Source organism: Glycomyces salinus (assembly GCF_016428645.1).
Taxonomy (GTDB): Bacteria; Actinomycetota; Actinomycetes; order Mycobacteriales; family Micromonosporaceae; genus Glycomyces; species Glycomyces salinus.
Genome location: NZ_JAELXW010000043.1, coordinates 1 through 56742, shown reverse-complemented (window position 1 = coordinate 56742; position 56742 = coordinate 1). Strand labels below are relative to the sequence as shown.

Annotated in this window: 56 protein-coding genes and 1 pseudogene (1 of these 57 only partly in view); 24 read left to right on the top strand and 33 right to left on the bottom strand. The window is 67.9% G+C overall.

The annotated features are described in order from the left end of the window. Positions 1-259, top strand: partial view of a DUF998 domain-containing protein gene (locus JFB92_RS13805; protein ID WP_199039620.1) — the 3' end only. Its footprint begins 440 nt before the window's first position; only the last 259 of its 699 coding nucleotides appear in the window; its start codon lies beyond the left edge, outside the window; its stop codon occupies positions 257-259. Here JFB92_RS13805 and JFB92_RS13800 read toward each other — a convergent pair. From JFB92_RS13800 to phoH2, 4 genes are all read right to left on the bottom strand, one after another. Then, positions 211-615: a DUF2784 domain-containing protein gene (locus JFB92_RS13800; protein WP_199039617.1), complete on the bottom strand. Its 405-nt coding sequence runs from the start codon at positions 613-615 to the stop codon at positions 211-213. The two genes, JFB92_RS13805 and JFB92_RS13800, sit on opposite strands and share 49 nt — an antisense overlap. A gap of 50 nt (positions 616-665) precedes the next feature. Next, positions 666-1316, bottom strand: coding sequence for an aggregation-promoting factor C-terminal-like domain-containing protein (locus JFB92_RS13795; protein ID WP_199039614.1), 651 nt, complete (start codon positions 1314-1316; stop codon positions 666-668). A 37-nt stretch (positions 1317-1353) separates the two neighbouring features. Further along, positions 1354-2037 (bottom strand): aggregation-promoting factor C-terminal-like domain-containing protein, encoded by a 684-nt coding sequence (locus JFB92_RS13790; RefSeq protein WP_199039612.1) that lies wholly within the window; start codon positions 2035-2037, stop codon positions 1354-1356. 70 nt (positions 2038-2107) lie between these two features. After that, complete coding sequence (gene phoH2, locus JFB92_RS26620) at positions 2108-3391, bottom strand: RNA 5'-3' helicase PhoH2 (RefSeq protein ID WP_199039609.1); 1284 nt, start codon at positions 3389-3391, stop codon at positions 2108-2110. 203 nt (positions 3392-3594) lie between these two features. Between phoH2 and JFB92_RS13780 the strand changes: the two genes are divergently transcribed. From JFB92_RS13780 to abmR, 5 genes are all read left to right on the top strand, one after another. Next, positions 3595-3861, top strand: a complete 267-nt coding sequence (locus JFB92_RS13780; protein WP_199039606.1) for a hypothetical protein — start codon at positions 3595-3597, stop codon at positions 3859-3861. Positions 3862-3876: 15 nt separating this feature from the next. After that, on the top strand, positions 3877-4665 hold the full coding sequence (locus JFB92_RS13775) for a hypothetical protein (protein WP_199039603.1): 789 nt from the start codon (positions 3877-3879) through the stop codon (positions 4663-4665). Next, positions 4662-7268: an FtsK/SpoIIIE domain-containing protein gene (locus JFB92_RS26190; protein WP_199039600.1), complete on the top strand. Its 2607-nt coding sequence runs from the start codon at positions 4662-4664 to the stop codon at positions 7266-7268. Before JFB92_RS13775 ends, JFB92_RS26190 begins: the two co-directional genes overlap by 4 nt. Positions 7269-7282: 14 nt before the next feature. Continuing rightward, a complete protein-coding gene (locus JFB92_RS13765) occupies positions 7283-7969 on the top strand; it encodes a hypothetical protein (protein WP_199039597.1) in 687 nt (228 codons plus the stop codon). Positions 7970-8032: 63 nt separating this feature from the next. Beyond that, the gene (gene abmR, locus JFB92_RS13760) at positions 8033-8587 is read left to right on the top strand and encodes an ATP-binding transcription factor AbmR (protein WP_199039595.1); all 555 of its coding nucleotides are present in this window, start codon (positions 8033-8035) and stop codon (positions 8585-8587) included. Between the two features lie 6 nt (positions 8588-8593). On the opposite strand, the gene JFB92_RS26185 is transcribed toward abmR, so the two are convergent. Beyond that, positions 8594-8716 carry a hypothetical protein gene (locus tag JFB92_RS26185; protein ID WP_269847936.1) on the bottom strand — a complete coding sequence of 41 codons (123 nt, stop codon included), beginning with the start codon at positions 8714-8716 and terminating at the stop codon, positions 8594-8596. A 404-nt stretch (positions 8717-9120) separates the two neighbouring features. Between JFB92_RS26185 and JFB92_RS13755 the strand changes: the two genes are divergently transcribed. Beyond that, the gene (locus JFB92_RS13755) at positions 9121-10998 is read left to right on the top strand and encodes a phosphoenolpyruvate carboxykinase (GTP) (RefSeq protein ID WP_199039592.1); all 1878 of its coding nucleotides are present in this window, start codon (positions 9121-9123) and stop codon (positions 10996-10998) included. 82 nt (positions 10999-11080) lie between these two features. Next, entirely contained in the window at positions 11081-11848 is a 768-nt protein-coding gene (locus tag JFB92_RS13750; protein WP_199039589.1) for an isoprenyl transferase, read from the top strand. 241 nt (positions 11849-12089) lie between these two features. Here the strand turns inward: JFB92_RS13750 and JFB92_RS13745 are convergent, their stop codons facing one another. From JFB92_RS13745 to JFB92_RS13690, 12 genes are all read right to left on the bottom strand, one after another. Continuing rightward, positions 12090-12473 carry a type II toxin-antitoxin system VapC family toxin gene (locus JFB92_RS13745; RefSeq protein WP_199039586.1) on the bottom strand — a complete coding sequence of 128 codons (384 nt, stop codon included), beginning with the start codon at positions 12471-12473 and terminating at the stop codon, positions 12090-12092. Continuing rightward, positions 12470-12706 (bottom strand): FitA-like ribbon-helix-helix domain-containing protein, encoded by a 237-nt coding sequence (locus JFB92_RS13740; protein ID WP_199039582.1) that lies wholly within the window; start codon positions 12704-12706, stop codon positions 12470-12472. Before JFB92_RS13740 ends, JFB92_RS13745 begins: the two co-directional genes overlap by 4 nt. Before the next feature lie 96 nt (positions 12707-12802). Beyond that, on the bottom strand, positions 12803-13357 hold the full coding sequence (locus JFB92_RS13735; protein WP_199039581.1) for a nicotinamidase: 555 nt from the start codon (positions 13355-13357) through the stop codon (positions 12803-12805). 94 nt (positions 13358-13451) lie between these two features. Next, positions 13452-15128 carry an aa3-type cytochrome oxidase subunit I gene (gene ctaD / locus JFB92_RS13730; RefSeq protein WP_307789159.1) on the bottom strand — a complete coding sequence of 559 codons (1677 nt, stop codon included), beginning with the start codon at positions 15126-15128 and terminating at the stop codon, positions 13452-13454. Positions 15129-15359: 231 nt separating this feature from the next. Then, on the bottom strand, positions 15360-15758 hold the full coding sequence (locus JFB92_RS13725; RefSeq protein WP_199039576.1) for a roadblock/LC7 domain-containing protein: 399 nt from the start codon (positions 15756-15758) through the stop codon (positions 15360-15362). Between the two features lie 18 nt (positions 15759-15776). After that, a complete protein-coding gene (locus JFB92_RS13720; protein WP_199039573.1) occupies positions 15777-18173 on the bottom strand; it encodes a sensor histidine kinase in 2397 nt (798 codons plus the stop codon). Positions 18174-18202: 29 nt separating this feature from the next. Continuing rightward, positions 18203-19552 carry a TrkH family potassium uptake protein gene (locus JFB92_RS13715; RefSeq protein WP_199039570.1) on the bottom strand — a complete coding sequence of 450 codons (1350 nt, stop codon included), beginning with the start codon at positions 19550-19552 and terminating at the stop codon, positions 18203-18205. A 1-nt stretch (position 19553) separates the two neighbouring features. Then, the gene (locus JFB92_RS13710) at positions 19554-20234 is read right to left on the bottom strand and encodes a potassium channel family protein (RefSeq protein ID WP_199039567.1); all 681 of its coding nucleotides are present in this window, start codon (positions 20232-20234) and stop codon (positions 19554-19556) included. A gap of 180 nt (positions 20235-20414) precedes the next feature. After that, positions 20415-21227 (bottom strand): ectoine/hydroxyectoine ABC transporter ATP-binding protein EhuA, encoded by an 813-nt coding sequence (ehuA, locus tag JFB92_RS13705; protein WP_233163171.1) that lies wholly within the window; start codon positions 21225-21227, stop codon positions 20415-20417. Further along, entirely contained in the window at positions 21208-21876 is a 669-nt protein-coding gene (locus JFB92_RS13700; protein ID WP_199039564.1) for an amino acid ABC transporter permease, read from the bottom strand. The genes ehuA and JFB92_RS13700 overlap by 20 nt, the downstream gene beginning before the upstream one ends. Then, positions 21877-22608: an amino acid ABC transporter permease gene (locus JFB92_RS13695; RefSeq protein ID WP_199039560.1), complete on the bottom strand. Its 732-nt coding sequence runs from the start codon at positions 22606-22608 to the stop codon at positions 21877-21879. Between the two features lie 5 nt (positions 22609-22613). Continuing rightward, positions 22614-23552 (bottom strand): transporter substrate-binding domain-containing protein, encoded by a 939-nt coding sequence (locus JFB92_RS13690; protein ID WP_199039554.1) that lies wholly within the window; start codon positions 23550-23552, stop codon positions 22614-22616. Between the two features lie 265 nt (positions 23553-23817). Between JFB92_RS13690 and JFB92_RS13685 the strand changes: the two genes are divergently transcribed. The 3 genes from JFB92_RS13685 to JFB92_RS13675 all read left to right on the top strand — a co-directional run bounded on the left by JFB92_RS13685 (position 23818) and on the right by JFB92_RS13675 (position 26032). Beyond that, positions 23818-24555: a GntR family transcriptional regulator gene (locus tag JFB92_RS13685; RefSeq protein WP_199039552.1), complete on the top strand. Its 738-nt coding sequence runs from the start codon at positions 23818-23820 to the stop codon at positions 24553-24555. A gap of 155 nt (positions 24556-24710) precedes the next feature. Further along, positions 24711-25004 carry a hypothetical protein gene (locus JFB92_RS13680; RefSeq protein ID WP_199039548.1) on the top strand — a complete coding sequence of 98 codons (294 nt, stop codon included), beginning with the start codon at positions 24711-24713 and terminating at the stop codon, positions 25002-25004. 230 nt (positions 25005-25234) lie between these two features. After that, on the top strand, positions 25235-26032 hold the full coding sequence (locus JFB92_RS13675) for an SGNH/GDSL hydrolase family protein (RefSeq protein WP_199039546.1): 798 nt from the start codon (positions 25235-25237) through the stop codon (positions 26030-26032). Positions 26033-26104: 72 nt separating this feature from the next. On the opposite strand, the gene JFB92_RS13670 is transcribed toward JFB92_RS13675, so the two are convergent. From JFB92_RS13670 to eccD, 3 genes are all read right to left on the bottom strand, one after another. Beyond that, positions 26105-26896, bottom strand: coding sequence for an Rv0361 family membrane protein (locus JFB92_RS13670; RefSeq protein ID WP_199039543.1), 792 nt, complete (start codon positions 26894-26896; stop codon positions 26105-26107). 81 nt (positions 26897-26977) lie between these two features. Next, positions 26978-28519, bottom strand: coding sequence for a type VII secretion protein EccB (gene eccB, locus JFB92_RS13665; protein ID WP_199039540.1), 1542 nt, complete (start codon positions 28517-28519; stop codon positions 26978-26980). A 46-nt stretch (positions 28520-28565) separates the two neighbouring features. Beyond that, positions 28566-29993 (bottom strand): type VII secretion integral membrane protein EccD, encoded by a 1428-nt coding sequence (gene eccD / locus JFB92_RS13660; RefSeq protein WP_199039537.1) that lies wholly within the window; start codon positions 29991-29993, stop codon positions 28566-28568. 216 nt (positions 29994-30209) lie between these two features. On the opposite strand from eccD, the gene eccCa reads away from it, so the two are divergent. Together eccCa and JFB92_RS13650 are read left to right on the top strand one after the other, a co-directional pair. Next, positions 30210-34238, top strand: a complete 4029-nt coding sequence (gene eccCa / locus JFB92_RS13655) for a type VII secretion protein EccCa (protein WP_199039534.1) — start codon at positions 30210-30212, stop codon at positions 34236-34238. A gap of 3 nt (positions 34239-34241) precedes the next feature. Beyond that, positions 34242-35291 carry a hypothetical protein gene (locus tag JFB92_RS13650; RefSeq protein ID WP_199039531.1) on the top strand — a complete coding sequence of 350 codons (1050 nt, stop codon included), beginning with the start codon at positions 34242-34244 and terminating at the stop codon, positions 35289-35291. Positions 35292-35315: 24 nt separating this feature from the next. On the opposite strand, the gene JFB92_RS13645 is transcribed toward JFB92_RS13650, so the two are convergent. Genes JFB92_RS13645 through JFB92_RS13625 form a run of 5 tightly spaced genes read right to left on the bottom strand, consistent with a single transcriptional unit; the run spans position 35316 to position 37825 of the window. Then, entirely contained in the window at positions 35316-36023 is a 708-nt protein-coding gene (locus JFB92_RS13645) for a hypothetical protein (RefSeq protein WP_199039528.1), read from the bottom strand. Beyond that, a complete protein-coding gene (locus JFB92_RS13640; RefSeq protein ID WP_199039525.1) occupies positions 36016-36819 on the bottom strand; it encodes a hypothetical protein in 804 nt (267 codons plus the stop codon). Before JFB92_RS13640 ends, JFB92_RS13645 begins: the two co-directional genes overlap by 8 nt. A gap of 3 nt (positions 36820-36822) precedes the next feature. Further along, on the bottom strand, positions 36823-37200 hold the full coding sequence (locus JFB92_RS13635; protein WP_199039522.1) for a hypothetical protein: 378 nt from the start codon (positions 37198-37200) through the stop codon (positions 36823-36825). Further along, on the bottom strand, positions 37197-37511 hold the full coding sequence (locus tag JFB92_RS13630; RefSeq protein ID WP_199039519.1) for a YbaB/EbfC family nucleoid-associated protein: 315 nt from the start codon (positions 37509-37511) through the stop codon (positions 37197-37199). Before JFB92_RS13630 ends, JFB92_RS13635 begins: the two co-directional genes overlap by 4 nt. Then, a complete protein-coding gene (locus JFB92_RS13625; protein WP_199039515.1) occupies positions 37508-37825 on the bottom strand; it encodes a hypothetical protein in 318 nt (105 codons plus the stop codon). Before JFB92_RS13625 ends, JFB92_RS13630 begins: the two co-directional genes overlap by 4 nt. A gap of 462 nt (positions 37826-38287) precedes the next feature. On the opposite strand from JFB92_RS13625, the gene JFB92_RS13620 reads away from it, so the two are divergent. Next, positions 38288-39667 (top strand): S8 family serine peptidase, encoded by a 1380-nt coding sequence (locus JFB92_RS13620; protein ID WP_199039512.1) that lies wholly within the window; start codon positions 38288-38290, stop codon positions 39665-39667. Positions 39668-39728: 61 nt separating this feature from the next. Here JFB92_RS13620 and JFB92_RS13615 read toward each other — a convergent pair whose 3' ends face one another. Beyond that, entirely contained in the window at positions 39729-40967 is a 1239-nt protein-coding gene (locus JFB92_RS13615) for a WXG100 family type VII secretion target (RefSeq protein ID WP_199039510.1), read from the bottom strand. 49 nt (positions 40968-41016) lie between these two features. Then, positions 41017-41613: a hypothetical protein gene (locus JFB92_RS13610; protein WP_199039507.1), complete on the bottom strand. Its 597-nt coding sequence runs from the start codon at positions 41611-41613 to the stop codon at positions 41017-41019. A gap of 391 nt (positions 41614-42004) precedes the next feature. Here JFB92_RS13610 and JFB92_RS13605 point away from each other — a divergent pair, with 391 nt between their 5' ends. Together JFB92_RS13605 and JFB92_RS13600 are read left to right on the top strand one after the other, a co-directional pair. Beyond that, entirely contained in the window at positions 42005-42592 is a 588-nt protein-coding gene (locus JFB92_RS13605; RefSeq protein ID WP_199039505.1) for a hypothetical protein, read from the top strand. After that, positions 42589-42897, top strand: a complete 309-nt coding sequence (locus JFB92_RS13600; RefSeq protein ID WP_199039502.1) for a hypothetical protein — start codon at positions 42589-42591, stop codon at positions 42895-42897. The genes JFB92_RS13605 and JFB92_RS13600 overlap by 4 nt, the downstream gene beginning before the upstream one ends. Positions 42898-42992: 95 nt before the next feature. Here the strand turns inward: JFB92_RS13600 and JFB92_RS13595 are convergent, their stop codons facing one another. The 3 genes from JFB92_RS13595 to JFB92_RS13585 form a co-directional block, all read right to left on the bottom strand. After that, positions 42993-43613: a hypothetical protein gene (locus tag JFB92_RS13595; protein ID WP_199039499.1), complete on the bottom strand. Its 621-nt coding sequence runs from the start codon at positions 43611-43613 to the stop codon at positions 42993-42995. Positions 43614-43792: 179 nt separating this feature from the next. After that, on the bottom strand, positions 43793-44692 hold the full coding sequence (locus tag JFB92_RS13590) for a hypothetical protein (protein ID WP_199039497.1): 900 nt from the start codon (positions 44690-44692) through the stop codon (positions 43793-43795). 69 nt (positions 44693-44761) lie between these two features. Then, a complete protein-coding gene (locus JFB92_RS13585; RefSeq protein ID WP_199039493.1) occupies positions 44762-45508 on the bottom strand; it encodes a hypothetical protein in 747 nt (248 codons plus the stop codon). 314 nt (positions 45509-45822) lie between these two features. Between JFB92_RS13585 and JFB92_RS13580 the strand changes: the two genes are divergently transcribed. Together JFB92_RS13580 and JFB92_RS13575 are read left to right on the top strand one after the other, a co-directional pair. Continuing rightward, positions 45823-46128, top strand: coding sequence for a WXG100 family type VII secretion target (locus JFB92_RS13580; RefSeq protein WP_233163166.1), 306 nt, complete (start codon positions 45823-45825; stop codon positions 46126-46128). A gap of 35 nt (positions 46129-46163) precedes the next feature. Continuing rightward, on the top strand, positions 46164-46445 hold the full coding sequence (locus tag JFB92_RS13575) for a WXG100 family type VII secretion target (RefSeq protein WP_199039487.1): 282 nt from the start codon (positions 46164-46166) through the stop codon (positions 46443-46445). An 89-nt stretch (positions 46446-46534) separates the two neighbouring features. On the opposite strand, the gene JFB92_RS13570 is transcribed toward JFB92_RS13575, so the two are convergent. Further along, the gene (locus JFB92_RS13570) at positions 46535-47863 is read right to left on the bottom strand and encodes a S8 family peptidase (RefSeq protein ID WP_199039484.1); all 1329 of its coding nucleotides are present in this window, start codon (positions 47861-47863) and stop codon (positions 46535-46537) included. A 127-nt stretch (positions 47864-47990) separates the two neighbouring features. On the opposite strand from JFB92_RS13570, the gene eccE reads away from it, so the two are divergent. Continuing rightward, positions 47991-49244, top strand: coding sequence for a type VII secretion protein EccE (gene eccE, locus JFB92_RS13565; protein ID WP_199039481.1), 1254 nt, complete (start codon positions 47991-47993; stop codon positions 49242-49244). Further along, positions 49241-50956 (top strand): hypothetical protein, encoded by a 1716-nt coding sequence (locus JFB92_RS13560; RefSeq protein ID WP_199039478.1) that lies wholly within the window; start codon positions 49241-49243, stop codon positions 50954-50956. Before eccE ends, JFB92_RS13560 begins: the two co-directional genes overlap by 4 nt. Before the next feature lie 54 nt (positions 50957-51010). Here JFB92_RS13560 and JFB92_RS13555 read toward each other — a convergent pair whose 3' ends face one another. Then, a complete protein-coding gene (locus JFB92_RS13555) occupies positions 51011-51586 on the bottom strand; it encodes a hypothetical protein (RefSeq protein WP_199039475.1) in 576 nt (191 codons plus the stop codon). A 7-nt stretch (positions 51587-51593) separates the two neighbouring features. Between JFB92_RS13555 and JFB92_RS13550 the strand changes: the two genes are divergently transcribed. Then, on the top strand, positions 51594-51890 hold the full coding sequence (locus JFB92_RS13550; RefSeq protein ID WP_199039472.1) for a hypothetical protein: 297 nt from the start codon (positions 51594-51596) through the stop codon (positions 51888-51890). 274 nt (positions 51891-52164) lie between these two features. Here the strand turns inward: JFB92_RS13550 and JFB92_RS13545 are convergent, their stop codons facing one another. Beyond that, positions 52165-52956: a hypothetical protein gene (locus tag JFB92_RS13545; RefSeq protein ID WP_199039469.1), complete on the bottom strand. Its 792-nt coding sequence runs from the start codon at positions 52954-52956 to the stop codon at positions 52165-52167. Between the two features lie 277 nt (positions 52957-53233). On the opposite strand from JFB92_RS13545, the gene JFB92_RS13540 reads away from it, so the two are divergent. The 3 genes and pseudogenes from JFB92_RS13540 to rpmA all read left to right on the top strand — a co-directional run bounded on the left by JFB92_RS13540 (position 53234) and on the right by rpmA (position 56258). After that, positions 53234-55411: an Rne/Rng family ribonuclease gene (locus JFB92_RS13540; protein ID WP_199039466.1), complete on the top strand. Its 2178-nt coding sequence runs from the start codon at positions 53234-53236 to the stop codon at positions 55409-55411. Positions 55412-55689: 278 nt separating this feature from the next. Then, a pseudogene (gene rplU / locus JFB92_RS13535) lies at positions 55690-55980 on the top strand (50S ribosomal protein L21); the annotation flags it as partial. Between the two features lie 20 nt (positions 55981-56000). Next, positions 56001-56258, top strand: coding sequence for a 50S ribosomal protein L27 (gene rpmA / locus JFB92_RS13530; RefSeq protein WP_199039460.1), 258 nt, complete (start codon positions 56001-56003; stop codon positions 56256-56258). Positions 56259-56742: the final 484 nt, after the last annotated feature.

The window sequence follows — 56742 nt, the reverse complement described above, 5'->3', positions numbered from 1 at the left end:
GCGCGTCGGCCGCGTGGTGGCCGCGTGCAGCTGGATCGCGGTCGTGGCCCTGGCGGTCACCTCGCTGCCCTACGCGCTGGCGTTCTTCGGGGTCGAGGCCCCGCACTGGACCGACGCGGCCGGGCTCAACCAGCGGACGACGGTCGGTTCGGAGCTGGTGGCGTTGGCCTGCCTCGGAAGCTGGCTGCGCGGCGGGACGCGGAGCGCCGCTCAGCGCGAGGAGGCCCCGGCCCGGCGCGAACTGGTCGCGGCCGCCTGACGGCGCCGCCGGAGCTTGACCAGCAGCCCCGCCCACGAGATCACGACGACCGCCGCGACCGCCCACTGGGCGGTCGCGGCGTACCGCTCGGGGTAGACGATCCCCTCGATGTAGGTGTCGATGAACCCGGTCGGCTCCAGGCCCTCCTCGCCGGCGCGCCGCCGGAAGTCGTGTTCGAGCGGGGTCAGCGGGCACGTGAATCCGTACAGGGTGATCACCAGCCCGTAGACGGCCACCGCGGCGTGCGCGAACCAGGTCTTCGGCCAGCGCCACGCCACGAATCCGCCCACGACCAGGTACACCAGGAACAGGAAGTGGGCCGTCATGGCGACGTCGGCCAGAATCCGGTATCCCACCGGGCACCTCCTCCCAACGGGTGCGCCCCGATTGTCCCAGAACGGGCGGCCTAGTAGAAGTCCTCGGCCTCGGATTGGGCCCAGGCCGCGCACGGCGTGTCGTATTTGCCCTGGATGTAGCCCAGGCCCCACCGGATCTGGGTGACCGGGTTGGTCTCCCAGTCGTCGGCTTCGGAGGCCATCTTCGACCCCGGGTAGGCCTGGGGGATGCCGTAGGCGCCGCGGGGGTTGGCGGCCAGCTCATTCCAGCCCGACTCCTTCGTCCAGAGCTTCTCCAGGCAGCCGAACTGCTCCAGGTCGAAGCCCCATTCGAGGGTGATCGCGCAGCCGGTGGCGCGGTTGCCGGAGAACTCGTCGCAGCTCGACGGGATGTCCACCGACGTCGGATTGGTGTTCATCGCGGCCTCCTCGGCGGCGTCGTCGAGGCCCTCGGCCTTGTCCTGGGCGTAGTCGCCGACGGCCTCGGCCTTGACGGTGACGTCGGCCCCGGCGGTCTCGGCGATGTAGTCGACGTGCTCGTTCCGGAACTCCTCGGCCGCCTCCTCCGCCTCGGCCTGCGCCTCCGCGGCGGCCCGGCTCGGGTGCCGCTCGTCGAGATCGGAGGCGTCGTCGGTGATCGCCAGGACGGCGATGACGCCGCCGAGAGCGAGCACCAGCACGGCCGCGATCCGCGAGGCATGGCGGGTCAGCAGGGGGAGCATAGGGGGTCAGTCCTCTTCCTGCGGCGGGAAAGCTCGCTCAGTACCAGTTGTTCGCCTGCGAGTGCGCCCACGCCTCGCACGGCGTGCCGTAGCGGCCCTCGATGTAGCCCAGACCCCACCGGATCTGGGTGACCGGGTTGGTCTCCCAGTCGTCGGCCTCGGAGGACATCTTGGAGCCCGGCAGCGCCTGGGGGATGCCGTAGGCGCCGATGGAGTTGGCGGCCAGCTCGTTCCAGCCCGACTCCTTCGTCCACAGCGGTTCGAGGCAGCCGAACTGCTCCAGGTCGAAGCCCCATTCGAGGGTGATGGCGCAGCCGGTGGCGCGGTTGCCGGAGAACTCGTCGCAGCTGGAGGGGACGTCGACCGAGGTGGGGTTGGTGTTCATCGCGGCCTCCTCGGCGGCCTGCTCTGCCGCCTCTTCGGCGGCCTGTTCGGCCTCGTCGAGGCCCTCGGCCTTGGAGAGGGCGTAATCGGCGACCGCGTCGGCCTTGACGGTGACGTCGGCCCCGGCGGTCTCGGCGATGTAGTTGACGTGCTGGAACCGGAATTCCTCGGCGACCTCCGCGGCCTCGGCCTGCTGCTCGGCCGCGGCCCGGCTGGGGTGCCGCTCGTCGAGCGCGGAGGTGTCGTCGGTGACGGCGTTGACGGCAATGACCGCCCCGAGCGCCAGAACGAGTACGGCGGCGAGTTTCGCACCGTAGCGGGTCAGCAGTGGGATCATCTCTCACAACTCCTGTGTCGCGGGCGAGTGTAGACACAAGCCCGCGACACAGCATGCCAGAGACGCTCGATCAGCCCTCGAGCAGGTTCGTCACCATCTCTGCGATCTCCGAACGCTCACTCCTTGTGAGCGTTACATGTGCGAACAGTGGGTGTCCCTTGAGGACGTCGATGACCGAGGCGATCCCGTCATGGCGGCCGACCCGCAGGTTGTCGCGCTGCGCGACGTCGTGGGTGAGCACGACCTTCGATCCCTGCCCGATCCTGGAGAGTACCGTCAGCAGCACTCCGCGTTCGAGCGACTGCGCCTCGTCGACGATCACGAACGCGTCGTGGAGGCTCCGCCCCCGGATGTGGGTCAGCGGCAGGACCTCGAGCATCTCGCGCTCGAGGATCTCGTTGACGACGTGGTCGTTGGTGACCGCGCCGAGGGTGTCGAACACCGCCTGCGCCCAGGGGCTCATCTTCTCGCCCTCGGAGCCGGGCAGGTAGCCCAGCTGCTGCCCGCCCACGGCGTACAGCGGCCGGAACACGATGACCTTCTTGTGGACCTCCCGCTCCAGGACCTGCTCGAGCCCGGCGCACAGGGCCAGCGCGGACTTGCCGGTGCCGGCCTTGCCGCCCAGGGACACGATCCCCAGCTCGGGGTCCATCAGCAGGTCGAGCGCGACCCGCTGCTCGGCGCTGCGCCCGTGGATGCCGAAGACCTCCCGGTTGCGCACCAGCCGGATGCGCTTGTCGGGCGTGACCCGGCCCAGCGCCGAGGCGCTCGCCCCGCCCAGGACCAGCCCGGTGTGGCAGGGCAGGTCGGTCTCCGGCGGCAGGTCGATCTCCTCGCCGTTGTAGAGCCGCGACAGCTCCTCGTCGGCCAGGCCGAGTTCGCTCATGCCCGACCAGGTCGGGTCGACCGCCTGGCCGTGCCGGTATTCCTCGGCCGGGACCCCGATCGAGGCGGCCTTGACCCGCAGCGGCATGTCCTTGGTGATCAACACCGTGTCCTCGCCTTCCTGGCCGAGGTTGCAGGCCACGGCGAGGATGCGCGAGTCATTGGAGTCGACGGCGAATCCGGCCGGGAGGCCGGAGGTGTCGACGTGGTTGAGCTCGACCCGGAAGGTCCCGTCCGCCTCGCCGATCGGAATCGGTTCGTCGAGGCGCCCGTGCCTGATGCGCAGCTCGTCCAGTCGCCGGAGGCATTCGCGGGCGAACCAGCCGAGTTCGGGATGGTGCCGCTTGGCCTCGAGCTCGCTGATCACGACGAGCGGAATGACCACGTGATGTTCGTCGAACCGTGTGAACGCTCCAGGATCCGATAGGAGAACCGAGGTGTCGAGGACGTAAGTGCGCTGTGATAGCACGGTCGCCTCCCGGTGTCGATGTGTGGGGGAACTGGCCCCGTTGGTACTGCCACTGTAGTTGGGAGGTGTGTCACTCCGCCACCGTTAAATGCGATGAAACCGTCACCCCAGGTCACTGGAGCGTCGGGAATCCGACAAAGCAGACACGCCGTGTTGTCGGTCGATCACTGCGAGTCGGCGGTTTCTCGGTGAGAATGAACATCGTGTCCACCGTGAGCGTCGCCGAACTGAAGTCGGCCATTGCAGCTGCCCTCCAGCAGGTCCGCGACGGGCAGGCCGCCATCACCGCGGCCAGCCAGAACATCGAGGCCGCCCAGGGCAGCCTCAACGCGGTCACCGCCGGATCCGGCCACGAGTCCGTCTCGACCGCCCAGGCCGCGCTCGCGCAGGCCGCCTCCGAGCTCGAACAGTCCCTCGCCGCCACCTTCGCCGCCGCCGAGCAGGCCGCGGCCTACGCGGCGACCCTCTGAGAACGGAGCACCCCTTTGGACGTGGCCGCCCTCGCCAGCAGACTCCGCGCCCTGGCCGCCGACCTCCCCGCGCCCGGCGTCGACACCGCCGACGCGCACCTGGAGACCGCCCTGGCCGAACTCGCCGAGGCCGCCCGCGAATCGAACACCGACGTCGGCCTCCACCGGCTCGGCGCGGCCCGCGAGCACCTGGCCGCCGCCCGCAAGCGCCTGACCGAGGCCGGCGAGGCCGTCGACGACTACCTGGAGTCCATCGGCGCCTCCGGACCGGCCGTGCCCGCCGCGACTGGCCCGGCACCCGCGCCGGTGCGGAAGGCCGCCCCGGTCGACCTGCGCCGCTGGTGGACCGACCGCGTCAACGAACTGTGCGAACGCACCGGCAGCGGCAGCCCCGACTCCTCGCCGCCCACCAAGCTGTTCAACGAGATGCTCCGCGCCGCCGCCGACGGCAACGCCGCGAACTACCACCGGCTGCTGCGCGACGCGGGCCCCGGCACCGGCACCAAGCTCCCGGGCCTGGCCTGGCCCCTGGTCCGCACCCTCGCCGCCGAGCACCTCGGCCGCGCCCCCGCCGCCCGCGACATCCCCCTCCTGCGCTCGCGCACCGCCGACCGCGTCCGCGCCCTCGTGCCCGGGGCCGCCGAACCGGGGATCGAGGCCGCCCTCGCCTCGGCCTGCACCCTCCGACTGCCCGACCGCGACGGCGACGAGCGGGACGCCGCGGCCACCGCGGCCGTCGGACCCGCCCTGGTCGCCGCACTCCACCGTCTGGGCAAGAGCGAACGGAAGGGCCGACCGACATGAGCAGCTGGCGCAGACGACTCGTGGCCGCGCTCGCCGACGAACTGGGCACCGCCCGAGGCGAGGCCCGCCTGCTGGCCGAGCGCACGGCCGCGGCGGCCCAGACCGCCGGCGCCCGCGCCGAGGCGACCATCACCGCCGCCGCCCGCAAGCGGACCAAGCTCACCGCCATCCACGAGCGCATGCTCGCCACGCTCCGAGCCCGCCGGGACCAGACCCTGGCCTCCGGCATAGAGGCCGCCCGCGCCGCCGCGGCCGAGGCCGCCCCGGCCGCCGCCGGTGCGACCTGGGACGAATGGGAGCCCGTGTCGACCCTGGGCCGCGGCCCGGCCCCGCTGCTGCGCGTCGGCGAGCTCGACGACGAGGCCGCCCTGCCCGCCCTGGTCGGGCTGCTCGACCGCGACCACCTCGCCCTTGACGCGTCCGCCGCGCCCGCCCTCCCGGGCCTGCTGCTGCGCGCGGTCGGATCGGCCCCGGCCGGCCTGGTCCGCCTCCACGTCTACGACCCCGAGCGCCTCGGCGGCTCCCTGTCGGCGTTCGCCCCGCTCGGCAAGGCCGGCCTGCTGTCTTTCATCGGCCCCTCCGGGCTCCGCGAGACCCTCGACGACCTGGTCGAACAAGTCCGCAGGATCAACGCCGAAGTCCTGGCCGGCGAGCACGAGAGCCTGGCCGGCCTCGCCTCGGCGACCGGACGGCGCCCCGAACCCTGGCGCGTCCTGGTCCTGGTCGACTCCGGCATCGACCGGTGGCACGACCACGACCGCGCCCAACTGGCCCGGCTGCGGCGCACCGGCGTCGCCGCCGGGGTCCACCTGGTCACCGTCGGCGACCTGGACGAAGGGATGCCGCTGCTGACCGACACCGCCTGCCCCGGCCTCGGCGCCGCCGTCCGCCTCGACGGCCCGCCGCCGACGCCGACGATCACCGCGACCGCCAAGGCCGTCGCCGAGAAGCACGCGGCCGGACGCGAACCGGCCCGCCTGGTCGACCTCCTGCCGCGGCGGCTGTGGGCCGCCAGATCGGACACCGGCCTCCAGGCCGCGCTCGGCGAGAGCCCCACCGGGGAGCCCGCGATCGTCTCCCTCGGCGACAACCCGCCCCACGCCCTGGTCGGCGGCCCCTCCGGCTCCGGCAAGACCAACCTCCTGTACGCCTGGATCGCGTCCCTGGCCTCGTCCTACAGCCCCGACGAGCTCGAGTTCCACCTGCTCGACTTCAAAGAGGGCGTCTCCTTCGCCCGTTTCGCCTCCGGCCGCCGCGACCCCACCTGGCTGCCGCACGTGCGCCTGGTCGGGGTCAACATCAACGACGACCGGGAGTTCGGGCTCGCGCTCCTGCGCCACCTCAAGACCGAGCTGCGCCGCCGCGCCGAGGCCGCCAAGGCCCACGAGGCCACCAAGCTCGAAGAGCTCCGAGCGGCCGACCCCGAGGGCCACTGGCCCCGCATCGTCGCCGTCGTCGACGAGTTCCAGGTGCTCCTGGAGACCCGCGACGCGGTCACCGACGAGGCCGTCCAACTCCTCGAAGACCTCGCCAGGCGCGGCCGCAGCCAAGGCATCCACCTCGTCCTCGCCTCGCAGGACATCGCCGGCATCGAGGCGCTGTGGGGCCGGCCGAGCCTGGTCGCCCAGTTCACCCTCCGCATCGCCCTGCCCAAGGCCCGCCGGGTCCTGGCCGAGAGCAACCACGCCGCCGACACCGTCCCGCGCTTCTGCGCGATCGTCAACGACGAGTCCGGCGTGCCCGGCGCCAACCGCACCGTCGCCGTGCCCAACGCCGGGCACGCCGAAGCCTGGGAGCCGCTCCAGCACCGCCTGTGGCAGGCCCGCCCAGAGGGCAACGAGCCCCCGGCGCTGTTCGACGGCGACCACGTGCCCGACCTGACCGGCCGGACCCCGGCCCCGGAGACGGCGATCCTCGGCCAGACCATCGACGTCGCCGCCGCCGGGGCCGAGTTCGCCCTCCACCGCGCGCCCGGCCGCAACCTCGCCGTCCTCGGCACCCGCTCGGCCGAGGCCGCCGACGTCCTCGCCAGCGCCGCCCTCACCGCCGCCAGGGCCCAGCACCTCGCCGTCGACATCTGCTGTCTCGAACCCGACGCCGCCACCGGCGCCCTCGGCCTGGCCTCGGCGCTCGAAGCCGAGGGCGCGAGCGTCGACTGGCACGACAACCTCGCCGACGCCTGCAAGGACTGGGAGGACCGCGCCGACGGGACCCTGCGGCTCAACCTCGTCTACGCCGTCGACGCCGGCTCGGCCCGCCTCGACCCCGCCCAGGCCGCCAGTCTGCGCGCGATGCTCCTGGACGGCCCCGAGCGGCACCTGCACACCCTCGGCTGGTGGCGGTCCGTCCCGCGCCTGCGCGAGGACCTCGGCGGCTTCTCGGCCCGCTTCGACGCCGTCGACGCCTGGCTCGCCCTCGACGTCCAGGGCCCCGAGCTCGCGCCGCTCTCCCCGGCCTCCGGCGGCCCGGCCTGGTACCCCCGGCTCCGCCGCGGCCTGTACTTCGACCGCGCCAGGCACCGCCGCCCGCAGGTCGTCATCCCCTACGCGACCGGTGCCGCGATCGCCCGACCCGACGCCGTCCTCGACGGCCCGCTCAACTGAAGGGAGATCCGCCCATGACCGGCTACCACGAGGCCGTGGCCGCCTACCTGGCCGACCGCGAGGCCGCCGAGGCCGAGATCGCGTCCGTGGGCGAGTCCTACCGCGCCGAGACGGCGGCCCTGACCGAGAGCGTCGCCGCCGCCCGCGCCGAACGCGACCAGGCCAACGGAGCGGCCGTCGAAGCGGCCACCCTCGTGGCCGAGACCGACAAGACCGTCGCCGTCCTCTGGCGGGCCCTCGGCGGCTTCGTGGGCCACCGCCGCACCGGGCCCACCCCGGCCGCGGCCGGACCCCTCGACCGCGCTCGCGCCGAGCCGGTACCCGACGCCGGCCGCGTCCGCGCGCGACTGCGCCGCGCCGACCGCCTCCTGACCCTCGCCCGCCAGGGCGAACTGCCCATGGAGGCGCCGCGCCACACCGAGATCGGCGCCGCCGTCATCGGCGCGGCCTGCGCCGCGGCCGCCGTCGCCACCGCGGCCTGGATCCTCTCCGGCTCGGGCGAAGGCGAGGCCGGCTCGGTCGGCCAGGCCCTGGCCGCCCTCGTGCTCTTCCTCGGCATACCCGCCGGACCGGTCGCCCTCGGCGTCTGGCAGTCCTGGCAGTACCGCGTCCGGCCCCGACCCGGCCACCTCCTGGCCTGCCTGGCCGCCGGCGTGGTCGTCTCCTGCTCCCTGGCGGCGGTGTTCCTGCGGGGGATGTGACAGAGCGGTTGCGGCCATGCGGTACACCTTGAGGCGGCAACCGAACCCGAGGAGGGCGTGCACATGGCCGGCATCGACGACACCAGCTCGTGGCAGTACGGGCCCCTGCCGTCCACCGACGACGCCCCGGCGTGGATCTACGGGATCTTCCCCGACGGATGGATCGCCGGGCTCCCGGAGGTCACCGTCGACCGCGACGAGATGATCATCATCTGCCCGCTGACGGCGCCCGACCACCCGTCCGACGCCACCGAGTCCGACCGCGCCGCCACCGAGGAGGGCCGCATCTCCCGCTTCCGGGAGGCCACCCGCGAGATGCGCGTCCAGATCGCCCAGCAGCTCCAGTACCGCTACCACCGGCAGGCATCCTGGGGCGCCCGCTGCGGCGCCACCACCATGGTCTTCACCCACCAGTCCATCCCGGTCACCACCCGGCTGCGCCAGCCCGAGCGGCTGGTCCTGGACACCCTCGTCGGCTCCGGCGTCGCCTCCTCCCGCTCGGACGCCCTCTCCTGGTGCGTGCGCCTGGTCGAGCAGCACGCCGAAGACTGGCTCAAGGAACTGCGCGAGGCCATGACCAGCGTCGACGACCTGCGCCGCCGCGGACCGGCCGTCTAGCGGCCGCTACCACCGCACCGTCCAGGCCAGATAGACCGCCATCCCCAGCGCGAGCACCACGACCACCGCGACCGCCCACGCCCGGGCCCGCCGATTGCCCGGCTCCTCGGGCTCCCTGCGATGCGCCATCGCCGCCTCCGTGCTCGATTCCGACAGGTACGTCGCATCCTCGTACAAGTCGCGCCTCCGCGCCCGCCGAACGACCGGATTCGGGCGTTTCATCGGCGGGTAACCACCACGATATCGCGCTCTAATGCGCGCGAACACTGCGTGAAACCATCACTCTTCGTTTGAACAGCGAGCTAAATTCATCGAAGGTTGCTCGAAGATGATCGACTGAGCCCGAATGACCGATAATTCTGCTCATTTCGATCTCATACAAGCATCTTGTAGGAATCCGCAAACCGAATCCCTGCTCAACGCCGCATCATTCGAGCACGACTTCCTGCGCGAAACCCCGCGTTCACGTAGCGTCGGCACCACCGGTCCCGGCCGGTGACCCTGCCCGCGACCGACCCGCCCGCCAGCCGTGAATGAGCACAGCATTCGAAGGAGCGACAGTGAGCACCGAAACCACGACCGCGAAACCGACCACGGGGCTGACCGATCCGCCGACCCGCCACCCGCGCCTGCTCGCCTGGGTCGGCGACGTCGCCGAACTGACCGACCCCGACCAGGTCGTCTGGTGCGACGGATCCGACGCCGAATGGCGGCGGCTGACCGCCGAACTGGTCGCCTTCGGCACGCTCGAACCGGTCGAAGCCAAACCCGACTCGTTCCTGGCCCGCACCGACCCCACCGACGTCGCGCGCGTCGAGGAGCGCACCTTCATCTGCTCGCCCGACTCCGAGGACGCCGGCCCCACCAACAACTGGACCGCGCCCGACTACATGCGCGAGACCATGACCGACCTCTACCGCGGCTCCATGCGCGGACGCACCATGTACGTCGTCCCCTTCTGCATGGGCCCGCTCGAGGCCGACGACCCCAAGTTCGGCGTCGAGATCACCGACTCGGCCTACGTCGCCGTCTCGATGCACATCATGACCCGCATGGGCACCGCCGTCCTCGACAAGATGGGCGAGGCGGCCGACTTCGTGCCCTGCCTGCACTCGGTCGGCCGGCCCCTGGAACCGGGCGAGGCCGACGTGCCGTGGCCGTGCAACGAGACCAAGTACATCTCCCACTTCCCGGCCGAACGCGAGATCTGGTCCTACGGATCGGGCTACGGTGGCAACTCCCTGCTCGGCAAGAAGTGCTACGCGCTCCGCATCGCCTCGGCCATCGGCCGCGACGAGGGCTGGATGGCCGAGCACATGCTCATCATCCGTCTGACCAGCCCCGAAGGGAAGGTCTACCACGTCACCGGCGCCTTCCCCTCCTCGTGCGGCAAGACCAACCTGGCCATGCTCGAGCCCACCATCCCCGGCTGGAAGGTCGAGACCCTCGGCGACGACATCGCCTGGCTGCGCTTCGGCGAGGACGGCCGCCTGTGGGCGACCAACCCCGAATACGGCTTCTTCGGCGTCGCGCCCGGCACCGACTGGAAGACCAACCCCAACGCCATGCGCACCATCGAGCGCGGCCACACCCTGTTCACCAACGTCGCCCGCACCGACGACGGCGACGTCTGGTGGGAGGGCATGGGCACCGCGCCCGACCACGCGATCGACTGGCACGGCCGCGACTGGACGCCCGACTCCGAGGGACCCGGCAGCCACCCCAACAGCCGCTTCTGCACGCCCATCAAGCAGTGCCCGGTCCTGGCCGACGCCTACGACGACCCGCGCGGCGTCCCGATCGACGCGATCCTCTTCGGCGGCCGCCGCGCCACCACCGTCCCGCTGGTCACCCAGGCCCGCGACTGGGTCCACGGCGTCTACATGGGCGCCACGCTCTCCAGCGAGACCACCGCCGCCGCGGCCGGGAAGGTCGGCGTCGTCCGCCGCGACCCGATGGCGATGCTGCCGTTCATCGGCTACAACGCCGCCGACTACTTCGGGCACTGGATCGAGATGGGCAAGGCCGCCGTGGACGAGTCGGTCCTGCCGCAGGTGTTCTACGTCAACTGGTTCCGCCGCGGCGACGACGGCCGCTTCCTGTGGCCGGGCTTCGGCGAGAACTCGCGGGTTCTCAAATGGATCGTCGAGCGCCTCGAAGGCACCGCCGAGGCCGTCGAGACCCCGATCGGGCACTGCCCGACCCCCGAGTCGATCGACGCCTCGGGTCTCGACCTCGAACCGGCCGACCTCAAGGCGGCGCTGCACGTCGACCGCGACGAATGGCTCGAGGAGGTCCCGCTCATCGAAGGCTGGTTCGCGCGCTTCGGCGACAAGCTGCCCACGATGCTGTGGTCCGAGCTCGACGCGCTCAAGAACCGCCTCGACACGGGCCGCCCGACCCGTGAGTAGCGGCACTGCCGCCGGGACGCTGCGCAAATAAACGCCTCCACCAGTGTCGGCGTGAGGGCGTTCCGGCCTACAATTGCCGGTTGTGGCGATCGAGAATCTGCTCTACCGCATCTACGAGCGGCGGCTGACCCGCGAACTGGCGGGAAAGCCGCTGCCCAAGCACATCGCGATCGTGGTCGACGGCAATCGCCGCTGGGCCCGCGACATGGGCTACACCGACCCGGCCGACGGCCACCGGGCCGGCGCCAAGCACATCGAGCGCTTCCTGGAGTGGAGCGCCGAGCTCGGCGTCGAGCACGTGACGATCTGGCTGCTGTCGACCGAGAACGTCTCCCGGCCCCCCGAGGAGCTGGCGCAGCTGCTCGACATCATCGGGGAACTGGCCCTCGAACTGGCCGAGCCCGACCAGCCGTGGCGGCTGCGCACGGTCGGCGCGCTCGACGTGGTGCCGCCCGAGCTGGCCTCGACGCTCAAGGAGGCCCAGCAGCGCACCGCCGCCAAGACCGGCATGCAGGTCAACCTCGCGGTCGGCTACGGCGGCCAGCGGGAGATCACCGACGCGGTCCGCTCGTTCATCCTCGAGAAGGCCGCCGGCGGGGCGACCCTCGAACAGGTCGCCGAGGCCGTCGACGCCGAGGCGATCGCCCGCCACCTCTACACCAACGGCCAGCCCGACCCCGACCTGCTGATCCGCACCTCCGGCGAGCAGCGCCTCTCGGGCTTCCTGCTGTGGCAGTCGGCCTACACCGAGTTCTACTTCTGCGACACCAACTGGCCCGACTTCCGCCGCGTCGACTTCCTGCGGGCGATCCGCTCCTACGCCACCCGCAACCGCCGCTACGGCAAGTAGTTCCGACCTAGCACGGCACGCGGCGATCGAGACTTCTGCCGTGTCGATCCACGGTTTGAGTACGGTCTGGATATGGGTAAGCGAGAAGATACGACTACAATCCGGATATCAGATGACACCCGGAGAGCCCTAGCGAGACTGGCCGAGACAGAATTCGGCGGTGTGACTCTAAATGAGGTCCTGGGGCGGCTGCTAACTGAGCATCGAAGCAGGTACCGAAGCTGATGGCGTGTTTCTCCGGTCAGTACAGACGGACTTCGATAGTCCGTGCGCCACGCTCCATCTTGGCGTCCGTCGTGACCAGGGGGCACCCCAGACGCTCGGCCAGTGCGATGTAGCTGGCGTCGTACGGGTTGAAGTTCGCTCGAAGTTCCCAAGTCCTGTCGCCGGTGATCTCGTCCGTATAGCGAACAATGGGCATGGTCTTCTTGAACACCAGGCCGGCTTCAGCGAGCTTGCCGGAGATCTTCGCGCCGAGCACCATCCCCCGAAGGGCGTTGCGGTATTCGTAGTCGAGCAGGTGGGGGACGTGGAGTTCGGTTCCGATGATTTCGCGAAGGAGCCCGGGACGAGCCTCTCCGCCCACCGCGGCCTCGATCAAGGCGGAGCTGTCGAGAACGATCACGATTCGCGGATTCGACGGAGTTCTTCCATGATCTCCTCGTGAGTGGCTCCACGGCCGATCTTCCGGAGCCCCTCGACTCGTTCGAGTAGCTGCTCAGGCGTGGGTCGGGATGCGGCCTCGGTAAGAATCTGCCCGACATAGGTGGACAGCGACTGACGAGCACGAGCGGCTCTCGCTTTGAGTTCGGCTACGACTTCCTCGTCGAGATCACGGATCTGCACGGTCTTTGTCATGGTTCGCTCCAAAGTCATGCCCGAAGCTAACACTTCCCGATTCAAATATATGGGACCTGCAGTCTGCGTGTCGCACACCGAAGCAAGTGTCACTAGTCAGGCGACTTCGACTCCGGCGTCGAAGAACTCCTGGAGCGTCTTCTGCTTGGTCTCCTCGGCGACCGCGGCCGTGTAGTCGACCAGCACCTTCGTCTTGAAGCCCTCCTGGGCCGCGTCCAGGGCCGTGGCCCTCACGCAGTGGTCGGTGGCGATGCCGACCACCTCGACCTCGGTCACGTCGCGGTCCCGCAGCCACTCGGCCAGGCCCGTCTCGCCGGCCGAGCCCTCGAAGCCCGAGTAGGCCGCCTCGTAGGCGCCCTTGTCGAACACGGCCTCGGCCAGCTCGTGGTCGAAGTCGGGGTGGAAGTCCGATCCGGGCGTGCCGACCACGCAGTGCGGCGGCCAGGAGTCGCGGAAGTCCGGCTCGGGGGAGAAGTGGATGCCCGGGTCGATGTGCCAGTCCCGGGTGGCCACCACGTGGTCCCAGCGGCCCTCGGAGGAGGAGATCAGTTCGGTGACGCGCTGCGCCACCTCGGCCCCGCCCGCCACCGCGAGCGAGCCTCCCTCACAGAAGTCGTTCTGGACGTCCACCACGATCAATGCCCGGCTCATATGCAAAGCCTATCGGCGGAACCGGCTCCGGTGAAAGGGGTGGGGACGTGAAAGGGGCCCGGAACTGCGAGTTCCGGGCCCCTTTCATCACAGCTCAGTGGCCTTTGACTTCTTTGACCAAGTGGCCCCACTTCTCGTCGAAGACGGGCCGCTCGGACCGAATGCGCGGAATGCGGTCGAAGTTGCGCAGCGGCGGCGGGCAGCTCGTGGCCCACTCCAGGGAGGCGCTGTAGCCCCACGGGTCGTTGGTCTCGACCACGCGCCCGGCCTTCCAGGACTTGAACAGGTTCCAGATGAACGGCAGGGTCGACAGGCCGAGGATGAACGCCCCGACCGTCGAGATCATGTTCAGCGTGGTGTAACCGTCGCCGACCTGGTAGTCCGCGTAGCGGCGCGGGAAGCCCTCGTTGCCCAGCCAGTGCTGGACCAGGAACGTGGTGTGGAAGCCGATGAAGGTCAGCCAGAAGTGGACCTTCGCCAGCCGCTCGTCGTACATGCGCCCGGCGACCTTCGGGAACCAGAAGTACACCCCGGCGTAGACGGCGAACACGATGGTGCCGAACAGCACGTAGTGGAAGTGGGCGACCACGAAGTAGGAGTCCGAGACGTGGAAGTCGATCGGCGGGCTCGCCAGCAGGACGCCCGACAGGCCGCCCAGCAGGAACGTGACCAGGAAGCCGAGGCTGAACAGCATCGGCGCCTCGAAGGTCAGCTGGCCCTTCCACATCGTGCCGATCCAGTTGAAGAACTTCACGCCGGTCGGGACGGCGATCAGGAAGGTCATCAGCGAGAAGAACGGCAGCATGACCGAGCCGGTGGCGTACATGTGGTGGGCCCACACCGCCATCGACAGGCCCGCGATCGCCAGGGTCGCCGCGACCAGGGTCTTGTAGCCGAAGATCGGCTTGCGGCTGAAGACCGGGAAGATCTCGGAGACGATGCCGAAGAATGGCAGCGCCACGATGTAGACCTCGGGGTGGCCGAAGAACCAGAACAGGTGCTGCCACAGGATCGCGCCGCCGGTCTCGGAGTCGAAGACGTGGGCGCCCAGCTGCCGGTCGGCCACGACCGCCAGCAGCGCCGCGGCCAGGATCGGGAAGACCAGCAGCATCAGCAACGCGGTGATCAGGATGTTCCAGGTGAAGATCGGCATGCGGAACATGAGCATGCCCGGGGCCCGCATGGTCACGATCGTGGTGACCATGTTGACCGCGCCGAGGATGGTGCCCAGACCCGAGATGGTCAGGCCGATGAACCACATGTCGGCGCCGATCCCGGGGGAGTTGACCGCGTTGGACAGCGGCTGGTAGGCGAACCAGCCGAACGCGGCGGCCCCGTCGGGGGTGATGAAGCCGGCCACCGCGAGCGTGGAGCCGAACAGGTAGAGCCAGTAGGCGTAGGCGTTCAACCGCGGGAACGCCACGTCCGGCGCGCCGATCTGGAGCGGCACGATGTAGTTGGCGAAGGCGAACACGATGGGCGTGGCGAACATCAGCAGCATGATGGTGCCGTGCATCGTGAACAACTGGTTGAACTGCTCGGAGGAGACGATCTGCAGACCGGGCTGGAACAGCTCGGCGCGGATCAGGAGGGCCAGGATGCCGCCGATGCCGAAGAACGCGAACGAGGTCACGAAGTACAGCAGGCCGATCTGCTTGGCGTCGGTGGTCCGCAGCGTCCGAGCGAGCCAGGAGCCCTTCGGTTCCCGCCGCACCGGCCAGGGGCGCGCGACGATAGGCGTTGGTTCGACCTTGGGTTCAACCGTGGTCACCTTGGGCCTCCAGATTCTCATTCCAGGTAGCGAAGGCAGGATAATCCCTCGGACCGCCGCCGCTGCGGAGGGGCAAGCGGGAAGCGGCGTGGCGCTGTGTAGCCGAAGTGGCGCTCAGCGTGGTTGTCGCAGCTCGAGTGCCCGCGTCGACGGGGCTCGCCGAGCCGCGGTCGGGCGGGGTCCGGCCCGACCGCCGCCTCTGGTGAGGAATCTCCCAGACGCGGGCGCGGGTCAGTTGCGGGCGTCGGGCTCGAGCGCGGCGTAGACCCGCTTGACCAGCAGCGCGGTCTCGTATCCGACCTGGCCGAGGTCGCAGCCGGCGTTGGCCAGGACAGCGACCTGCGCGCGGTCGCCCACGGCCATCAGCAGCAGCACGCCCTCGTCCATGTCGATCACCGACTGCCGGATGCGCCCGGCGTCGAGGACCTTGGCCGCGCCGGTCGTCAGGCTCGCGAGCCCGGAGGTGATCGCGGCGAGCTGGTCGGCGCGGTCGGTCGACAGCCCCTGGGAGGCCGCGATCGCCAGGCCGTCGACGGACACGGTGAGGGCCTCGGAAACGTCCGGCACCTTCTCCACGAAGGAGGTCAGGAGCCAGTCGAGTTCGCCGACGTTGTTGTCCTTGCTATCCATCTCGCTGCTTTCTAGTTGTCATCGCTGATCCTGCTCCGAGGCCGCCGCGATGCCGGAGGCGAATCCGGTCAGGCGGTCGCGGATCTCGACCGGGTCCAGATCGGCCACACCGCCGGCGTTGGGTCCGGGGACCGAGCCTGGCAACAGCCGCGAACCGGGCGTCCGCTGCGGAAGCTCCGCACCGTTCGCCCTGCCGGAGGATTCGAGGGCTCTTTGCTTCACCTTCCTGAAGGTAACACCCACCGGCTCCTCGGGAGCCCCCGCACTGGGCCCTGCGCCGGGCTCCGTTCCTGCTACCGGCCGTGGTTCGGGGGTGACTCCGGCCCGTCTCGGCCGGGGCACGATCGGTTCGGCGGCGCCGTCGGCGTCGGCCTCGGTACCGGTGCCGGTGACCGGCAGGTTCGCGGCCTGTGCCGCCAGGGCCCGCCGGGCCGAGCTGAGCGGCGCCGACACCGCATGCGACTCGTCCTGGATGGACGACGGGAGGCGTACCAGCGCGAGTGTGCCCTTGCCCATCGTCGAGTGCAGCTGGACGCTGATGGAGTGCTCGGCGGCCAACCGCCCCACCACCAGCAGACCCATCGTCGCGGTCAGCTCCGAGTTCAGCTGGGTCGGTTCGGCCAGGCGCCGGTTGATCGCCGCCATCTGCTCCGGGCCCAGCCCGATGCCGTCGTCGGCGACCGAGATGACGATCTCCGAGCCCGAGCGGCGCGAGGTGACCCGCACCTGCTGGCTCGGCGGCGAGTAGGCGGCGGCGTTGTCCAGCAGCTCGGCCAGGATCCGCGCCACGTCCCCGGCCGGCTTGGTCTCCAGGAACGCCGACACCTGGTTCTCCACCAGCACCCGCCCGGCGCCCTCGATCTCGCCGACCGCGTCGCGGATGATCGCGGCCAGATCGGTGGGCCGGTCGTAGCGCCGGGCCGGGTCGCCCCCGGCCAGCAGCAGCAGGTTCTCCTCGTTGCGCCGCATGCGCGACATCAGGTGGTAGACGCTGCGCCACTCCTCGGGGATCGGCTCGGCCGAGCTCTCGGCCAGCTCCTCCATGACCTGCTGCTGGCGGCGGATCAGGCTCTGCCCGCGCCGCGCGAGGGTCTTCATCATCGCCTCGACGTCCAATCGCAGCAGCGCCTGGTTCGCCGTCTGCCGCAGCGCCTGGTGGTGCGCGGCGCTGAAGGCCTCGGCGAGGCTGTCGAGCTCGTCGGCGTACCGGGCGTCGGTCGAGATGACCGTCTGCTTCTTCGCCGTCTCCAGCAGCCGGTCGACCTCGTCGGCGTGCCCGGCCTGGGAGACCGCCGCGACGGTCTTGGGCAGCGTGTCGTAGGCGGCCGTCAGGGTCGCCTCCCGCACCCCGTCGACGCGGAGGCTGATGCGCCGGGCCAGCATCGCCGCCGAGATGATCGCCGTCAGCGCCAGGACGATGATGAGCGCGAACGTCGTCAGCAGCGTCCTGGTGGAGGCGTCGCGCAGCTGCTCGACGTCGGTGACCAGGATCGACATCGCCCGCGACTGGGTCTGGTGGAGCGCCTCGACCACGGTGCCCTGCGCCGCCGAGAAGTCGGCCGCGCTCATGCTCCGCGGGATGTCGCCGTTGAGGTAGACCGTCAGCGCCTCGCGGGCCCGCGAGGGCTCCGCGTCGCCGACGGTCCGCTCATAGACCGCCGCGACCTCGTCGGAGGCGCTGTTCTGGAAGTCGCGGATCTGCCGGTCGAACTCGCCGGACAGGTACGCGGCCAGCGACAGCGACTCCCGGTCGACCGCCAGCGCGCCCTCGGCGTCCAGCCGGGCCAGGTCGGCGGTGACGCGGAACTGGATCTCCGAGGCCAGGCGCCCGGCCTGCATCGAGGCGGCCACCGCGTCCAGCTGGGAGGCGATGTCGGAGTCGTCGACCAGGTTCGGCAGCCGCGAGGCGAGGCTGACGATCCGCTCGGCCAGCGTCCGGTAGGCCTCGAAGGACTCGACGACGACCTCGTCCTCGAACCCGGCCTCACCGGCGGCGAGCGCGTCCATGCCCTCCCGGGCGGCGTCGAGGCCCTCGATGCGGACGCTCAGCTCGTCCAGCGCCGTCCGCAGGCTCGGGTACCGCTCGGCCGCCTCGTCGGCGGCGCTCTCGAGATCGGCGATCGCCTCGTCGGTGGTCGACCGCAGCGCCTCGACGTCGAGTTCCTCCATCGAGCCGGTCAGGGTCCCCTCCAGCAGGGGAGCGCCCTCGTTCTGGTGCCCGTCGAGCGTGTCGGACAGGCCCTTGGACAGGTCGGTCAGGACCTGCGCGTCGGTGGCGTCCTGGTAGGAGCCCCACACGTTCACGGTGTGGAACAGGCCGAGGACGAGCATGCCCATGAGCGCGGCGGCGATCGGCAGCATCAGCTGCATGCGGATCGGGAGCCGGCTGGTGCGCTGACGGGCTTTTCGGGACATCGGGGGAGTCCTTTCTCGCGAGGGGTCGGTCAGCCGACGAGCGGGCGGCCCTCGGGATAACGGTACAGCCGGTACCTCGAACGGATCGCGAGGGACGTGGCGAACAGCACCGGCCCGATCCTACCGCCGTACATGAGGACAATGGACACAACTTTCGAGGAGTCCGACAGCTCCTCGGTCACCCCGGCCGACTGCCCCACCGTCGCCCCGGCCGAGGTCGCCTCGAACATGATGTGCGCCAGGTCCTGGTGGGGCTCGAACAACTGCATCAGGAACACCCCGGCGGCGATGAACGCGACATAGACCAGCGCGACGCTCAGCGCCTGCCGGACCACCGCGTCGCTGAGCCGGTTGCGGAACGCCGAGGCGTCGGGCTCGCCGCGCACCTCCGACCAGATCACCCACAGCAGCACGAAGAACGTGGTCACCTTGATGCCCCCGGCCGTCGAGGCCGAACCGCCGCCGATGAACATGAGCACGATCGCGCCCAGCATCGAGGGGACGTGCATCTCGCCCACGTCGATGGAGTTGAACCCCGTCGAGCGCGGCATCACCGACTGGAACAGCGCCGGCAGCAGCTTGTCGTTCCACGAGAACGGGCCCAGCGTCGCCGGATTCGACCACTCCAGGATCAGGAAGAAGAAGAAACCCCCGACGAACAGGATCGTCGTGCCGGCCACCGTCATCTTGGTGTGCAGGCTCCACTTGCGCCGGCCCCAGCCGCGGCGCGCCAGTTCGAACAGCACCGGCATGCCCAGACCGCCGAGGATCGAGGCGACCACGACCGGCCCGATGATCCACGGGTCGTCGACGAACCCCTCCATCGAGTCCGAGAACAGGCTGAACCCGCCGGAGTTGAACGAGCTGACCCCGTGGAACAGGCCCTGCCAGAACGCGTCGAACCGCCCGAAGCCGTAACCGTAGTAGAACCGCAGCGCCAGGATCGCCGAGGCCACCCCCTCGACCGAGAGCATCACCAGGAACGCCCGGAGAATCACGCCCTTGACGTCGCCCATGCTGATGGCCCGGTTGGCCTCGGCCTGCGCGATCATGCGCGAACGGATGTTCAGCCGCTTGGAGACGATCAAGCCCATGAACACCGCGCTGGCCATGATGCCCAGGCCGCCGACCTGCATCGCCACCATGATCACGCCCTCGCCGAACAGCGTCCAGTGCGTGCCGGTGTCGAGCGTGACCAGCCCGGTCACGGTGATCGCCGACGTGGCGATGTAGAGCCCGTCGATCACCCTGGTGCCGCCGGGCTCGGCCAGCGACACCGGCAGCAGCAGGAGCACGGTGACGATGACGATGGCCACGCCGAAGCCCAGCGGGACCAGCCGGACGGGATGGCGCGTGAACCAGTCGGAGAATCTGCTCATCTCACGTTGTGGCGGTGAACGCCTCTACCTTCTTGGTGCTGCCCGAGACGATGAGCGTGTCGCCCTCGGCGATGACGGTGTCCGGGGTGGCGTAGGTGAAGTCCTCGCCGGTCTTCTTGACCCCGACGACGGTCACCCCCCACTTCGACCGCAGCCGCGACTCGCCCAGCGGCTTGTCGAGCGCCTCGGCCGGGGCGGCGGTCTTGACGATCGCGAACCCGTCGTCGAACTCGATGAAGTCCATCATCTTGCCGCTCACCAGGTGCGCCACCCGCTCGCCCATCGCGGCCTCGGGGTAGACCACGTGGTGGGCGCCGGTGCGGTGCAGGATCTGCCCGTGCTTGGCGTTGATGGCCTTGGCCCAGATCTCCCGCACCCCGACCTCTTCGCAGGCCAGCACCGTCAGCACGCTCGCCTCGATGTCGGTGCCGATGGCGACCACGACGTGGTCGAACTCGCCCAGGCCCAACTGCGTGAGCACCCGCGAATCGGTCGCGTCCGCCTGCACCACGTGGGTCAGGCTCTCCGAGGCGCGCTGCACGATGTCGGAGCGCTCGTCGAGCGCCAGCACCTCGTGGCCCAGCCGGGTCAGCGAGGTGGCCACGGCCGAACCGAAGCGGCCCAGGCCGATCACGGCCACGGCCTCACCGGACGGCGCCTCGTCTCTGCCGAAGAGGTTCATGAGCACGCGCCCCTGCCGTTAAGTGTTGACACGCTGATAGATTCTGCCACCAACCGACCGTGATCGTCCGCCGCACCGCGCGCCGGACCCCGGGCACGAGTGAGGGGGCGGTCCTAAACCCCTCATGACCGCCCCCTCGAACACCCCTAACACTCTCCAAGGATGGAGGAGATTCCGATTCTACTCCGCCAGGACCGCCCGAAGGAAGTCCTGCGTACGCACTTCTTGAGGATCTGAGAAGATCCGGTCGGGAGTGTCCTCCTCGACGATCACGCCCTGGTCGAACATCATCACGCGGTTGGACACGTCGCGGGCGAAACCCATCTCGTGCGTCACGATCAGCATCGTGATGCTCGTGGTCTCGGCGATGTCGCGCAGGACCGCCAGCACGTCGGCCACCAGCTCGGGGTCGAGTGCGCTGGTGACCTCGTCCAGCAGCAGGATGTCCGGGTCCATCGCCAGCGCCCGGGCGATCGCCACGCGCTGCTGCTGGCCGCCGGAGAGCTGGTTCGGGTAGTTGTCGATCTTGTCGGACAGGCCCACCAGCTCCAGCAGGTCCCGGGCCTTGGCCTCGGCCTCGTCCTTGGACCGCCTGAGCGTGTGCACCTGCGCCTCGGTGACGTTACGCAGCACCCTCATGTTCGGGAACAGGTTGAACTGCTGGAAGACCATGCCGACCTTCTGGCGGCGCCGGCGCAGGTACCGCTCGTTGGCGACGTGGAGCTTCCCGCCCTTCTTCATGTGCGAGTAGGGCTCGCCCTCCACCCAGATGACCCCGCCGTTCTCGTCGGGGTGCTTCACCGGGGTGACGTGCTCCAGCGTCATCAGCAGCCGCAGGATCGTGGTCTTGCCCGAACCCGACGGCCCGATGAGCGTCACGCGCTCCCCGGGGTCGATGTCGAAGCACAGCTCCTTGAGGACCCGCAGGTCCCCGAAGTCCTTGTTGACCCGGTCGAAGCGGATAATGGGCTCGTTAGAAGTTGGACTTGGCAAGGCGAATCTCCAATCTCCGCGTCGCGACCGCGACCGGGTAGGACGCGGCGAGGAACAGCAGACCGGCGATCGTGTAGCCCTCGACGTAGCCGGTGTAGTTGAGGCCGGCGTACCGGTCGACCATGGCGAGCATCTCCAGCACACCGATGGCGAACAGCGTCGGCACCTCTTTGAACATGGCGATCAGCCAGTTCGCGACCGCCGCCGTCGAGCGCCGCAGCATCTGGGGCAGGATGATCGCGAGCCAGACCCGGTGGCGCGGCAGGCTGAGCGCGGTGGCCGCTTCCCACTGGCCCTTCGGGATAGCTTCGATGCCCGCCCTATAGGACTCGGAGGTGTACGAGGCGTAGTGAATGCCCAGTACGGCCGAGCCGACCACGAAAGCAGTCCATTCGGGGTTGATGTACAGGCTCGTCGCATACCAGACGAACAGGACCTGCACCAGGAGCGGAGTGTTCCGCACGAACTGCATGATCCAGTTGACCGGACGCCGCAGCCAGAACGGCGCGGTCTGGTCGCTGATCGCCACCAGCAGGCCCAGCAGGATCGCGATGACACCGGATACCGCGGTGACCTGCAGGACGACCACGAATCCCTCGAACACCATCGGGAACATCTCGGCGGCGCGTTCGTTGCTCCAACCGTCCATCTACATCGCACCTCCCGAGGCCTGTACTCCGTGCCCGTCGGCGAGGGCCTTCTTGGAGGGCCTGGCGCCGATGCCGATTCCGCGTTTGGCGCGGCGCTCCAGCAGCCGCATGCCGGACCAGATCAGCCAGGCGAGGATGAAGTAGACGACCAGCAGGAAGCCGTACTGCACGAGCAGTTCGTTGCCCGGGACCCTGCCGATCGTGTTCGCCATGGCGGTGAGGTCGATGATGCTCACCATCGAGACCAGCGCGCTGGCCTTGAGCAGCATCACCGCGAAAGAGGTCAGGGACGGGATCATCTCCGGCCACGCCTGGGGGATGACCACCCGCCAGGTCCTCGTCCAAGGGGAGAGGCTCAAGGCGGTGGCGGCTTCCCACTGGCCCTTCGGGACCGCGCCGATCGCGGCGCGCACCACCTCGGAGGAGTAGGAGCCGTAGTTGAGGCCGAGGGCCATGATGCCGACCATGATCGCGTAGTCGAACTGGAAGCCGAGGAGCTGCGGCATCGCGTAAGCGAACCAGAACAGCTGCACGATCACCGAGGACCCGCGGAAGAATTCCACGACGATCCGGGCGGGGGTGCGCACGATCAGGTGCTTCGAACTGGTCATGAGCCCCAGTCCGAAGGCGACAAAGAGCGCCACGGCCGCCGAGCCGAGGGTGACCTGGACGGTCACCCAGAGCGGCTCGGCGTACCGGGGCAGCGAGTCGATGACGATCTGCCAGTCCATGGGACCTACTGGTACGTGTCCGGGCAGAGTTCTTCGGCGGTGAGGCCGTCCGGGTGGTTCGTCTCGACGGTGAAGCCGTACTTGCCGACGATGCCCTCCCAGGTCTCGGTGTCCTCCAGGAGAATGGCCAGCTCCTCGTTGACCGCGTCGCGGAAGTCCGCGTCGGCGGGCCGGAAGACCGCGGCTCCGGCGCCGGTGATCTCCTCGCCGGTCTCGGGGTCGATGTTCCAGTAGCCCTCGGTGACTTCGAGTTCGTCGTCCGCGTCGGCTTGCAGTTGCAGATTCGCCGAGGTCAGGGCGATCGCGTCGCAGCGACCGGCCTTGAGCTCCAGAATCAGGGCCTCCAGGTTGTCCTGGACGTTGATGCGGTCCTCGGGGTAGATCTGCTGGGCGATCTCGAACTCGGAGGTCGCGTTCATGACCCCGACGACGCCGTCGGTGTCGGCCATGTCGTGGAGCGTGGTCCACCCGCCCGGGTTTCCGGCCTCGACCAGCAGCGCCTCGGGCATGATGTAGTCCGGATTGGCGAAGGCCACGTTCTCGCAGCGGTCCGGGGTGACGTACATGCCGGCCAGGACCATGTCGTGCGCGTTCCCCAGGCCCGCGATCAGCGAGTCCCACTCGGTCTGCTTCCACTCGATCTGGTCGGCGCTGATGCCGAGCTGCTCGAGGATGTAGACGTGGGTGTCGACCGACTGACCGGTGGCGCCCGAGCCGTCCTCGGCCGGGTACGCGTACGGGGGCTCGTCCGTGAAGGCGATACGGATCGTGCCGCCGTCCTGGGCGCTCTCGAGGAGGCCGCCCCCACCGTCGCCGTCGCCTCCGCTGTCGCCGTTGCTTCCGCCGTCATCCGTGGCCGAACAGGCTCCCAGAGCCATCGCGGCCGCACCGCCACCTGCGCCGAGCATGAGGTGGCGGCGGTTCAGTTTCAACTTGTCAGACACGGTGGTTCCTCCAGAAACTATCTCGTGTACATTGCCGACCCTAGCGGTCTAATGTAAGTTTGTCGACAATCTGATGATCGACGTTCGATAACGAAACCGTTGTGAAACCGCGATATAGGTGCGACGCGCAACCCCTCGTTTCCGCCGGGCGTGGATTCGGTGCGGCGCTAAGATGCTGAGCAGTACTCATAGAAGGAGAGAGCCGGTCGTGTCGGATCGCAGGAGCGGGCTGTCGAGGACTCGGCAGGTAGGTCGGTTGTCCCCGGTGCGACGCACCTCGACGGTGGACCTCATCGCCGACGCCATCCGCGGTGCGATCGTCGACGGCGACCTTCCCCCCGGGGTGGCGCTCGGCGAGGCCGAGCTGGCCTTCCAACTGGGTGTGAGCCGCGGTCCGCTGCGCGAGGCGATGCAGCGGCTGTGCGCCGAGGGGCTCCTGGTCATTCCTCGCCGCCGGGGGCTGGCCGTGCGCATCATGACCGCCGACGACGCCCGCGACATCCACTGGCTCCGCGCCCGGATCGAGACCGAGCTGGGCCACCGCTTCCTGGCCCGGCCGGTCGCCGAGCGCAAGGAGATGCTCAGGTACCTCTCCGCCGAGGTCAAACGCATGCAGCGGGCCCTGAAGGCCGACGACGCCCGAGAGCTGGGCGACGCCTACCTCGACTTCCACCGCGTCCTGGCCGAGGCCGGGGGTTCGGCTCGCCTGGAGCGCATGATGGGCACCCTGCTCATCGAGACCAGGCTGTGCACCTTCTCGATGTACGCGCACTTCGAGGTCCACCGGGACCTGGCCGACGAGCACATGGCGATGCTCGGGGCCCTCGAGGACGGCGACGCCGAGCTGTTCTGCCGCCTGCTCGAGGCGCACCTGCGCGAAGAGGTCCGCCGACTGGTGGCCGAGCCGACCGAGGCCGAGGACCTCGAGGCCGGACGCCTGCTCGCCGAGACCCCGGACGTGCCCCAGCCCCTGGGCCGCCTGGACCTCTCCGAGGGCGTCTGAGAGGCCGGAGGAAGAGCTTCCGACGCGAACCGTGTCCACCGGTCGGTGATCAGTTCGGTCTGAGCTGAATGATTCTGGCGCAACAGATGTGACGTCAAATACAGCGAAACATGTTAATGTGTCTTCAACTTGACGATCCACATCGAAAGGACACAATGAACAGAAAACTGGCGGCCATCGCACTGGCCGCGGCCTCCGCAGGGATCGTCGCGGCGGCCGTGCCGGCCACCGCGCAGGCGGTCCACGCCCCTTCGAACTCCGTAGTCGTCCAGGACCACGACACCAGCGACCCCGACTGGGTATACCGCGGCCTCTACGGCACACGGGCGGCATGCGTGGAGGCTGGCCGGGACCAGATCTCCGCGGGCCTGTGGTCCAACTACTCGTGCCACTACACCGTCACCGACTCCAGGGGCTGGTGGGCCCTGTACACCAAGTACTACTCGTAGGCGCCTCGAGATCCGGTTCGCCGAATCCAGCAGGGCGGGTGATCCTTCGACGGGATCGCCCGCCCTGTCTACCGACGGTCACTCATATACCGCTGCGCCTCAAGGGCATCAGCGGTACATCGAGAAGTGTAAATTTACTGACTGGTGGCGTTCTGTTGGTGGATCGTCCGTTATCAGATTGATATAACAAGGGCTCCAGCCTCCTGACAAAATTCGAGACGGAGCCCTAAATGGACATACCCCGCCGTATTACCCTGCTCCTGGCCACAATGGTCGGAACCCTCGTCGCCGCGATCGCCTTCGCCGCCCCCGCCAGCGCCCAGAGCTTCGAGTACGTCGCTCTGGGGGACTCCTACGCCTCAGGGGTCGGCACCCGCGAGTACATCGACGACGGGTCGGGATGCAGCCGCTCGGAACTGGCCTACCCGTCCCTGCTGGCCGCCGAGACCGGCGCCGACCTCGACTTCGCCGCCTGCTCGGGCGCCACCACCACCGACGTGTCGAACAACCAGCTCGGGAGCCTGTCCGACAGCACCGACCTGGTCACCATCACCGTCGGCGGCAACGACACCGGCTGGGCCGACGTGGTGCAGCAGTGCGCCTACCCCTACCCGTGGACCTGCGACGCCGAGATCGCCGCGGCCGAGCAGTTCGTCCAGAACATCCTGCCCGGCAGGCTCTCCTCGGTCTACTCGGCCGTGGACGAGGCCGCCCCGGACGCCGAGATCGTCGTCCTCGGCTACCCGCGACTGTTCAACGGCGAGGAGTGCAACGTCATCACCCGCATCAGCCCCGCCGAGCAGGCCCAGCTCAACGACGCCGCCGACCTGCTGGCCCAGACCATCGGCTCGGTCGCGGCCGACTTCGGCTTCACCTACGTGGACGTGCGCGGCTCCTTCGACGGCCACGCCGTATGCGACGACGTCGAATGGCTCAACGGCCTCTCCTGGCCCATCGCCGAGTCCTTCCACCCCAACACCGCCGGCCAGAGAGACGGCTACTTCGCCGGACTCGAGGCCGCCGTCTGACCCGACCCGCCCCCGGAAAGACTTCGGGCCCGCAGGCGAAGCCTGCGGGCCCGAAGTCGCGTTCTACGCCGGTCAGGCGATGTCGATCGCGGAGTCGTCGCAGATCTTCCAGGCGCCGTCCTCCTTGACCAGTTCGACCGAGTCTGAGGTCTCGTCGGGGATCTCACCGAAGTCCGGGTGGGTGATCTCGGTCGTGACCACGGTGTCGACCGTGGCGGTGTCTCCGTCCTCGCTGGAGCCGGTGATCTCGTACGAGAACGAGATCTCCATGCCGCTGAGCTGGTCTTCCATCCCCTCGAACTCTGCGAACATCTCGTCGTTCGAGGCTTCGTCGAGCTCGGAGTGCATGTCCGAGCACATGTACGGCTTCAAGTCCTGGGCCAGCGACTCGATGTCGATGTCTTCGAAGGCGCCGTTGAAGTTGTCGGCCACGATGGAGTAGGCCCCGTCGACCACATCCTCGGGGGAGTCGCTCGAACCCGGGCCGCCGCTGCCGCCCATCTGCCAGATGAGCAGGCCGATGACCGCGCCGAGGACGACCACACCGCCGACGATCCCCAGGATCAGGCCGGTCTTGGACTTCTGCGGCTGCGGAGCGCCGTAACCGGGCTGCGGCGGGTAGCCCGGGGGCGTCCCGGGAGGCTGCTGCCCGTAGCCGGGCTGGGGCGGCTGCTGGCCGTAACCGGGTTGCTGGCCGTATCCCGGCTGCTGCGGCTGCTGCCCGTAGCCGGGCTGCTGCGGCTGCTGGCCGTAACCCGGCTGCTGGCCGTACCCGGGCTGCTGAGGGGAGTAGCCGCCCGGCTGACCGGGCTGCTGCGGCTGCTGATTCGGGTCGAAGCCCGGTTGCTGGGGCGGGTAGCTCATATCGGTTTCCTCAAGTCTCAGGAGTGCTGTCGCGCCAGGTTAACACGCTTGTTCCATCCCGGCGGCGGTTCAGAGAGCGGCCTATTCGCCGCCCTCGTCCTCGTCGGACTCGCCGGTGTCGAACACCGGGGGGTCCTCGTCCGGGTCGAGCTGGCTGCGGGCGTCCTCGGGGTCGAGGTCGACGCCCTCGCCGATCATGTTCAGCATGGCGTCGGGGATGCCCACCGGCGAGGTGGTGCCGTAACCCAGCAGCTGCTGCGTGGAACCGGTCTCGCCCTGGTCGACGATTCCGTACTTGATGCCGGTGCTGTCGACCAGGTACCGGATGCCCTCGAGCGTGGTCGAACCCAGCGGCTTGGACGCCACGATCGCCGCCGTACCGGCGGGCAGGACCGTCAGCGCCTCCTGCGGGACCAGACCCTCGATGTTCCCCTCGCCGTCGATCGTGACCGAGCCGGCGGCGGTGCGCGTCGTCTCCGGGGCCACCTCGAACAGCGCGATCTTCGGGTTGTGGTCCTCGGCCTCCTCCTCGAAGGGGATGCTCGGGTCGAACACCGAGCACAGCGCCGGCTGGTCGCCGGTGAGGGTCTCCTGGGTGCCGAGGTCGCGCGGGAAGTCCTGCTCCTCGTAGACCGCCTGCACCCCGATGCCCGAGACCTCGCTTGAGGGGACGCCCGTGACCGTCGGGAGGTCGTACTCGCTCTCCAGCAGCGCCCGGGACACCTCCCCGATCGGGGCGAGCTCGTCGTCGCCGTCCTCGCCCTCCATGAGCACGTACGTCTGCCCCTGGCTCTCCAGGGTGGCCCCGTAGTTCAGAATCTCGCCGTCCAATTCCGAGTTCGAGGGGTTGTCGAAGTACGCCGGGGCGTCGTCGGCGCTCAGGTTCGGGCCGGTCGGAATGGTGTGCAGGATGTTCTCGCGCACCGTGTACCGCATGCTCGTCTGGATCTTCAGGGCGTTCATGGCCTCGTCGCCGACCGCGTACTTCCGGTCGTCCCACAGCACGTACTGCTGGTCGCTCTCCCTGGCCTGCACCAGCATGTAGCGGTCCGAGCCCAGGTAGTCCGGGGCCTCGAAGTCCTCGACGACCACCTCGGAGATCAGGCGGCCGCTCATGCCGCCGGCGGTCGCCGGCAGCGAGCAGGCGTTCCAGTTCTCGTCCTGCAGCAGGCTCTCGGCGGGCGGAGGCGACGGCGGAGCGTTCTGGATGCCCACCGTGTAGCCCCGCTCGTAGCCGTTGAGCGACTCCGGCTTCAGGTTCTGCGTCGGAGGCTCCCCGTCATAGGGTTTGAGCAGCAGGAGGGCCGAAGTGTAGTTCGTGACCGGCCAGAGTTTCTCGTTCCCGTCCTCCTCGCCGGAGAGCGAGGTGTAGACGTATATCGCGTTGGTGTCCTTCTCGAAGATGATGTGGTTGAACGCGGGCGGGTCGTTGCCCTTGCCCAGCAGCGCCGCGATCATGAACCCGCCCATGATGAGCACCATGATCATCACCGAAGCGAAGATCGACACCCCGATGCGCCGCAGCGGGCGCTCGACCGAGTCCGGGTTGGCCAGCACGAGCGCCTGGTTCATCCGGGAGGTGATGAAGCGGTGGGCGTCCACCTGTTCCCGACGAGAACGCATCTGCGCCATCGGAATCCGCCTTCCTAATCCGGGCCGTGAATCGGGGTCAGCCGCGCACTGAGAGCGCGAAGTCGTAGAGGTTGCAGATCCAGCCGCCCAGCGGCAGGATCGACACGATCAGGAGGGCCTCGCAGATGTCGAGCATCCGGCCCCAGGTCGGAGCGATCTTCTTGCCCGCCACAGCCAGGCCGTACACCATCGCGATCACCGTCAGCAGCGTCAGCGCGCCGAGGATCGCCACCAGGCGGATCAGCAGGCTGTCGGTGCCCAGGAAGATGGCGGTCAGCACCGCGGTCAGCCCGCCCATCCCGCAGCCGAGCATCACGATCCGCGCCGGGCGGTCCTCGACGGTGCGCGAACGGCTCAGCAGGATCAGCGCCACCACGGTCGCCAGGATCATGCCCGGCGTCCGGCCCGAGAAGGCCAGCGCGATCGCCGAGACCAGCCCGACGACCGCGGCGAAGGCGTACAGCGCCTCCAGGTAGTTCCCGGCGTGCTGGGAGAGCTTCAGGATTCGCTTGCCGTCGACGGCCTCGGTGTCGCCCTCCTTGAGCTCGTCGGTCGTGGCCGGCAGCGAGGGCGTCGGCACCATCGCCATCGACAGCGAAAGGCGCGGCGCGGCCGGCAGGATCGCCAGCGCCAGCGGCGCGGCCAGCGCTGCCCCGGTCGCCGCGGTGGACGGGAAGTTCGGGCGGTCCACCAGCATCATGAATCCGACCGCGATCCCCAGCACCACCGCGCCCAGGATCGTGGTGATGAACACCGGCGCGGAGGCCAGGTCCCCGACCGCGACCATCCCCAGCACGCTGAACAGCAGGATCGAGCTGGCGGCGATCATCACATGCGGGGCCGACAGCTCCGAGACCGAGGCGTCCCCGGCTGCGAGAAGCAGGCCGCCCACGGCCGCGTAGAACACGGCGGTGACCCCGAAGTACGTGGCGGCCCGGGCGTCGCCCACGGCCCGCGAGAGCAGCGCCGAGGCGCCCACCAGGATCGCCGCCACCGCAATGGCCACGATCGCGCCCGGCAGCTGGGAGGCGCCGCCGCCGCCGGTGAACAGGATCGCGATCGCGCCGGCCGCCAGGGCGGAGGTGCCCACGCCGACGCTGAAGCGCTTGGTGGCCATGTGGTCCCAGCGGTTCCCGCGGTCATCGGTGGCGGTGGCGACCGCGTCGATGATGTCGTCGAAGACCACCTCGGGCTTGGCGGCGTCGGACGGGTTCAGGTACAGCATCTCGCCGTCCGCGATCGACAGCTGCGAGCACGAGTGCCCGGTGTCGAGCGGCTCCTCGCCCAGCCGCGACAGGATCCAGCCGCCGTTGTCTCCGGCCTCGTCGATGTAGTACTCGCCGGCCTGGTGGAGGATGGTCGGCAAGAGGTCGGACAGTGGCACGTCCGATGGCAGGGCGAGATCGATCCTGGTGCGAGGACTGACGATCGTCACCCTGCTCAGGGTGGCCGACTTGGTGCTCACCGCACGAACCTCCGGGTCGGTGTAGAGAATCGGGGGACTCTCACAGGATAAATCCCGCATGCAACCACCAGAGGGGCGCACTGGTGGTGATGCGGTCTTACCCTGTCAGTGCGATACTTGACAGCGCGCACTTTTATCTTTTATACGACCACGCTAATTTACGGCTCGCAAGCGTCGCCGTGAGAGGCGCATCCCCGGTGAGTACAAGGACCCATTGTGACGACCAAACTCTTCCGCAGGCCGCCGCGTAAACGCGGACCTCAGGCGCCCCGCGGTGACATCCTGCTCGAGTCGCCGCCGGACATGCCCGACCCCCAGCCGAAGTCGATCGGCCAGTACCTCATGGTCCTGCCGATGCTCGCCGGCGCCGCGGCGATGACGCTGATGATGATGCGGCGCGGCGGCGGGACCGGCGGCGGGATCGACCCGCTCATGATGGCCATGGGCGCCATGATGGGCGTGTCCATGATCGGCATGATGGCGACCAACATCACCTCGAACCGCGGCCAGAAGAAGGCCGAGTTCAACGCCGACCGCCGCGACTACATGCGCTATCTCAACCAGGTGCGGCGCCGCGCCCGCAAGGGCGCCGAGCGGCAGTGGCGCGCGGCCCGCTGGCGCCACCCCGACCCGAACGCCCTGTGGTCGCTGGTCGGCTCCAGGCGCATGTGGGAGCGCCGCCCCAAGGACGACGACTCCCTCGACGTCCGAACCGGGGTCGGCAAGCAGCGCATGACCATGAAACTGGTCCCGCCTGAGACCAAACCGGTCGAGGACCTCGAGCCGATGACGTCCATGGCGCTGCGCCGGTTCGTCGCGGCCCACTCCAACGTCATCAACATTCCCAGGTCGATGAAGTACACCGAGGCCGGACGCCACGTCCTGCGCGGTGACCGGGCCCTGGTCATGGACAACCTGCGCGCCCAGCTCTGCCAGCTGGCGGTCCTCCACTCGCCCGACGACGTCAAGATCGCCGTCATCGCCGACGGCGAGCGCATGCCCGAATGGCACTGGATGAAGTGGCTGCCCCATCTCCAGCACCCCGGCGAGGAGGACGGCGCCGGACCGGTCCGCATGTTCTACCAGTCCACCACGCAGTTCGAAGACGCCATGCGCGACCAGCTCAACGGCCGCGCCGCCTGGGCCCCGGGGGCCACCTCCGGCGACGGCGAGGTCCACCTGGTGATCGTCATCGACGGCGGCGAGGTCGACCCGGCCGGCATCATCGCCGCCGACGGTATGGCCGGCGTCACCGTCTTCGACTTCTCCGGCTACCTGCCCCGCAAGCCCGGCCCGCACATCAAGCTCGTCGACATGGACCCCGAGGAGATCCGCACCGAGCAGGCCGGGCGCCGCCGCGTCCTCGGCAGGCCCGACCGCCTCTCCTTCAGCCAGGCCGAAGGCATCGCCCGCTCCCTGGCCCCCTGGCGACTGACCGTCAAGGGCGTCGGAGGCGGCACCGAATCCGGCGACGCCGATGCCTCGCCGATGGCCAACCCCTCCAGCCTGCCCGAGATGCTCGGCATCAACGACGCCGCCGCGCTCGACCCGGCCGTGCACTGGCGCGAGAAGCCCATCAAGGACTACCTGAAGGTCCCGATCGGGCCCGGCCCGGACGGCGCGATCGTCGACATCGACTTCAAGGAGGCCGCCGTCGGCGGCATGGGCCCGCACGGCCTGCTCATCGGCGCCACCGGCTCCGGTAAGTCCGAGGTGCTGCGCACCATGGTCGGCTCCCTGATCGCCACCCACTCCTCCGAGGAGCTCAACTTCATCCTCGTCGACTTCAAGGGCGGCGCGACCTTCGCCTCCCTCGACGAGCTGCCGCACGTCTCGGCGGTCATCACCAACCTGGCCGACGAGATCGAGCTGGTCGACCGCATGGGCGACGCCCTCGAAGGCGAACTCGTGCGCCGCCAGGAGGAGCTGCGGAAGGCCGGCAACTTCACCAACCGGTGGGAGTACGAGAAGGCCCGCGCCGGCGGGCAGCCGCTCGACCCGATGCCGACCCTGCTGATCATCGCCGACGAGTTCTCCGAGATGCTCGTCGCCAAGCCCGACTTCATCAACCTGTTCCTCCAGATCGGCCGCATCGGCCGGTCCATCGGCGTGCACATGCTCCTGGCCTCGCAGCGCCTCGAGGAGGGCAAGCTCAAGGGCCTGGACACGTTCCTGTCCTACCGGGTCGCGCTGCGCACCTTCTCCGCGCAGGAGTCCCGCACCGTCATCGGCTCCGGCGCGGCCTACGAGCTGCCGCAGCAGCCGGGCCACGGCTACCTCCAGGTCGGCACCGAGGACCTGGTGCGCTTCCGCGCCGCCTACGTCGGCGGCGCCTACAAGCCGCCGAAGAAGCAGGCCTCCCGCGCCGAGCGCATCGCCGCCGTCCAGCACAAGGTGCAGCGGTTCCTGCCCGGCCACGTCGACCTGCCGCCCGAACCCGAGCCCGAAGAGGAGCCCGAGGAGGTCGAGGCCGCGGCCGAAGAGGAAGAGGAGAGCAAGCTCTCCGAACTCGAGGTGATGGTCGGCAACTGCATCGGCATGGGCCGCCCGGCCCACGAGGTGTGGCTGCCGCCGCTGGCCGAGCCGCCGACCCTCGACCAGATCCTGCCGCCGCTGGAGGTCGACCCGCAGCGCGGCCTGACCCCGCGGGGCTTCTCCCTCAACGGGAAGCTCCACGCCGTGCTCGGCGAGGAGGACCGCCCGTTCGAGCAGCGACGCAGCCCGTTCATCGTCGACCTGTCCGGCGCGCAGGGCACCGTCGCCATCGCCGGCGGCGCCGTCTCCGGCAAGTCGACGATGCTGCGGACCATGATCGGCTCGCTCGCGCTGACGCACACCCCGCGCGAGATCCAGTTCTACTGCCTGGACTTCGGCGGCGGCTCGCTCCGCGGCATCGAGGACCTCCCGCACGTGGCCGGCGTGTTCGGCCGCCAGGAGGAAGAGGGCGTCCGCCGCACCATTCAGGAGGTCATGTCCATCCTGAACGAGCGCGAGGCGTTCTTCACCGCCAACAAGATCGACGGCATGGGCACCTACCGGCGCATGAAGGCCGACGGCCGCTACGCCGAGGACCCCTACGGCGACATCTTCCTGGTGATCGACAACTGGATGACCCTGCGCGAGGACTTCGAGCCGCTGGTCGACCACGTCAAGACCATCGGCAACCGCGGTCTGGCGTACGGCGTCCACGTGATCACCACCGCCACCCGGTGGGGCGACATCCGCATGAGCATGCGCGACATGTTCGGCCTCAAGCTCGAACTCAAGCTCACCGACAACATGGAGTCCGAGATCGACCGCAAGTCGGCGGCGAACGTGCCGAAGAACCGCCCCGGCCGCGGCCTGACGCTGTCCAAGCTGCACTTCCTGTCGGGCGTGCCCCGCATCGACGGCATCCGAGACGGCGACGACCTCGCCCCGGGCGTGGACGACTTCGTCAAGAAGGTCAAACAGGCCTGGAACGCCCCGCCGTGCCCGCCGGTCCGACTCCTGCCGCGCGAGCTCAAGGTCGCCGACTTCCTGCAGGCGGTCGACCGCTCCAAGCCGGGCATCCCGATCGGCCTCAACGAGGCCGGGCTCAAGCCGGTCTACATGGACTTCAAGGCCGAACCGCACATGCTGATCCTCGGCGACTCCGAATGCGGCAAGACCAACCTGCTGCGGCACATCGCCCGCCAGATCGAGGCGACGTACACCGACAAGGAAGCCAAGGTCATCATGGCCGACTACCGGCGCGGCATGCTCGAGGAGATCTCGAAGCCGACCCTGCTGGACTACGCCATGTCCGCCAAGCAGTTCGAGTTCGCGTGCAAGAACCTGCGCGCGCCGATCGAGAAGCGCCTGCCCGGCGACGACGTCAGCGCCGCCGCGCTGCGCGACCGCTCCTGGTGGACCGGGCCGGACCTGTACCTGATCGTCGACGACTACGAGATGGTGTCCCAGGGCCGCCAGAACCCGCTCGCGGGCCTGGCCGACCTCATCCCGCAGGGCCGCGACATCGGCTTCCACGTGATCATCGCCCGCCGCGCCTCCGGCGCCGGCAGGTCCATGATGGACCCGGTCATGGGGCAGATCAAGCAGCTGGAGAACCCGGGCCTGCTGATGAGCGGCCGCAAGGAAGAGGGCGCGATCTTCGGCAAGCTCAAGCCGAGCAAGCAACCGCCCGGCCGCGGCACCCTCGTCCGCCGCAAGGACGGCGAGCAGCTGATCCAGACCACGCTGCTGCCGCCCAACGGCACCAGATAGGAGATGACCCGGCCCGACCGGGCGGCCGCCGAGCGGCCGCCCGTCCGCATCCAGGCGCTGCGCCTGCTCCTGCTGGCTCAGACCGGGATCGTCGCGGCCCTGTGGCTCGCCACCTGGCGTTCCCTCCAGGGCTACGCGTGGATCGGCGGCGGCGTCGAGACCGACCTGTTCGAACGCGGCCTGTCGTACCTGGCCGTCCTGGTCCCGACGCTGCCGGTCAACCTCCTGGCCGCGTTCTGGCTGGGCCGGGGCGGCCGCATAGCGCGCACCTACCTCGCCGGGGCGGCGGCGGTGACGGCGGTCCAGTTGATCCTGCTGCTGATGCCGGTGGACCCGGGCAGGCTGGTGACGCCGGGGATCATCTACGCCCTCACGATCCTCCCGGTGTCGTTCGCGGCCCTGGCCATCGCGGTGACCGGGTCGGCGAAGACCTGGCTGGGCCGCGAATACGCCCCGACAGGCCGCCTGAGGACCGCCGTGGAAACCCCGATGTGGGCCGCCGCCGCGACCCTGGCACTGGCCATGGCGGTCTCGGTCGGCACCTGGGTGTCGGCCGCGAACGAGACCGGCGAACCGACCGGCGCCTACGACGAGTCCGACGTCTGGTCGAGAATGGAAGAGGCGGTCACCAACACTGCCGCCGCCCAGGCCCAATTCCCGGGTTTCGAATCGCGGACCGTCGAGGTGACGAGCTGCCTCTACCGCACTGAGGCGGGTCTGGTCACCTACCTCTACGAGATCACCTACGAAATGTCGCCCTTCCCGGACGAGGCGGCTGAGGCCGACTTCACCGCGTCGGTGCGCGACAGCTGGAACGGCGAGGCCTACCGCCTGGTCCTGGACGGTCCCGGCAACGACGGCACCCGAACCGTCAGCGCCCACCGCAACGACGACATCGACCTCTCCCTGACCTTGGGAGAAGCCCCGGCCCTGCATCTCCAGAGTGGCTGCGTCGAACGGGTGGAGGAATCACCCCCCTGCCTCGACCCCCAAGGCGACCTCCCCCCGGAAGCCAACCGCATCACCGGCCTGACCTGCACGACCGAGAACTAGGTGAGACTTGGCAGGGCTCCCCGCTCAAGAAGGCAGGTATCGTTCGACAGCCTCCGTGAATTCGGAGGTGAAGAACTGAGCGAACGCCTCGGCGCGGGACACAGGGGCGTCGCCCTCCGGACCTAGATCGATCAAGGTGATCTCGGCATAGTCACGGAAATCGCCGTACACGTTTGTCGACCAGATCCCTGCCTGTACGGGGCCTTCTGTGGAATCAGCCCTGATAATGCAGGCTTCATCTTCGGGGAGGATTCCAGAGCCTTGATTCGTGATCTGGTCGAACAGTTCAGAGGACGCTTGGAAGACTCGAGTGCAGTCGTCGTGAATCGATGAGCCCCAAGGAAGATCGCGTGGAAAGCCCCGCAGAGTCTCTACTTCAATGGCGGCCTGCCCAGCCGGTTCGTCATCGAGGAGGACATCGAATCTGACCTCGCATCCCCCCGCGTACTCATACGAGCCATTCGCCGAAGACACCACTTCGACGAAACGGAACGACTCGGAACCTGATGTGGCAGTCTTCCAGATCACGTCGGAGCATAGGGCCGGATCATCGCTCTCTTGGCCCAGAACTCTCTCACTTCGGGAGGGCTGGTCCCACCACCATGGGCCTTCCGTCAGCACGATAGCGGTGGTCATGCCCATGAGGAACGATCCCACCAGAAGCAGGATGTACCAGACCGGCGTCCGATTGCCCCTCCGGGGGGCTCTCAGTTCCAGGTCGGAGTCAGTCATCGCTGGACGCACCTTCGAATTCTGACTGTGTCAGGTCCTCGCCGTCCGTGCCGGTATCGCCGGCCTGGCCGCTGACTGCTCCATGGAACTCTCCCATCGCCGCGACTGAGCCTTGGACATCTTCCGCTGTGATCCGGTAGTAATCCCAGATGAAAATGACAAGAGCGATGAGCGAGAACAGGAAAACAAGAAGATTTGATGCTACGGCGCTGATGATTCCGCCGACAAAACCTCCAGCCCCTAGGATGTTGCTCCACAAGCTGCTGACGGAATGACCGTTCTGTGCGGCTACATCCTCGACTACGGCGAACTGCTCTCGAAGGGAGGTATCGAGTTCATCCAAAGTTATCTTCAGGCGCTCGCCCAAGTTCAGAAGCACCAGGCTCGTTGCTTCGGCCTTCTGTAGCACTTCCTCGAAGTAAACGTTGATTCCTTGGTAGCCGTCTCCGCCTTCCACCCAGTTTCTGAACGTGTCGGCCAGGTCGCCGGTCCAGGATTCGGAAAGGAGATCTTCGAACGCGGAGTCCGACAAACTTGCGAAACGCTCTTCGGAGGTCCGGTGCAGGCGTATTGCGGAGGTCTGGATAGCAATAGGATTCAACTCGCAGAGCAGGAAGATGACCTGGCTTGGCATGGGAGAATCCGCGAAGCTTCCTTCGGGATTTCCGAGGCCATATTGTTCCGATAGCTCATCCAGGATTGCGATCTCGTCCGAATGCTCCTGATATAGCGTGATGATCGGGTTGGCCCACTCCGTGTCGATAGAGTCGGGAACTTCGGTGAATTCTCCGGACACGGATCATCCCTTCCAATCTTCGAGTTCCGAGGTGAGCGAATCCAATTCGTTGGAGATGGTCTCCTCGTCCTCTCGCCAGCGATCGACGAAAAGCTGAAGTGTCTCCTGCAGATCTGAAATGAGCCGGTTTCCGGTAACGGCCTCGCTCGCTCTGTGGAAGTAGACCATCTCCAGCGTTACGGTGACGTCTTCGGTCCAAAGCGCATCTGGACCAAACCAATCTGCCTTCGGGATAAGACCGCTTTCGATGTCGGTCAAATCGGCTGTCTCGGGGGCATCGGTGGCAAGCAGGGCCTCATATATCTGCAGTGCCTCGGCTCGGGGCGAAAGGTGTTCCTTGTACTCGAGGACGGCATCGGGGTCCATGTTGGCGTTCGTCATTTAACGGCCTCCCGGGATTGAGTTCCCGTCCTCTCGCCGGGAAGTGCCGCGAGGATCTGGTCCTGCAGTTGCTGGTGCGCCTGATTGTGGGTGCGTAGCACGTTCGCCTCGATGACCTCCGGTTCGAGGTACGACGCTCTGTCGGTGTCGATACTGATGGCGTAGGGATGCTCGGCACTTGCCAGTACTCTCACCGAGCCGTCGGATGAAACGGCTTCAGCTCTCATGGAGCGGGCCAGGTTTTCTCGGATCCCCTCGAATTGTTCGATGGCCCGTGTCAGGGCTGCCCATCCCTGTTCACTGCGGCTCACGAGGCGTCCCCATATGGTCCGCTTTGGGTGAGTTCGCCGCGCAGGGCGGCGACCCGTTGGTGCAAGGTGTTGACGAGCTCAGAGAGCGCCGCCGCTCTCCACTCCCAGCCGCTGGGCTCGAACTCCAGATCCGGTGCCTCGATCGAGACCGCCTTCAGTTCTCCGAGAAGGTTCATGGTGGCACCGACTCTGCGAGCTGCGTTGTTCTCCGAGACCGTCAGTTCGCGGAGGACGGCCTGGGTGATCTCGGGACGCTGATCAGCGGGAGCTGACCGCAGCCTTGCCTGGGCACGTTCGATCAGTAGAGATTCCAATGGAACTCCTCGCATGGTGGGGTTGTGCGGCTCCGTCGCCGATCTCCTGAACCTTCGGCATGTTACCAAGTGACCGCAATGCGTGGGGTTCACCGATCTAGCTGAAGACTGCAGGGGCACAGGCATACTCGGATGCAGCGCTGCAATGGCGAAAGGGTCTGTTCCGGGGTATCCGATAACGCTGCCGGAGCTGTCGAAGGCCCTTCGGCTGGGGTCGTGGCTTTGAGGTCGGTCCGGTATCTTGTGGGACAGAGCGGGCAGCGCTGTAACCGTAGACCTACGAAAGGGGCCATCCCCATGGCGACACCTCTCGACTCTGCATCCCCCGAGCGAAGACTCCGACACAGCGATTCCCGCGGCCGAACGGGCAAAGGATGGCCCCGGCGCGCCCGCGCGACCATGGGAGCGGCAATAGGATCGGCGGCCCTGCTGGGCACGATCATCGCGACCCCCGGCGCCGCGATGGCCCAGGACGAACTGATCACCTCGAACGCCCAATGGGCAATGGACCTGATGAACGTCCCCGCCGCCCAAGAGACCACGACCGGCGAAGGCGTAACGGTCGCCGTCGTCGACACCGGCATGGGCGAGCACCCGTTCTTCGACGACAAGGACGTCCTGCCGGGAACCTCATTTTATGAAGACGAAGAGGACGCTTGGCAGGTGTTCTCCCCGACCGGTCGGCATGGAATGCATGTAGCGGCCGGTGTGTTGCATGCCGCGCCGGATGCCACGATACTTCCGATTCGGTTCGACAACGGAGCTGAAGTTCTCGGGGGTCTTGGTGGTCTAACGCCTTCAACGCCAGACGCATTCAGATATGCCGCCGACAACGGTGCCGACATTGTGGTCTTTGCGTGGGGCCAGGACGAAGAAGACGAAGAAATCACGGAGTCCATTCAATACGCTATTGACATGGGCCTTGTGGTTGTAGTATCCGCTGGTAATAACCCTGAAAACCCTCCGACGTTCCCAGCGACGCTCCCAGGAGTCGTCGCTGTAACCGGTACCGACGAAAGCGGAAATCCGTGGTACGGCAACTCGATCGGTCCTGAGACTGTTATCGCAGCTCCGGCTGAGGAAATGACTCACCCTCAGCCGATGGCAGAAGATGTCGGATGGGGACCGGAGCCTGAAGTCGAATATGAAGATGGTATTGCCGGAACCTCGGTAGGGGCAGGATTCATCGGCGGAGTCGCCGCGTTGACCTTGGCTGCCAATCCCGATCTCGATGCTAACAATGTCATTCAGCGCCTCATTCAGACTGCCGGAGATGGCAGTGGCAGTAACCGCACCGACGATATGGGATTCGGACTCGCAAACGCTGAACAAGCGGTGAATGCCGAAGGCGTTGAGACTGTCGATGAGAACCCGCTCGGATACCCCATGGGCGAATCCGGTACCAGTGGTGCAGAGCCCGATGAGGAGGAAGGCGCCGCCGAAGAACCCGGCAATTCCGCCGAGGAACCGCAATCAGCCGACGACACAGAGGCGGCTTCCGAAGAATCGGACTCGGGTCTCTCGACGATCATTGTGATCGCCGCAGCAGTTGTCCTGGTAGCCGCCGCTATTGCGGTTTGGCTGGTGCTCCGCGGCCGCAGTCGCAGTCAGGCTGAGCCGGCCATGGCACAGGCACACGCCGGAGGAGAGGGTTCAGGTGGCTTGCCGCCCAATATGCCGCCGCCGGGGCCGACTCAGCAGTTCAGCCCGCCTCCGTCCGGTCCTCCGCCAGGATACGGTGGACCGCCACCGGGCCCGCAGCAGAACTTCAGTCCTCCCCCGCCAGGCGGGGGTGAACAGAGCCCGCCTTGGGGCCCGAGCGACCCCAATCAACCCAGGTAGCGACGACAAAGGCGAGGGGCGAGCGGCCAGGCCGCTCGCCCCTCGCCTGCGTATCGGGCTGTCAGTCGTCGAGTTCGTCATCCGGGGTGTGGTTCCTGCCCCAGTTGACGTCGTCTTCCCGCAGCCAGGTTTCGCGCGAGTACTCTTCTTCTTCGTCGTCATCGCTGTATCCGGAACGGGTGCCTCCACGGCCTCCCATGTTGTTCCGGCCGTTGAGTCCACGAGTCGAGGAGCCGGGGCGTCCACCGGTATTCGGACCGCCGCGCCCACTGCTGCCGGTCCCGCGAGAGTTGGTCGAAGCACCGCTGCGGGCCGGGCTGGAGGTGGGAGTGGTTCCGCGTCCGGTCGTTCCACCGCCTCCGGTGGTGGCAGGACCGAATAGGCCCGCGCCGGCACTGGTCATGGGACCGGCTCCGCCAGTCGGGACCGTGCTGCCGCCGAATCCACCCGTGGGAGCTGTGGAAAAGGTTCCGGCGGCCAGACCACCGGAGTCGACGTCGCCGTAGGAACCTGGCGTCCAACCGTCCACCGGCTCCAGGTCATCATCGGTTCCGACGATGCCGTCGGCTCCGGCAAGGCTCCCGTTCGTCGAGTCGAAGCCCGCTCCGTTGGCACCGGTGGCTCCGCCCGGACCAAGCCCTCCGGCGCCTCCCGGGTTCAACCCGTCGTTGCCGAACACTCCGCCGGTGGGTGGGTTATAGGTGGTGTTGCCGGGCATGTCGCTGGGCGGCGGAGGCGGAGGTTCCTTCCATTCCTCTGCGACTTGCTGGTAGTTGTCGCCAAGATTCGCGACAACCCGAGCCATCTTGTCATGACGGTCATCGAGATAGGACTGATGTTCCTGCTGCAGTTGAGACCGCTGTTCGACCTCTTTGTCCTGACCGTAATGGAGATTCTCGGGCTTTGTTGCCTCAAGCCAGTCAGCATACTCGGTCAAGGTGCTTGAGGGATAGAGATCCTGATTGCGGGCCTCACTCTGCGCCCCGCCCAAGAACTCGGATAGCCGCGGAAGCAGATCCGACTCGGCCCTTTCCATGCTTTCCGAGGCCTCGTCGCCGTAGTCACGCAAAATCCGCATACGACGCTGATACTCCTCAGAGGCGTCGCCTTCCCAGTAGCCGACAAGCTCCTGCATTGCCGTATCGAGGTTGTCTCTCGCGGTGTTGATGTCCTGTCGAGCGGTGCGCCAGACACCACTGGCTTGCTCGACCGACCAGGAGTCGCCCATGCTGAGCATTTCCCACAGCTCTTCGTGGGTGTAGTTGTTCCGGTAGAAGTCGAAGCCTTTACCAGACCCCATAGCTTGGCTCCTTTCTAGGGGCTGAGACGAAGTGTGCTAAACGAGCCGTTCAGGTTCGAGGAGTGGTGTCCTCCTCGCCCTCAGGAGTCTCGGTCTCAGTCTCGGTGTCCGATCCCTCGTTTTCGGCCTGGGCGTCGGCGAGCTCCTCATCCGAGATGCCGTCGGACTCGGTGAACTCGTTGCCCAACTGGTCGACCGATGCGGCGACGTCGCCGTCGTTGTTGACGTACTCGGTCCGGACGTTGTCGGCGACCTCGCGGCCGGTGGAGTAACCATGGGCGATGCGTTCGATCTGGTCGGCCTTGGCCATGTAGAAGTTCTCGCGGTACAGGTCGCGGACCTCTTCGGCGTCGGGGAAATTTCCCAGCTTGAGGTTGAGCGCGTCGACTTGGGCGATCTGGTAGTCGGGCATCTGGGCGTACTCTGCGCCCCGCACGACCGTGAGGTTGCCGTTGGTCACCAGGTCCCTAGTGCCTGCAAGGAGCTCCTCGATGTCGCTCATCTTGATGCCGAGATCCGACAGGGCGTCCTCGTCCGCGACGACCAAGCGCCCGTCGGTACTGCTGTACATGGTGTAGCCGTCGGCCGAACCGTCTTGGACGACGATGATCGTCTCACCATTGCCGGCATCGATGATCTGTGGCATGTGGTTCACCTCATGGAAGATCGTTGGGGGTATCCAGATGGTGGCCGGACATGGCTCGGCCGCTGTAACCAGCATAGCGAGCCCCCGCAAACTTCACGGATCGACCTTGCGGGTCTGGCACGAACGGGGGAGGTTGGGGCGCAGACGATAGGCGACCCGGGCCCCCTACGGCTGCTCAAGGGTTGACAAGCCCATAATCTTGGTTCACCATGCGATGGGTACATTCACGGATACTGTGAGCGACGGGATTTCTTACGTTCCTACGTGAGTCGGTTACACCCACTGCTGGCAGTCCATTCCGGTCCATATGCAAGCATGAGAAAGCCGTCCGGCGGCTCAAGTCGCCAAACAGGGACCGCCGGACGGCACCGGACAAAGAAGGAGTCCTCCCTTGCCGTCTACGACCATACGCTATCCCAGGCTGCCCGAAAACTCCCGGGAGTTCTCGCGCGACTACCCTCCGGGATTCGGTCCGGGAGAGCCGAACTATGAGCCTGACCACCTCCGACACCGCCCCGGCGACGACTGGCAGATCGGTGGCAGGCCGTATGATCCCGAAGACCGCGGGCCGTACGGCGCACCCGGATGGAGTCCCGACACCCGCACCGGCCGCCACCGCCGCGGCGAACTCCCGGACCCGCCGGCCGAGTCCGATTCGCCTCACTTCTCCAGGCCGCGCGAGGAGGCGTTCGAGCGCTATATGCGCTTCTCAGAACCCCTTGCATCCGCCCACGACCAGGACCGCGCGGCCATGGACGGCCCGGGCCGAACCGTCGCGCTCCTCAAACGCATCCTCAACTGGCTCATCGCGGTGATCAGAGGCCCTGAACCCGTTGGCGCCGCGCAAAGACCGGAGGGCGAGTACAACCTCCGCCGCAACCCGTCGAACCCACCCCGCCCGACTTCTCAGTATCTCCAGCTCTGGGAGGCACGCTTCGACGCTTGCCACCACGCCTCGGGGAACGAGGTGGCACTGTGACGCCGCCTTATTACATAGACGAGGAACTCGAGCCGCTCCCGATCCTGGCCACCAGGATGATCGAAGGTCGTCAACTCCAGTTCGCGCTGCTGCCCGACCGACCGGGCTTCCGGCTTTCCTTCACCGACCGCTACCCGGCCCTGCTCGGCGAAATCACCGGCCTGGACACGCCGACCCCGACGCTGACGGCAACCGAGAACCTGCACCGCCCCTGGGCCCTGAATACAGGAGCAGCGGTAGCCCTCCACGACATAGCCACCTTCACCTGGCACCACCGGGTTCGACTCCTGGACGAAGCCGAGTGATATTCAAGGGCCGGAGTCGTGCCGTGGGGCGTCTCCGGTCCTTCCTGCGGCAAGAGCGGCGTGAGTTCCCGCCGTGCCGAGCCAGGAGGTGCAGTTCATCTGGTGAGTCTGGCTTCGATGGATTCGACGACCGCCGGGGCGTACTGTTCGAACATCCATTCCCCTACCTCACCATCTGAGGGCATGAGGTCATCCACGGTGACGATTAGTTCGGCCCTTATGACGTAGAACTCGCCGAGGACGAATGTACGGATAATGTATGAACCGGTCGCCCCAGGGAGCCTGTAGACGACTGCATACGCCTCGGTTTCGCCTGATTCCCCGACGTATCCCTCAGTCATTGAGTCGGGATTCTCAACTCGACTGTAGAAGTGTTCGGCCGCTTCGATATTGTTGTTTTCGGTCCAAATGTTGAGGTTGATTTCAGCGTGTGATTTCGGGAACTCTTTCCACACGCTCGTGTTGCATACGCTCTGGGGGCCGCTGGGTTTCTCCTCGTACTCGTCCTCAAGGAAGTACTCCTCGATCATCGCTGCTCCGAGTAGGGCGCAAGCGTCTTCGATCCCCTCGATCTGAGTCCGCAGCTCGTGAGTACGTATGGTCTCCGTCGGAGACGGGCGGTCTGGCTTCTCAGGAGGTGAATCTTCGCTGCCTGACGTGCAAGCGGAAATCAAGAATACTGTGGAGAGCGCGATACCAAGTATCAGGTGCTTCATCGAAATAGAGTGTGTCATCAGGTCCCTGCCCCCGGGATCAGATGGGAGTACCCGGTGTCTCCTCGGTGGCCATCAAACTCTCGTGTGAGGTTTATCGATGCCTCTTTGATGTTCGCGGATCGACTCTGTTCGGCATTGCCGATAGCTGTCTTGAAAGCTGACGTATAGGTGGAGGGTTCTCAGGACTCAGCGACCTTTTCGACCGAGATCTCCGAACTCCAGTTGCCGAAGGCATCAACCACTCCTGCGGTAAACCCGCCAGCGTTGACTACCCAGGGCACCCCACTGAACATGAGCCCCAAACCGCCTATGAACATAGAGAAACCCCCGAGAGGGCTCACGGCGGCATCGTAGATCTCGGTGATCTCCCCGCGTTCACCGAGCTGGCCGTGGAGATCGTCCAGTGCCGCATCCAGCTCCAGACGGAACATGGTGGTAGCCGCCAACTGCGCACCAGCGCTGTCTCCTAGCCAGTGGGTCATGACTTTAAGCTTCGCAAGTGCATCGATGGTGTACCCGAATTGCTCCTGGGCCTCCCCGGAGGCGTCGTCGTCCCAGTTGTGTTCGAACATGGAGTTGATCAGAGTGCTCTCGGTCGGACTTGCCGCTTTTTCCGTCACTCGGGTGTATGCGGCCCGCGCCAGTTCGGTCACCTGATATGCCTGGTCGGGGTCGCCGCCGTCGGCGAGTGCTGATTCGAGTCGGCCCGAGGCGCTTTCGAGGTGATGGGTGACATCGGCCGATGCGGTGGAAGCCATCGCCTCCAACTCTGCCGATTCGGCTTCTTCCGGCACGGGGCACATGGTGATTTCCGACCAGATCGTCTTCATGTCTCCGCTGGCGCTGGCGACATCGGGAGCCGGTTGCCCGCCATCGGACTCCCAGATCGACCGGGGAAGCCACAACTGCCATTCGATGTCCGGGTACGCGGTCGCGACCTCGCGGCGGCAGGCGATCGCTTTGAGTGGAGTCCGAAGCTGTTCGAGTTTGTCCAGCAGTTTCTCGTCGGTCGGGTAGTTGGGCTGTTCGGCGGGAGGACCGGTTGCTGTGAGCCCTTTGAGTGTGTCGAGCCAGCTCATGGGGTATGCCCTTCGGTATAGACGGGTGTCGGCCGCTCGGGGCCGAGGGGCGGGGACGGTCGGTCGAGGTCAGTAGGTCCGGCCCTGTTGGCCTGTCCGGTCGGTGCCATCGGCGTCGTTGATCTCGTAGACGCCGTACTCCTTGTCCAGGTTCTCGTACTCGTCACCAGCTTCGTAGTCGTCACGATGATCGGGAGCTGCTGCCTCTTCCAGCTCGTCGGCCCGCTGCTCGATCCGATCGTCCAGGGTCTCGTAGCCTTCCGGCGCGACGACCGATTGAGCGTCGTCAACGGTTTCTTCGAAGAGACTCTCGAACTGGTCGGTGTTCTGGGATTCGGACTCCCGGATGAGCTCGACCACTTGGACGAGGCTGGGGCCGAACGCCTCGAGATTGATCGCCGACTCGTAGACCACCTCGTACGTGAATACATAGCAGTCGTTCCAGAGCGGGACCAGCGAATCGCTGAACGCGTTGTCGCTCCAGCGGCCGGCCTTGTCGACCAGCTCCAGGGTTTCGAAGTACCAGTCGGCCAGGGCCGGAGCGTGGGTGGTACCGACTTCCTCGATCTTGTCGAGGTCGTATGAGGGCATGGTGTTGGGTACTCCCGGGGTGTCATCGGTGAACGGTGCCTCGACAATATCGAAAATCGACCAACTGTGGTGTTCGCCGGGATTCAGGTGGTCACGCACGTTCTGACGCCCGGCACCTTTGAATCGGCGAGCCGTGCAGCGGCGCAGCGAGACCCTCTGGTGCGGCATCCCGGACGCATGCGAGACCGCTTCCAGACGAGGTGAGAGTCGGCGATCTCGGTCCAAGGCATGATGCCGTCCACCTCCCCAGCGCCCCTCCGCGAGGCGCGGTTCGACCGCGCGCTATCGAAGGCGCGTGCGTTCGTTCGGGGCCGACCGCTGTGGGCAGGGCTCGACGGTCGGGTTTGGGTGGGGCGGGGTGGTGTTGGCACGATGTCGGGATACACCGCGCGGGCGCCGCTTGTAAACTGAGAGACGCACCGCCAACCCGGTGAGTTTGCACGGACGGGTTATGGTGACTGCGAATCGACACAAAACTCACTGGGATACCCCTGACGGCCTTGCGCCTCAGCCCCGGTTCTATTAGCAGGAGGTGAACGATGGCCGGCCAAGAATTGGATGCTGACACAGCCCACCAGGCAGCCACCGACACACTGAACACGCGGGAGAGCGTCGACGGGAACCTCAACACCCTGAGGAACCTGATGGAAGACCTCTCTCAGGCATGGACTGGTGCCGCTGGAACCTCGCTCCAGAACACCATGACCACCTGGGACGCGAAGGCCGCCCAGCTGCTTGACGCCCTCTCGAACATCGCGACGAACCTCGACGCCAGTGCCACCGCGAGCACCGAGCAGGACGCCGACGACGCTTCCGCCCTCGGTGCCTACGGCAACGAGCTGTAGAAACCCCCAAGGACTTAGGAAAGAGGTGAAAATTCATGGGCCGCATTAAAGTCGATTACGCGACTCTCGAAGAGGCTTCCCAGATCGTCACCAGCAACGCCCAGGACATCGAGAGCCAGCTCGGCGACCTCCGCGGTATGCTCCAGAACCTGGACTTCACTGGCGCCGCTCGCGACGCGTACCAGGAAGCCCAGGACCAGTGGGACAACTCGATGGAGGACATCCGCTCGATCCTGGAGGCGCTCGGTAACGCCATCGACACCGCCAAGGAGAACTACCAGGCGACCGAAGCCGCGAACATCAGCCGCTTCGGGTAGCGAGACCTTCTCGAAGCCGAGAAAGAAACCCGGGCCGATCCGCGATCGGCCCGGGTTATTCGTCGTCCGGGTCTGTTCTCCAGGGTCCTCTAAAGGCCTTCGTCGGCGGTCTTCGCCGGCAGCGGGCCGCTCGAACGCGACCCGGCCCGCCAGCCGCGCCGGCGCCCCTCCGGGATGACCTTGCGCAGCACCAGCACCAGGGTGATCAGCAAGATCGCGCCGCCCACGCTCGCCCAGGCGATGGTCTTCTCGGTCGCCAGCGGGTCGTAGCCGACGTCGATCGCCGGGATCTGGCTCGGCTCGGCCTCGACGAACGGCTCCTCTTCTTCGGAGTCGTCCTCCAACGGCGCGGTCAATGCGTTGGGGATGTTCAGCACCCCGTAGCCCTGGTACATGTTGAAGTCGTCCGGCGGGTGGATCGCCGTGTCCCGAAGGCGCTGCTCGACCCACCGCGGGTCCGCCAGATCCGGGAACTCGGCTTTCAGCAGTGCGGCGGCACCCGCCACGTGCGGTGCGGCGAAACTCGTGCCCGAGAGCAGATCGTAGTCCTCGCCGTTCGCCGACGGCAGTGCGATATCCACCCCCGGGGCCAGCAGGTCCAGGTTCTCCCCGAAGTTGGTGTCGTTGTACCAGTTCCCCGACTGGTTGTGTCCTCCGACCGCGATGACCTCCGGATAGTTGGCCGGATAGTAGGCCCGATCGTTGGCGTCGACTCTGTCGTCGTCCATCCAGATGGAGGCGTTGCCGGTCGCGGCCACGATGATCACGCCGTCCGCGATCGCGCTGGCAACGGCCTGCTCCAGTTCGGTGGTTTCGAGCACGGCGATCGACACGTTGATGACATCGGCCCCGGCCTCGACCGCGCCGAGGATCGAGGCGGCCAGCATCCTGCTCTTGACCTCGTCCCCGGCCTCGGATCCTTGGAAGATCCGGATCGGGATGATCTCGGCCTCCGGCGCCACCCCCAGATAGGCCGAATCGGCCTCGGATCCGCCCGCGATAATGCCCGCGACGCCGGTGCCGTGCCCGTTCGCATCGCACTGGCCCCGGGAGTCGGCGTCGAAGAGGTCGGCGCCCTCCAGCACTCGGTCACCGAAAGTGGGATGGAAGGCGGTCACACCGGAGTCGATGACGGCGACCCTCACCGGTTCGCCGTTGTCGACACGGATGCCCTCGTTGTACTGGTGGGCGATCTCGATACCGGCGGTGTCGACGTTCCACGGCTTGTTCTGCAGCGGCTCGTTCGACACTGTCGGGATCTCGCACGGCACGCGATCGTCTTCGCCGACCATCCACTCCTCCTGCCACTCGCCCCAGTCGAACTGGGCCGACGCCGGGGCAGCCGTCAGCAGGAGCGTGCTCGCCGTCACCGCTGCCGCGACGGCCGAATAGAGAGGAAAACGCGGGAGGAATCGCACTCGGCCAGTCTAACGCCGGACCGCCAGCCACACCGACCTGCACACCGCCGGGCCCAGGTCCCCGCCAGGTGGACTTGCCCGCTTACGATAGGTACGACCACTCACCTTCTTGATGGAGACGTCGCAAATGACGATGATGCAGGCCGGGGAGCAAGCTCGCGGCACCGCGTCCGTGCAAGCCCAGCAGGACGGCCCAGCCCCGGGCGAGACCGTCGTGTTCACGACGCGCTCCTCGGGAAGGCTCGGCCCGATAACGGTCGTGCAGCTCATCGCCGTCGAGATCGCGCTCACGATCGCCCTGGCCTGCATGGCCTTCCCACTGCCGATCATGGCGGCGGGCGGCGGCGTCGCGCTGATCATCGTGGTGATCGCGTTCTGGCGCAAGGGCGACTACTGGTGGTACCAGACCGTGCCGTTGCGTTCGCGGCTGCGCCGCCGCGTGCGGTCCCTCGACCCCGAGCAGCTCACCGAAGTCCTCCACCGGATCGCACCCGACCTGGGTATCACCGGCGTCGAGGACCGCGACGAGAACGTGGGCATCGGTCACGACAACAGCGGCTGGTTCTCGGTGATCGAGATCGGCTCCACCGACGAGGGCACCAAGGCCGTCCCGCTCGAGCGCCTCGAGCGGCTCTTCGACGAGACCTCGGTGCCGGTCACGGCCGTCCAACTCGTCGGCCACACCACTCCGGTCGGCTTGGCCGCCTACGACGACAGCGCCGCCGCCCGCTCCTACCGCGAACTGCTCGGCCAGTACCCGGCCGTCGTCCACCACAAGGCGTGGCTGGCCGTCCGGCTCGGCGCCCGCGACGCCCGCGAGGCCACCGCCGAGCGCGGCGGCGAGGTCGACGGCGTCTACAAGGCGCTCGCCTCCACCTCCCAGCGCGTCTCCAAACTCCTGGGCAACGTCGGCGTCCCCAACCGGATCCTCGACGCCGAGGGCGTCCGCGAGGGCGTCCAGCAGTCCCTCGGTGTCGCCTTCGCGCCCGTCCCGGGCGAGCGCACCGCCGAGGAGTGGAACCACTGGTACGCCGACGGCCTGCGCCACGTGTCCTACCGGATCGTCAAATGGCCGAGCGACGCCGAGGCCCTGCACCGCACGGTCGACGCCCTCTCGGGCATCCCGGCCGCGTTCGTGACCGTCTCGATCGTGGTCACCGCCGGAACCTCCGGCAAGGTCAACCCCGACGGCCGCGTCACCGGCCGCCAGCTCGCCGTCGACGCGGTGGTGCGGCTGGCGCTCGACCAGACCGCCTGGGAATCGGCCCAGAACCAGCTGCTCAACGTCGCCGACCAGCTCGGCGTGCGGCTGCAGCGACTCGACGGCGAGCACGGGCCCGCCGCGTACGCGTCCGCCCCGACCGGAGGAGGTCCCCGATGAGCGACCGCAGGAACGGCAACGTCTACGGCGGCGGCACCTACCGGGGCGGCTCCTACCAGGGAGGCACGTACGGCGGCGGACGTCACCACAGTGGCGACGACGAGGAGCCGCGTGACAAGACCGGCGACGCCGAGAAGGCCGAGCAGCGGCCCTCGATCGAAGACGACGACGGCACCATGAAGGTCGCCAGGCGCGGCGGCCCGTCCGCCTACGGCTCGCCCGCCCGCGGCGGCGCCGAGCCGCCGCGCGCGCAGCAGGCACAGCAGCCGCCTCAACCCCAGCCACAGCAGCCTCAGACACCGAAGCCGACCGGGCAGCCGGGGCCCCCGGCCTCCCCGCCGCAGTCCGCGCCGCGCCCGCCCGCCCGGCCCCCGGCCGCGCCGCAGGCCCGACCTCAGGCACCCCAGCCCTCGCAACCGCAGTCACAGCAGCCCACGTCGCCACCGGCCGGGCCGCCCACCTCACCGCCTGCGAAACCGCCGACCTCTCCGCCGGCGCAGCCCCCGACCTCGCAGCAGCAGCGCCCGCCGACCGGGCCGCCCACTGGACAGCAGCCCCCGGCGAACCGGCCGCCCGCGGCCCAGCCTCCGGCACCGCAGCCGCCCGCACCCAAACCGACCCCACCGGGACCGCAGCAGCAGACCCCGGCCCCGCCCCCGCCGGCTCCCGCGCCGTCGCCGGCGCCGCCCGCGCCGACCCCGTCCCAGGCCCCAGTCTCGGCCGCCCCCGTCTCGGCCCAACCGGTCTCCGGGCACCCGATGTCCGTCCAGCCCGTCTCCGGCCAGCCGATCTCCGGGCAGCCGATCTCCGGGCAGCCCATGTCCGGCCAACCGGCCTCGGCCCAGCCGTACTCGGGCATGCCCTACTCCGGCGCGGCCCCCATGAGCGGCGGACCGGTCAGCTCCATGCCGACCTCCGCCGGACTCTTCGGCGTCTCCCAGGTCTCGGCCGGACCCACCGAAGGCACCGTCTACGGCCTGCCGGTCACCGACCGCGCCGTCGAAACCGCCTCAGACGCCGGCAAGCCGATCGAACCGCTGCGCTCGGCCCCGCAAATCCCGACCGCCCGCGCCCTCGAACTGATGACCTCGGCCAGCCCGCCCTCCGGGCTCGTCATCGGCCGCGACGCCGAGCAGGTCCCGGTCGTCGCCCCGTTCTTCCGCCCCGAGGAGACCCGCGTCAACGTCATCGGCGGCGTCTACCTCGCCCGCCTGCTGGTCTTCCGCGCGCTCGCCCTCGGCACCCGCGTCGCGGTCTGCACCACCCGCCCCCAGGAGTGGAACGGTCTGGGAGAGGCCGCCACCGGACGCAACGACCGCCTCGCCGTCCTCCACGGCGACCAGCCGGTCACCGTCGAGGCCAGCCAGCACTCGCCGGCGCTCTACGTCTACGACGTCGGCGAACGCGGCTCCCAGGTCAAACCGGTCCTCGGCCCCTGGCGCACCCAGCTGACCGTGCTGCCGCGCCTGAGCAACTTCGCCGACGAGCTCACCTCCGAGGCCCACATGACCGTGCTCCAGCGCCTCACCGCCGAAGAGGCCCAGATCGCCCGGTCGAGCATCCGCGTCAACCAGGAAGTCCTGCAATGGCTCCAGATGCTCCACGACGACATGATCGCCATGCTCCGCAAGGGCCAGAAGGAGAAGTACCTCTGGTGCGCCCCGACCTCCATCGAAGGGCAGATGTTCGGCCAGCCCATGCGCACCTACTAGACGTATGAAGAAGGCGGGCGGCGCAATCGCCGCCCGCCTTCTTCATAAGCTCTGTCAGGAATCGCGCCAAGCCGACAGGTACGAGTCGGCCAACTCCGCGGACAACTCCCCGAGACCCGCCTCGTCGAGCCCCGAATCGACGATCGACAGCCGCACGACCAGATACACGTTCCCGTCCTGGACATGCAGCTGGTAATTCGAAGTGCCCTCGTCGACCACCCGCGCCACCGCCGCCGACTGGTCACCGACATCGGGCGCCGAATCGACGACCGCCCACGTCTCCTCCGACTCGCTGACCTGTCCGTAACCCAGATCGAAGTTCACCCCGGCCTTCGCGTCGGACTCGAAGACCGTGCTCTCGAACTCCAACAGCGCCGTCGAGCTCTCGGCCGACCCGTACGTCATCGAGCACAGCTGCTCCCAACCGCGCTGCCGGTCCCGCGTCTCCGCGCTCGGCTCCGCCTCGCCGTCGACATAGTCGGCCATCGGAGCGGCGTCGACGAAGCTGCAGGGCTCCTCGCTGGCCGCGTACTCCAGGTTCGGGTCGGCCGCCTCATCGCCGCCCCCGGTCGAATCATCGCGGTTGAACCACCACCAGCCCGCAGCGCCCAGCAGACCCAGCACCACCACGACCGCGATGATCTTCGGAATCGGACTGGACTTGCGGGCGCGGCTGCGCTTCTTCTGGAAGTCCGAGCGGCGACGCGAGCGCGACACCTCGCCCAGCCGGCCGATCGCCGTGGTCTCCTGGCCGTCCCCCCAATCGCCCTGCCCCGCGTCGGAGAAGGCGGCCTCCTCGAACGGCTCGGGCGCGCGCTCCGGGTCCGCCGGCGCCGGCGTGGGCGGCGACTGGGCCCCGTACGCCGGAGGCTGCGGCGGCTGGGGCACGCCCCCGGCCCGCGGCGCGGGCTGCGGCGAAGCCGGCGGCCGCTGACGATCAGGGCCTCGACCGGCCTGCGGACCGGGCCTGCCGCCCGCCGCCGGCATTTGGCCTCCCTGCCCGGGAGGCGTCTGGCCTCCCCGGCCGGACTCGGGCCGCCCCGCTCGCGGCTGCCACTGGTTCGACCCCTGCCTCCGGCCGTCGTCTGGCGGCTGGTTGTAGGCCGGGCCAAAGGGCGGTGTGGCGCTCACAATATCCTCCACGCGTGATTTCCCGGCGTGTCGGACTTGACGCCGGGGCAGTCACGGCCAGCTTAGAGGGAAGCCGCTCAATTCCCTTCCCGGGGGAGCGCGTCGATGAGCCCGGCGGCCAGATCCGCCGTCAACTGCTCCCGGTCTCCGCCCTCGGGCGGCGCGCCCGTGAAGAACCCGTTCATGCTCAATGTCGCGTTCGCCTCCTGGGCGTGGAGCCGCACCTCGACCTCCTCACCGCCCTCGAGCAGCGCCGACGCCGCCTGCTCGGCCACCCCGCCGACGCTCGAAGTTTCGTGGCCCTCGGAGGCCTCGAACTCCAGCACCCCCGCGTACGAGGCCCGGGCGTCAGAGGTCTCCTCGTACACCTGCACCGTCGCCAGCAGCGTCACCAGGCGATACGCCTCGTCGCCGGCGTACTCGGCCGTGTAGGTGCAGGAGAAGGCGCGAACCTCCTCCTGCGACTCGGTCGACGACTCCCGCGACACCTCCGCGTCCGCCCACGGCGCCAGCAGTTCCTCGTCGATCACCGAATCGCAGAGATCGCCGATCCCGTCGGTGAGCACCAGCGGCTCGGCGTCTCCGATCCCGCTCATCCAGAACAGGACCGTCCCGCCGCCGGTCAGCAGCAGCACGATCGCCGCCAGCACACCGCCGGCGCTGGCCAGCTGCCGGAACCGGTCGGCACCACGATGTCGCCCCTGGTAGGCGTCGGGTTTCCCGTCGCCCGAGGGCTCCTCCGACTCGTCTGAGTCGACAACCTGCAGTGCGATCTGTCCGTACCTCCGTGTGTCGGCCTGCGCCGCCGCGCCGCCCCAAAGCGTATCGAGTACACAGGACTCAAGCCAGTTCCTCGACGTGCCAACCACCGAGCGTCGCCGTAACTCACCTGTTCGTGTGGAGAGTCACTGAGAGGCGCGGCACCGGCTCGCCGTCCGGGTCGGCGGATGACCCGGAGTGTGCGATACTCGAACTTGACCACTCGACCGGGCAGAGGTGTTTTCCCGGGACGAGGTGAAGGCTTTAGGTGTGGTCAGGATGGCGCCGGAGGGTGCCGCAACCGCACCGCTTATGCCGCGCCCGTGCGGCAGCGGACGCAACAACGCGTCAGCGCCCGGGCAGCGGCTGGAATGGAGATTTATTCGCATGCGCGAGAACGAGCCGCGCGAACAGCAGGTGCCCGCTGCCCCGGTCACCTTCATGCCGCCGCAGAAACCGAAGAACCAACCGCCCGCCGAAGCCGAGACGGGAGCCGAGCGCAACCGCGCCTCAGCGGCCCCCACCGCGGCTCCGGTGTTCGCGCCCCCGCCCAAGGTCGAGAAGACCGACAAGCCCGCTGACGAGGGCGAACGCGAACCGGCGCGCCCCAAGAAGACCCAGCCCAAGCAGGCTCAGAAGAAGAAGAGCAAACCCGAACCGGCCTCGCGCTCGAACCGCAAGGCCGAAGAACCCGAGGCCGTCGATGACACCGACGACGACTTCGACGACGACACCGAAGCCGGACGCCGCCGGCGCGGCCGCCGAGGCCGCCGAGGCAGGGGTCGCGGCAAGGGCGCCGAAAACGCGTCGGACAGCGACGAGCAGACCGACGACGAGCCCGAGGCCGCCGACGACAACGGCTCCGACGAGTCCCCCGAGGTCACCCGCCGCCGCAGGCGCAGACGCAAGCGAGCCGGCTCCGACGACTCCGACCGCAGCGCCAAGAGCAGCGACGACGACACCGAAGTCGTCGTCAAGGTGCGCACACCCCCCAAGAAGACCTCCAACGACGACGTCCGCGGCGTCTCCGGCTCCACCCGCCTCGAGGCCAAGCGCCAGCGCCGCCGCGACGGCCGCAAAGGCGGACGCAACCGCGTCCAGGTCGTCAGCGAGGCCGAGTTCCTCGCCCGACGCGAAGCCGTCGAACGCCAGATGGTCGTCCGCTACCGCGCCGGCCGCGCCCAGGCCGCCGTCCTCGAAGACGACATCCTCGCCGAGCACTACGTCCAGAAATCCGGCTCCCAGGGTCTGGTCGGCAACGTCTACCTCGGCAAAGTCCAGAACGTCCTCCCCAGCATGGAGGCCGCGTTCGTCGACATCGGCCGCGGCCGCAACGCCGTCCTGTACGCCGGAGAGGTGAACTGGGACGCCACCGGCCTGGCCGGCAAGGCCCGCTCCATCGAGCAGGCCCTCAAACCCGGCGACTCGGTGCTCGTCCAGGTCACCAAGGACCCCGTCGGCCACAAGGGCGCCCGCCTGACCAGCCACATCGCGCTCTCGGGCCGCCACCTGGTCTACGTTCCCGGCGGCAACGCCTCCGGCATCTCCCGGAAGCTCCCCGACCGCGAGCGCACCCGCCTGCGGGCCGCGCTCAAGAAGTTGGTCCCCGAGAGCGCGGGCGTGATCGTCCGCACCGCCGCCGAAGGCGCCGGTCCCGAGGACCTGGCCCGCGACATCTCCCGGCTCCAGATCGAGTGGGAGGAGATCCAGACCAAGGCCAAGAAGGGCAACGCGCCGTCGGTCCTGCACTCGGAGCCCGACGTGCTCATCAGGGTCGTCCGCGACGTCTTCAACGAGGACTTCAAGGAACTCCTGGTCGAGGGCGACGACTCCTACGACGAGATCCACAAGTACCTCGAATCGGTCTCGCCCGAGCTCCTGCCGCGCCTGAAGCACCACACCGGCTCCAAGGACGTCTTCGCCGCGAAGCGGATCGACGAGCAGCTCCTCAAGGCCCTCGACCGCAAGGTCTACCTGCCCTCCGGCGGATCCCTCGTGATCGACCGGACCGAGGCCATGACCGTCATCGACGTCAACACCGGCCGCTTCACCGGTGAGGGCGGGAACCTCGAGGAGACCGTCACCAGGAACAACCTCGAGGCGGCCGAGGAGATAGTGCGGCAGCTGCGCCTGCGCGACATCGGCGGGATCATCGTGATCGACTTCATCGACATGGTCCTCGAATCCAACCGCGACCTCGTGCTGCGCCGCCTGACCGAATGCCTCGGCCGGGACCGCACCAAGCACCAGGTCACCGAGGTCACGTCCCTGGGTCTGGTCCAGATGACCCGCAAGCGCGTCGGCCAGGGCCTGCTCGAGGCGTTCTCCGAGCCCTGCGACCACTGCAAGGGCCGCGGCCTGGTCGTCAACACCGACGAGATCCTCGGCGGCGGTTCTTCCAACAAGAAGAAGAACGGCGGCGGATCCGGCGGCAAGAAGAAGAAGGCCAAGTCCGGGAAGTCCGAGCAGAAGCAGTCCGACGTCAAATCGGCCGCCGAGCAGACCGCGAAGATCGCCGCGGCCGGCACCGAGGACGAAGCCGGCGAGGAGAGCGAGACGGCCTGAGGCCCGAGCACGCCGCGGACTGTGACGTTCGCGGCGTCGGGCTGAGCCCGATGCCCGAACCAGGCGCTACATGACGTACGCTAGTGAGCGGCCTGCAGAGCCCTCAGCTTCCCCGCCTGCAAGTGCGGGGGCGGACTCGGTCAAGCGGGCCGGCCACGGCGACGCGTGCGGAGCCGATACTGGCAAGGGCGGGACACCGCAAGATTTGACAACCACCGTTCCCCTGCGGGGGGAACTATTTCCCCGCACGGGGAGGACCCAAGGAGACCAGCGTCGACATGTACGCAATCGTCAAGACTGGCGGAAAGCAGTACAAGGTCGCCGAGGGCGACGTCCTCGAAGTCGAGAAGCTTCAGGGCGAGCCCGGCGACGCTCTTACGCTGCCTGCGGTGTTGCTCGTCGACGAAGGCACTGTGGTCACCGACGCCGCCGGCGTCACGGTGAGCGGTGAACTTCTCGAGCACACCAAGGGCCCGAAGATCAAGATCCACAAGTACAAGAACAAGACCGGCTACCACAAGCGCCAGGGGCACCGCCAGCCGCTGACTCGCGTCAAGGTCACCGGGATCAAGAAGTTAGGGGTTGACCGATGGCACACAAGAAGGGTGCATCCAGCTCCCGTAACGGGCGCGATTCCAACTCCAAGCGCCTGGGCGTGAAGCGCTTCGGGGGGCAGCAGGTGAACGCCGGCGAGATCCTGGTCCGCCAGCGGGGAACCAAGTACCACCCGGGCGACCTGGTGGGCCGCGGAGGCGACGACACGCTCTTCGCACTGTCCGCGGGTGAGGTGCTGTTCTCCAGCAAGCGTGGTCGCAAGCTGGTCAACATAGTCCCGAGCGATTCGTAGGACGAGCCGCCAAGAGAGCTTGAGAAGCCGGGGACCGCCGAGAGGCGGTCCCCGGCTTCTTTCGTTCATCGAGGAGAGGCCCGAACACTGTAGGTAGTCCAATGCGAACTCCATTGGGGGCCATTGCATTAGCGCAGTTCAGGGTAGTGGCGCCGATCATGCTGACCCCCCTTTGCGAGCCGGGTTAAGCGCGTGTATATTTGTTCCTGCCCGCGGGGGAACGGAACAACCAGAAGGTTGGTCCGGAAGCCGCCGGAGATACAGCGACAGGCTCATAGAAGCAGTGGCGCGATCCGGTAGCTGAGCCGCGGGAGATCTCAGAGACTCGAAGAGACTCGATCATGTGTGACTCAGGTTAATCACCCTGAACTTTGCACAGCAGAGAGAGACTGGTAGAGTTAAGAGGTTGCTCCGGCTAAGGCCAAATCACGAAAGTGAATTGACTTGGTTGTGGCGTGTTGTTTGAGAACTCAACAGGGTGTTT

Coding starts and splice junctions, on each gene's coding strand:
- JFB92_RS13795 (WP_199039614.1), bottom strand. CDS start 1,316: ATGCTCCCCCTGCTGACCCGCCATGCCTCGCGGATCGCGGCCGTGCTG.
- JFB92_RS13790 (WP_199039612.1), bottom strand. CDS start 2,037: ATGATCCCACTGCTGACCCGCTACGGTGCGAAACTCGCCGCCGTACTC.
- JFB92_RS26190 (WP_199039600.1), top strand. CDS start 4,662: ATGAGCAGCTGGCGCAGACGACTCGTGGCCGCGCTCGCCGACGAACTG.
- JFB92_RS13765 (WP_199039597.1), top strand. CDS start 7,283: ATGACCGGCTACCACGAGGCCGTGGCCGCCTACCTGGCCGACCGCGAG.
- abmR (WP_199039595.1), top strand. CDS start 8,033: ATGGCCGGCATCGACGACACCAGCTCGTGGCAGTACGGGCCCCTGCCG.
- JFB92_RS26185 (WP_269847936.1), bottom strand. CDS start 8,716: ATGGCGCATCGCAGGGAGCCCGAGGAGCCGGGCAATCGGCGGGCCCGG.
- JFB92_RS13755 (WP_199039592.1), top strand. CDS start 9,121: ATGAGCACAGCATTCGAAGGAGCGACAGTGAGCACCGAAACCACGACC.
- JFB92_RS13740 (WP_199039582.1), bottom strand. CDS start 12,706: ATGACAAAGACCGTGCAGATCCGTGATCTCGACGAGGAAGTCGTAGCC.
- JFB92_RS13735 (WP_199039581.1), bottom strand. CDS start 13,357: ATGAGCCGGGCATTGATCGTGGTGGACGTCCAGAACGACTTCTGTGAG.
- JFB92_RS13725 (WP_199039576.1), bottom strand. CDS start 15,758: ATGGATAGCAAGGACAACAACGTCGGCGAACTCGACTGGCTCCTGACC.
- JFB92_RS13720 (WP_199039573.1), bottom strand. CDS start 18,173: ATGTCCCGAAAAGCCCGTCAGCGCACCAGCCGGCTCCCGATCCGCATG.
- JFB92_RS13715 (WP_199039570.1), bottom strand. CDS start 19,552: ATGAGCAGATTCTCCGACTGGTTCACGCGCCATCCCGTCCGGCTGGTC.
- JFB92_RS13710 (WP_199039567.1), bottom strand. CDS start 20,234: ATGAACCTCTTCGGCAGAGACGAGGCGCCGTCCGGTGAGGCCGTGGCC.
- JFB92_RS13700 (WP_199039564.1), bottom strand. CDS start 21,876: ATGGACGGTTGGAGCAACGAACGCGCCGCCGAGATGTTCCCGATGGTG.
- JFB92_RS13695 (WP_199039560.1), bottom strand. CDS start 22,608: ATGGACTGGCAGATCGTCATCGACTCGCTGCCCCGGTACGCCGAGCCG.
- JFB92_RS13680 (WP_199039548.1), top strand. CDS start 24,711: ATGAACAGAAAACTGGCGGCCATCGCACTGGCCGCGGCCTCCGCAGGG.
- JFB92_RS13675 (WP_199039546.1), top strand. CDS start 25,235: ATGGACATACCCCGCCGTATTACCCTGCTCCTGGCCACAATGGTCGGA.
- JFB92_RS13670 (WP_199039543.1), bottom strand. CDS start 26,896: ATGAGCTACCCGCCCCAGCAACCGGGCTTCGACCCGAATCAGCAGCCG.
- eccB (WP_199039540.1), bottom strand. CDS start 28,519: ATGCGTTCTCGTCGGGAACAGGTGGACGCCCACCGCTTCATCACCTCC.
- JFB92_RS13650 (WP_199039531.1), top strand. CDS start 34,242: ATGACCCGGCCCGACCGGGCGGCCGCCGAGCGGCCGCCCGTCCGCATC.
- JFB92_RS13645 (WP_199039528.1), bottom strand. CDS start 36,023: ATGACTGACTCCGACCTGGAACTGAGAGCCCCCCGGAGGGGCAATCGG.
- JFB92_RS13635 (WP_199039522.1), bottom strand. CDS start 37,200: ATGACGAACGCCAACATGGACCCCGATGCCGTCCTCGAGTACAAGGAA.
- JFB92_RS13620 (WP_199039512.1), top strand. CDS start 38,288: ATGGCCCAGGACGAACTGATCACCTCGAACGCCCAATGGGCAATGGAC.
- JFB92_RS13615 (WP_199039510.1), bottom strand. CDS start 40,967: ATGGGGTCTGGTAAAGGCTTCGACTTCTACCGGAACAACTACACCCAC.
- JFB92_RS13610 (WP_199039507.1), bottom strand. CDS start 41,613: ATGCCACAGATCATCGATGCCGGCAATGGTGAGACGATCATCGTCGTC.
- JFB92_RS13595 (WP_199039499.1), bottom strand. CDS start 43,613: ATGAAGCACCTGATACTTGGTATCGCGCTCTCCACAGTATTCTTGATT.
- JFB92_RS13590 (WP_199039497.1), bottom strand. CDS start 44,692: ATGAGCTGGCTCGACACACTCAAAGGGCTCACAGCAACCGGTCCTCCC.
- JFB92_RS13580 (WP_233163166.1), top strand. CDS start 45,823: ATGGCCGGCCAAGAATTGGATGCTGACACAGCCCACCAGGCAGCCACC.
- JFB92_RS13575 (WP_199039487.1), top strand. CDS start 46,164: ATGGGCCGCATTAAAGTCGATTACGCGACTCTCGAAGAGGCTTCCCAG.
- eccE (WP_199039481.1), top strand. CDS start 47,991: ATGACGATGATGCAGGCCGGGGAGCAAGCTCGCGGCACCGCGTCCGTG.
- JFB92_RS13560 (WP_199039478.1), top strand. CDS start 49,241: ATGAGCGACCGCAGGAACGGCAACGTCTACGGCGGCGGCACCTACCGG.
- JFB92_RS13550 (WP_199039472.1), top strand. CDS start 51,594: ATGATCTTCGGAATCGGACTGGACTTGCGGGCGCGGCTGCGCTTCTTC.
- JFB92_RS13540 (WP_199039466.1), top strand. CDS start 53,234: ATGCGCGAGAACGAGCCGCGCGAACAGCAGGTGCCCGCTGCCCCGGTC.
- rpmA (WP_199039460.1), top strand. CDS start 56,001: ATGGCACACAAGAAGGGTGCATCCAGCTCCCGTAACGGGCGCGATTCC.